Origin of the sequence: Nocardioides sp. Soil777 (assembly GCF_001428425.1) — a bacterium.
Taxonomy (GTDB): Bacteria; Actinomycetota; Actinomycetes; order Propionibacteriales; family Nocardioidaceae; genus Nocardioides; species Nocardioides terrigena.
Genome location: NZ_LMSN01000006.1, coordinates 1 through 57403, shown reverse-complemented (window position 1 = coordinate 57403; position 57403 = coordinate 1). Strand labels below are relative to the sequence as shown.

52 protein-coding genes and 1 pseudogene (1 of these 53 cut by a window edge) are annotated in these 57403 nt (G+C 69.3%); 44 read left to right on the top strand and 9 right to left on the bottom strand.

What is annotated here, in order from left to right; genetic code table 11:
- The 4 genes in view from ASG88_RS06180 to ASG88_RS22965 are tightly spaced (at most 22 nt apart) and all read left to right on the top strand, a layout consistent with a single transcriptional unit that may run on beyond the window.
- Positions 1 to 423, top strand: the final stretch of a protein-coding gene (locus ASG88_RS06180; protein WP_056886565.1) for a LysM peptidoglycan-binding domain-containing protein. 2841 nt of this gene lie to the left of the window's left edge; the window shows 423 of its 3264 coding nt (coding positions 2842–3264); its start codon lies beyond the left edge, outside the window; the stop codon is at positions 421 to 423.
- A 22-nt stretch (positions 424 to 445) separates the two neighbouring features.
- Entirely contained in the window at positions 446 to 721 is a 276-nt protein-coding gene (locus ASG88_RS06175) for a hypothetical protein (RefSeq protein WP_056886564.1), read from the top strand.
- Positions 718 to 1281, top strand: a complete 564-nt coding sequence (locus ASG88_RS06170; RefSeq protein ID WP_056886563.1) for a hypothetical protein — start codon at positions 718 to 720, stop codon at positions 1279 to 1281. Before ASG88_RS06175 ends, ASG88_RS06170 begins: the two co-directional genes overlap by 4 nt.
- The gene (locus ASG88_RS22965) at positions 1275 to 2180 is read left to right on the top strand and encodes a hypothetical protein (RefSeq protein WP_056886562.1); all 906 of its coding nucleotides are present in this window, start codon (positions 1275 to 1277) and stop codon (positions 2178 to 2180) included. The genes ASG88_RS06170 and ASG88_RS22965 overlap by 7 nt, the downstream gene beginning before the upstream one ends.
- A gap of 300 nt (positions 2181 to 2480) precedes the next feature.
- Here ASG88_RS22965 and ASG88_RS23465 read toward each other — a convergent pair whose 3' ends face one another.
- Together ASG88_RS23465 and ASG88_RS06155 are read right to left on the bottom strand one after the other, a co-directional pair.
- Entirely contained in the window at positions 2481 to 3296 is an 816-nt protein-coding gene (locus ASG88_RS23465; protein ID WP_200956373.1) for a hypothetical protein, read from the bottom strand.
- Positions 3297 to 3545: 249 nt separating this feature from the next.
- Positions 3546 to 4439 carry a hypothetical protein gene (locus tag ASG88_RS06155; RefSeq protein ID WP_056886561.1) on the bottom strand — a complete coding sequence of 298 codons (894 nt, stop codon included), beginning with the start codon at positions 4437 to 4439 and terminating at the stop codon, positions 3546 to 3548.
- Positions 4440 to 4772: 333 nt separating this feature from the next.
- Here ASG88_RS06155 and ASG88_RS06150 point away from each other — a divergent pair, with 333 nt between their 5' ends.
- The 10 genes from ASG88_RS06150 (at position 4773) to ASG88_RS06105 (ending at position 14841) form a co-directional block, all read left to right on the top strand.
- A complete protein-coding gene (locus ASG88_RS06150; protein ID WP_157559588.1) occupies positions 4773 to 5726 on the top strand; it encodes a hypothetical protein in 954 nt (317 codons plus the stop codon).
- Positions 5727 to 5775: 49 nt separating this feature from the next.
- Positions 5776 to 6009 (top strand): hypothetical protein, encoded by a 234-nt coding sequence (locus tag ASG88_RS06145; RefSeq protein ID WP_056886559.1) that lies wholly within the window; start codon positions 5776 to 5778, stop codon positions 6007 to 6009.
- The gene (locus ASG88_RS06140; RefSeq protein ID WP_056886558.1) at positions 6006 to 6854 is read left to right on the top strand and encodes a hypothetical protein; all 849 of its coding nucleotides are present in this window, start codon (positions 6006 to 6008) and stop codon (positions 6852 to 6854) included. The genes ASG88_RS06145 and ASG88_RS06140 overlap by 4 nt, the downstream gene beginning before the upstream one ends.
- A gap of 39 nt (positions 6855 to 6893) precedes the next feature.
- The gene (locus ASG88_RS06135) at positions 6894 to 7187 is read left to right on the top strand and encodes a hypothetical protein (RefSeq protein WP_011755687.1); all 294 of its coding nucleotides are present in this window, start codon (positions 6894 to 6896) and stop codon (positions 7185 to 7187) included.
- A complete protein-coding gene (locus ASG88_RS06130) occupies positions 7187 to 8053 on the top strand; it encodes a hypothetical protein (RefSeq protein WP_056886557.1) in 867 nt (288 codons plus the stop codon). Before ASG88_RS06135 ends, ASG88_RS06130 begins: the two co-directional genes overlap by 1 nt.
- Complete coding sequence (locus ASG88_RS06125) at positions 8053 to 8829, top strand: hypothetical protein (protein ID WP_056886556.1); 777 nt, start codon at positions 8053 to 8055, stop codon at positions 8827 to 8829. Before ASG88_RS06130 ends, ASG88_RS06125 begins: the two co-directional genes overlap by 1 nt.
- Positions 8826 to 10799, top strand: a complete 1974-nt coding sequence (locus ASG88_RS06120) for a type IV secretion system protein (protein ID WP_056886555.1) — start codon at positions 8826 to 8828, stop codon at positions 10797 to 10799. The genes ASG88_RS06125 and ASG88_RS06120 overlap by 4 nt, the downstream gene beginning before the upstream one ends.
- Before the next feature lie 74 nt (positions 10800 to 10873).
- Entirely contained in the window at positions 10874 to 12379 is a 1506-nt protein-coding gene (locus ASG88_RS06115; protein ID WP_056886554.1) for an SCO6880 family protein, read from the top strand.
- Entirely contained in the window at positions 12379 to 13914 is a 1536-nt protein-coding gene (locus ASG88_RS06110) for an ATP-binding protein (RefSeq protein ID WP_056886553.1), read from the top strand. The genes ASG88_RS06115 and ASG88_RS06110 overlap by 1 nt, the downstream gene beginning before the upstream one ends.
- A gap of 237 nt (positions 13915 to 14151) precedes the next feature.
- On the top strand, positions 14152 to 14841 hold the full coding sequence (locus ASG88_RS06105) for a FadR/GntR family transcriptional regulator (protein ID WP_056886552.1): 690 nt from the start codon (positions 14152 to 14154) through the stop codon (positions 14839 to 14841).
- A gap of 111 nt (positions 14842 to 14952) precedes the next feature.
- On the opposite strand, the gene ASG88_RS06100 is transcribed toward ASG88_RS06105, so the two are convergent.
- Positions 14953 to 15633 (bottom strand): DUF1097 family protein, encoded by a 681-nt coding sequence (locus tag ASG88_RS06100; protein WP_082600000.1) that lies wholly within the window; start codon positions 15631 to 15633, stop codon positions 14953 to 14955.
- Between the two features lie 181 nt (positions 15634 to 15814).
- Positions 15815 to 16600, bottom strand: a complete 786-nt coding sequence (locus tag ASG88_RS06095; RefSeq protein ID WP_162259818.1) for an SDR family NAD(P)-dependent oxidoreductase — start codon at positions 16598 to 16600, stop codon at positions 15815 to 15817.
- 146 nt (positions 16601 to 16746) lie between these two features.
- On the opposite strand from ASG88_RS06095, the gene ASG88_RS22500 reads away from it, so the two are divergent.
- The 12 genes and pseudogenes from ASG88_RS22500 to ASG88_RS24180 form a co-directional block, all read left to right on the top strand.
- Complete coding sequence (locus ASG88_RS22500; protein ID WP_162259817.1) at positions 16747 to 17265, top strand: acetyl-CoA carboxylase biotin carboxyl carrier protein; 519 nt, start codon at positions 16747 to 16749, stop codon at positions 17263 to 17265.
- Entirely contained in the window at positions 17265 to 18689 is a 1425-nt protein-coding gene (locus ASG88_RS06090; RefSeq protein WP_082599996.1) for an acetyl/propionyl/methylcrotonyl-CoA carboxylase subunit alpha, read from the top strand. Before ASG88_RS22500 ends, ASG88_RS06090 begins: the two co-directional genes overlap by 1 nt.
- Complete coding sequence (locus ASG88_RS06085; RefSeq protein WP_056886549.1) at positions 18686 to 20152, top strand: carboxyl transferase; 1467 nt, start codon at positions 18686 to 18688, stop codon at positions 20150 to 20152. The genes ASG88_RS06090 and ASG88_RS06085 overlap by 4 nt, the downstream gene beginning before the upstream one ends.
- A 38-nt stretch (positions 20153 to 20190) precedes the next feature.
- A complete protein-coding gene (locus ASG88_RS06080) occupies positions 20191 to 20910 on the top strand; it encodes a PEP-utilizing enzyme (RefSeq protein WP_200956372.1) in 720 nt (239 codons plus the stop codon).
- Positions 20900 to 22450, top strand: a complete 1551-nt coding sequence (locus ASG88_RS06075) for a hypothetical protein (RefSeq protein ID WP_056886547.1) — start codon at positions 20900 to 20902, stop codon at positions 22448 to 22450. The genes ASG88_RS06080 and ASG88_RS06075 overlap by 11 nt, the downstream gene beginning before the upstream one ends.
- Positions 22451 to 22501: 51 nt before the next feature.
- Complete coding sequence (locus tag ASG88_RS06070; RefSeq protein WP_056886546.1) at positions 22502 to 23977, top strand: class I adenylate-forming enzyme family protein; 1476 nt, start codon at positions 22502 to 22504, stop codon at positions 23975 to 23977.
- Positions 23978 to 23982: 5 nt separating this feature from the next.
- Entirely contained in the window at positions 23983 to 24585 is a 603-nt protein-coding gene (locus ASG88_RS06065) for a hypothetical protein (RefSeq protein ID WP_157559587.1), read from the top strand.
- Positions 24528 to 26327: a pyruvate, phosphate dikinase gene (locus ASG88_RS06060; protein WP_321163823.1), complete on the top strand. Its 1800-nt coding sequence runs from the start codon at positions 24528 to 24530 to the stop codon at positions 26325 to 26327. The genes ASG88_RS06065 and ASG88_RS06060 overlap by 58 nt, the downstream gene beginning before the upstream one ends.
- Complete coding sequence (locus ASG88_RS06055; RefSeq protein ID WP_056886543.1) at positions 26324 to 27517, top strand: thiolase family protein; 1194 nt, start codon at positions 26324 to 26326, stop codon at positions 27515 to 27517. Before ASG88_RS06060 ends, ASG88_RS06055 begins: the two co-directional genes overlap by 4 nt.
- Positions 27514 to 28260: a tyrosine-protein phosphatase gene (locus ASG88_RS06050; protein ID WP_082599994.1), complete on the top strand. Its 747-nt coding sequence runs from the start codon at positions 27514 to 27516 to the stop codon at positions 28258 to 28260. The genes ASG88_RS06055 and ASG88_RS06050 overlap by 4 nt, the downstream gene beginning before the upstream one ends.
- Before the next feature lie 45 nt (positions 28261 to 28305).
- Positions 28306 to 29490, top strand: coding sequence for an acyl-CoA dehydrogenase family protein (locus ASG88_RS06045; RefSeq protein ID WP_056886541.1), 1185 nt, complete (start codon positions 28306 to 28308; stop codon positions 29488 to 29490).
- Between the two features lie 243 nt (positions 29491 to 29733).
- Positions 29734 to 29910, top strand: a pseudogene (locus ASG88_RS24180) (SDR family NAD(P)-dependent oxidoreductase); the annotation flags it as partial.
- Positions 29911 to 30784: 874 nt separating this feature from the next.
- Here ASG88_RS24180 and ASG88_RS06040 read toward each other — a convergent pair.
- The 3 genes from ASG88_RS06040 to ASG88_RS06030 all read right to left on the bottom strand — a co-directional run bounded on the left by ASG88_RS06040 (position 30785) and on the right by ASG88_RS06030 (position 34111).
- A complete protein-coding gene (locus ASG88_RS06040) occupies positions 30785 to 32149 on the bottom strand; it encodes a hypothetical protein (RefSeq protein WP_200956370.1) in 1365 nt (454 codons plus the stop codon).
- Between the two features lie 476 nt (positions 32150 to 32625).
- Positions 32626 to 32985, bottom strand: a complete 360-nt coding sequence (locus ASG88_RS06035) for a helix-turn-helix domain-containing protein (RefSeq protein ID WP_056886575.1) — start codon at positions 32983 to 32985, stop codon at positions 32626 to 32628.
- Between the two features lie 40 nt (positions 32986 to 33025).
- On the bottom strand, positions 33026 to 34111 hold the full coding sequence (locus tag ASG88_RS06030; protein WP_056886539.1) for a tyrosine-type recombinase/integrase: 1086 nt from the start codon (positions 34109 to 34111) through the stop codon (positions 33026 to 33028).
- 205 nt (positions 34112 to 34316) lie between these two features.
- Here ASG88_RS06030 and ASG88_RS06025 point away from each other — a divergent pair, with 205 nt between their 5' ends.
- From ASG88_RS06025 to ASG88_RS05990, 9 genes are all read left to right on the top strand, one after another.
- Complete coding sequence (locus tag ASG88_RS06025) at positions 34317 to 37460, top strand: peptidoglycan DD-metalloendopeptidase family protein (protein ID WP_056886538.1); 3144 nt, start codon at positions 34317 to 34319, stop codon at positions 37458 to 37460.
- A 78-nt stretch (positions 37461 to 37538) separates the two neighbouring features.
- Positions 37539 to 38141 carry a hypothetical protein gene (locus tag ASG88_RS06020; protein WP_056886537.1) on the top strand — a complete coding sequence of 201 codons (603 nt, stop codon included), beginning with the start codon at positions 37539 to 37541 and terminating at the stop codon, positions 38139 to 38141.
- The gene (locus ASG88_RS22960) at positions 38138 to 38419 is read left to right on the top strand and encodes a hypothetical protein (RefSeq protein ID WP_157559586.1); all 282 of its coding nucleotides are present in this window, start codon (positions 38138 to 38140) and stop codon (positions 38417 to 38419) included. The genes ASG88_RS06020 and ASG88_RS22960 overlap by 4 nt, the downstream gene beginning before the upstream one ends.
- On the top strand, positions 38416 to 39894 hold the full coding sequence (locus tag ASG88_RS06015) for a type IV secretory system conjugative DNA transfer family protein (RefSeq protein ID WP_235534747.1): 1479 nt from the start codon (positions 38416 to 38418) through the stop codon (positions 39892 to 39894). Before ASG88_RS22960 ends, ASG88_RS06015 begins: the two co-directional genes overlap by 4 nt.
- A complete protein-coding gene (locus ASG88_RS06010; RefSeq protein WP_056886535.1) occupies positions 39891 to 40592 on the top strand; it encodes a hypothetical protein in 702 nt (233 codons plus the stop codon). The genes ASG88_RS06015 and ASG88_RS06010 overlap by 4 nt, the downstream gene beginning before the upstream one ends.
- Before the next feature lie 5 nt (positions 40593 to 40597).
- Entirely contained in the window at positions 40598 to 40945 is a 348-nt protein-coding gene (locus ASG88_RS06005; protein ID WP_157559585.1) for a hypothetical protein, read from the top strand.
- A gap of 140 nt (positions 40946 to 41085) precedes the next feature.
- The gene (locus tag ASG88_RS06000) at positions 41086 to 41313 is read left to right on the top strand and encodes a hypothetical protein (protein ID WP_056886533.1); all 228 of its coding nucleotides are present in this window, start codon (positions 41086 to 41088) and stop codon (positions 41311 to 41313) included.
- A gap of 130 nt (positions 41314 to 41443) precedes the next feature.
- Positions 41444 to 42364: a DNA-processing protein DprA gene (locus ASG88_RS05995; protein ID WP_056886532.1), complete on the top strand. Its 921-nt coding sequence runs from the start codon at positions 41444 to 41446 to the stop codon at positions 42362 to 42364.
- Positions 42365 to 42409: 45 nt separating this feature from the next.
- Entirely contained in the window at positions 42410 to 43144 is a 735-nt protein-coding gene (locus ASG88_RS05990) for a hypothetical protein (RefSeq protein WP_157559584.1), read from the top strand.
- 113 nt (positions 43145 to 43257) lie between these two features.
- On the opposite strand, the gene mobF is transcribed toward ASG88_RS05990, so the two are convergent.
- Complete coding sequence (gene mobF / locus ASG88_RS05985; protein ID WP_056886574.1) at positions 43258 to 49152, bottom strand: MobF family relaxase; 5895 nt, start codon at positions 49150 to 49152, stop codon at positions 43258 to 43260.
- Positions 49153 to 49462: 310 nt separating this feature from the next.
- Here mobF and ASG88_RS05980 point away from each other — a divergent pair, with 310 nt between their 5' ends.
- Positions 49463 to 49846, top strand: a complete 384-nt coding sequence (locus tag ASG88_RS05980) for a hypothetical protein (RefSeq protein WP_056886530.1) — start codon at positions 49463 to 49465, stop codon at positions 49844 to 49846.
- Entirely contained in the window at positions 49824 to 50351 is a 528-nt protein-coding gene (locus ASG88_RS05975; protein WP_056886529.1) for a hypothetical protein, read from the top strand. Before ASG88_RS05980 ends, ASG88_RS05975 begins: the two co-directional genes overlap by 23 nt.
- Positions 50352 to 50449: 98 nt before the next feature.
- On the opposite strand, the gene ASG88_RS05970 is transcribed toward ASG88_RS05975, so the two are convergent.
- On the bottom strand, positions 50450 to 52006 hold the full coding sequence (locus tag ASG88_RS05970; protein WP_056886528.1) for a ParB/RepB/Spo0J family partition protein: 1557 nt from the start codon (positions 52004 to 52006) through the stop codon (positions 50450 to 50452).
- A gap of 304 nt (positions 52007 to 52310) precedes the next feature.
- On the opposite strand from ASG88_RS05970, the gene ASG88_RS05965 reads away from it, so the two are divergent.
- The 7 genes from ASG88_RS05965 (at position 52311) to ASG88_RS05945 (ending at position 57251) form a co-directional block, all read left to right on the top strand.
- The gene (locus ASG88_RS05965; protein ID WP_056886527.1) at positions 52311 to 52766 is read left to right on the top strand and encodes a hypothetical protein; all 456 of its coding nucleotides are present in this window, start codon (positions 52311 to 52313) and stop codon (positions 52764 to 52766) included.
- 245 nt (positions 52767 to 53011) lie between these two features.
- The gene (locus ASG88_RS22955) at positions 53012 to 53149 is read left to right on the top strand and encodes a hypothetical protein (protein WP_157559583.1); all 138 of its coding nucleotides are present in this window, start codon (positions 53012 to 53014) and stop codon (positions 53147 to 53149) included.
- Positions 53150 to 53275: 126 nt separating this feature from the next.
- Entirely contained in the window at positions 53276 to 53665 is a 390-nt protein-coding gene (locus ASG88_RS05960) for a single-stranded DNA-binding protein (protein ID WP_056886526.1), read from the top strand.
- Positions 53666 to 53681: 16 nt separating this feature from the next.
- A complete protein-coding gene (locus ASG88_RS05955) occupies positions 53682 to 54704 on the top strand; it encodes a DUF4192 domain-containing protein (protein WP_056886525.1) in 1023 nt (340 codons plus the stop codon).
- A 14-nt stretch (positions 54705 to 54718) separates the two neighbouring features.
- Entirely contained in the window at positions 54719 to 54883 is a 165-nt protein-coding gene (locus ASG88_RS23460; protein WP_200956369.1) for a hypothetical protein, read from the top strand.
- A complete protein-coding gene (gene dprA, locus ASG88_RS05950) occupies positions 54880 to 55917 on the top strand; it encodes a DNA-processing protein DprA (protein ID WP_056886524.1) in 1038 nt (345 codons plus the stop codon). Before ASG88_RS23460 ends, dprA begins: the two co-directional genes overlap by 4 nt.
- A 296-nt stretch (positions 55918 to 56213) precedes the next feature.
- Positions 56214 to 57251 (top strand): hypothetical protein, encoded by a 1038-nt coding sequence (locus ASG88_RS05945; protein WP_056886523.1) that lies wholly within the window; start codon positions 56214 to 56216, stop codon positions 57249 to 57251.
- Positions 57252 to 57403 lie beyond the last annotated feature (152 nt).

Here is a 57403-nt window from a genome sequence, read left to right as displayed (position 1 = left end):
CGGGGCGGAACGGAAGGCGTCGCCGACCTCTGCACCGCGCTCGAGCTGGTCGGCGAGGCGAAGCCGTTCAGCCAACTGCGTGAAGAGGGATGGTCTTGGCTCGTCAACGAGCCCGACCGCGTCGACCTCATGGCGTCGGGCTGGATCGCCGACGTGGCCCTCATCGTCGTCACCGAGGCTCTCGCCGCCGGCGACCTGGTCAAGGCCCGCTCCGCCGCCTACGTCGCCAACCGGGCAGACCCTGACGGCGAGAGCACCCGCCTGTGCCTGGCCCACGTCATGAAGGCCGAGGGCGACCAGCTCGAGGCCGACCGGATCCTCCGCGAGGAGATCTGCAACCGGTCCGACGACGGCGACGCCCCGCTGGAACTGTCGGAGCGCACGAAGACCATCATCAGTAACCACGGCTGGCTCGCGAGCTGACTCGGGAAGGGAGCACGTGCACATGACCACCTTCAGCCAGGAGCTCACCGGCCGCTACGTCGCGGCCGGCGGCGACCGCCCCGACCTCGACGCCCGCCGCGTCGCGCGGGACGTGTTCGTTCGCGACACCATCCGCACGCTCTACAACGCCGACACGAGGTTCGGGATCGAACCCGCCCACAACGGCTCGCTGGCCGAGCTCGTCGACGCCGCCGAAGAACACCTCGAGCACATTGCCACCGACGTCAGCCAGCGATCAGTCATGGCGCCGCCCAACACAGGAGGAGACACCGCATGAGGAAGCACCACTCCGCACTCGGGGGAGTGGCCCTCGCCCTCGCCCTGACCCTCACGGGCTGCTCGGACGACAGCACCGACCCCGAGGCCGAGGACACCCCAACGGCAACCCGGACCGAAACGCCGACCAGCGCTTCGCCGACCCCGATGACTCCTGAGGAGAAGGCTGCCGCGCAACTGATCACCTACCTCGAGGTTCGTGACGACGCGCTCCGTGCCGCGACCATCGACTTCAAGCGCCTCAACAAGGTCGCAACTGGACAGGAGTTCCTGAACCTTCAGCAGAACGTCTCTGGAATCGAGCGCTCCGGCAGCAAGGTCACGGGGGAGTACGTTCACTTGCTCGACGAGCCGCGCGACCGCGGCTCGCAAGTGTTTATCACCGACTGCGAGGACCGCAGCGGAGTCGAGCGCACGAAGGACGGCAAGCCGGTTCCCGAACCTAAGGACCCCGAGGGCAACCCCCTGCGAAACCCGGTGCCGATCGAGTACGAGTTGATCAAGCAGAAGGGCCGCTGGCTCGTCAACAGCTCAAACGTGCTTTGGGACAAGTCGTGCTAGCCCGGGCGCTCGCCGCGATCGTGGCCGCCGCATGGCTGGTCACGATTGGGGGCTCGTCGCCGGCCGCCGCTGATGGCGACCAAAACTGCCACTATGAGACCAATCCGGACACCGGCGAGGTAGTGCTCGTCTGCGAGGACCCCGGCGATGATGGCGACGAGGACAACGATCCTGGTGATGGAGGGTCGTCAACGTGCTCGTACCAAGGCAACGAGATCCCCTGCACGGGCCCAGAAGGATCGACTTGGAGCAGCGCTCACGGGTGCTACGTCGGAGAGGCGTTCCCCGCAGACGAGACCGAGCCGCCGCCCGGGCAGACCGAGGAGGACGGCGCCTGGCACGTCTGCTACTTCCCCCCGCCCGGGTCCTCGTGGGAACTGATGTGGATCGAGAACGGCACAGTGACCATCGATCCAGAGGTGCTGGCTCAACGGGCCATTGCATCGATGGACCTGGACCCGATCACGATCGGCATCGTCCCCGAGTCGGGCGCCAACCGGGTTGGTCTCGTTGGTCTGCCGGTGTGGATGTGGGTCGACAGCCCGACCGATGACACGTTCGGACCGATCACCGCGTCAGCCAGCGAAGGGCCGGTCTCGGTCAGCGCCACCGCCAGCGTCTCCAGCATCGTGTGGAACATGGGCGACGGAACCAAGGTGACGTGCACCGGCAAGGGGACGCCATACGCCGATCACTACGGCAAGCAAGACTCCCCGACCTGCGGGCACCGCTACGCGAAGATGTCGACCAACCAGCCCGAGGGTGCGTACCAGGTCACCGCGGCCAGTCACTGGGTGGTCGAGTGGACCGGTGGCGGGCAGTCCGGAAGCATCGAGTTCGACCTGGCCACCGAGCCGCTCCCGATCCGCATCGGGGAGGCCCAGGTGCTGACCCAGTGACCCTGTACTAGCCGACCGATCACCGACACAGGTCCCCGTCCTCACAGCAGGGCGGGACCTGTGTCGTTCGCTGCCCGAGCGCGGCCCGAAGGCACCGGGCCCCGCCGAACTGAGATGCTCGTGCGCCGCTGCTGGACGTGAAAGAGCCCCAGGCGTCTCGGGTCACCTGGGGCTCGCGAGAAGTAGAGCATGGGGTGGCTCGCCTGCGCAGATGAATAAAGACAACGCGCGAACCTAGACCCTAGGGATCACGGGTTGGCGTGACAGCGGGCCCAGTCACGTGACCTGGGTGCCGCCTTCCTAGCGGTCGACGAGGCGGGGACCCGGGCCAGCGCCGCGCCGACCTGGCTGTCCCGGCGACAGGAAGCCGCGCCGTCGTGCGGTGCCGATCCAGTCCCGCACCGTCGGCTCGGGGCGCCCGAACTTCGTGGCGAGCCGACCCGTTAGCCCAGGCCCGTTGGCGGCTTCCTGGAGGTACGCGCGCGCTACGTCCTCGAGCAGCGTGTCCGGTAGGCCCGGTCGGCCGCGGCGCTTGCCTGCCGCGGAGCTAGTAGCAGTCTCCAATGCGCTGAGTTCCTCGGGCAGGAGGTCCTCTACCGCGATGTCTCGCCGGCCGTCGAGGCCGAGCTGGGTGACGCCCTCGCTACGCCAGTCGTCTTGGGCGAGAGTCGCCTGAGCGCGAGCGACAATCTTGCCAAGAGGGATGCGGCGAAGGAGATCGCTCGTGATGAGCTGGCCCGGCTCAGCGCCGGGATCGTGGTCGGTTGCAGCGCGCTCCTCGTCGCCACCATCCTCGTATCGCCAAGTCAGCTTGAAGAGCTCGAGTTCCGCAATCTCCAAGCCGCGGCCGCGGTTGACCAGGATCCCGTAGACCCGGACCGGGAGGTCTCGCGACGTGTAAACGAAGTCGGCCACGTAGCCGGCGCCGCGCGCGCGACGCTTCATGTAGAGCTCCAGGCGATCCGGTGGCGGCGCGTCGCCGGGAGAGTCAAAGCCGGGATCGAAAAGAGACTGCTTGAACAGGTCGTACATCTGGCGCGTCCGCGTGAAGTCGTACGACAGGTCGCGGACCTCGAGGTGGTCGTCGGGCAAGTGATCGGTGGCGTTCTCGGTCATGGTCTCGACGGTAGGCCAGCAGGGTCGCGAACCGTATGGAAAAACCGTCCGACTTGCGCCGCCCAATTTGTCGTACGCCTGCGGCTGTCGAGGCAGGCACGGAAGAGGAGGCGGGGCGCTTGACGTAGCGCGCACCCTCAGGCCCTCGATCGGCGGCGCTCGTCAAACTGTGAGCGAGGCTCTCAGGGGAGAGCTCATCCCGTGTCCGCTCACCGGCAAGCGCCTGGGCGGTCGACAGGAACCGGCTGTCTAGCGGTAGTCGTCCGGTGACATGAACGTGGAGATGTCGGAGCTGGGCACGCACGGTTCCGCCAGTCGCGCGGCAAGCTCCTCCTCGGTCAGCTGCCGAGAGGCCGGCGTCACGTAGTCCGGGTCGTCCCAGCCGCAGCGGATGCAGGCACCGGCGACCATTCGGTAAGAGCCACAGCTCGCGCACCGGCTCCTCGCGCCCGTTGCCGCCCGCAGGCACATGGCGGTGATCATCGATAGGAAGTGGCTCACCACCGCGACTCCGATGTGCGCGTCGTAGGCGATCGCGTTCTTGGCGTGGGTCAGCCAGTTGACGTAGTCCCACGTCTCACGTGTGAGCTTGGTGCTGTACGAGCGCAGCTGCTTGCTGGAAGGACCCTCGGCTTGATCAGCGATCAGCAGGTTGGTCCAGCCCACGACGTCAGCCGCCTTGGGGGCGTCGCCACCATCGGGTATGAGCGAGTCGTCGGCAACTTCGCCGGCGTATGTGACCATCGCCTCGCGCAGTCGCACCCCGACCGCCTGGAAGTCCTCGGCCTCGCGTGCGCCGTCGAGGGACTCGACCGCCTGCTCCCACAGGCGCCACGCTCGAGGAAGTAGTCCCGCAGCCTCATCGGTGATCGGGCGCTCCTCCCGGCTGGCGATGCGAACCATGAGCCCGACGTGAAACGTGAGCGCGACGTCGCGGCTGGTGAAGTCGTCCTGCGAGTAGTAGTTGAGCGAGTTGCTGATCGCCCACCAGCGACTGCCCCTGCAGTGCACGTCCCAGATGTCGTGCAGCACCGAGCCGACCCGCTCGACGGCGACCTTCTCCAAATGCACCACGGGGTCGTCCGCCATCTGGGCCGCGAAGTAGTCGAGGACCTGTTCTCGCTCGAGGTCGGACGCCTTCACCGTTGTCCTCCCCGGTCATCGGCAACCACCCCGCCAGTCTGACAGGGCCTTGAGCTGCTCACCCGGCCGCTGGTCATGAATGTCTACCAGTCCGGTGTGGAAAGTCGGCATTCGCCGGTTGGAAAAGTCCGCTGCAACTCGACAAATGGGCCCCGCACCACCCTGGTCAAGAAGTTTCTGCAACTTTCGGGGGGACGCCCTCTGACCTGCGGAAACGCGCGTCCCCCCTCTGCGTCCCCCCTCCAAATCGGGGGTTGGGAGGGACGGATGCGGGGACGCCCGCTCGCGACCTTTCTGCCGTGCACAGCCACGGACGAAAGGGGAGCGAGTGCGATGAGTGTGGGTGACCAGCTCGGCCTCGACGACAACAGCGAACTGCTCGACCAGGCCCGCCAGAAGTGGCCGGCTTGGGTGGCCGTGGATCCACGGCTTGGAGTCGTCGAGGAGTTCGATGACCTCCGGGCCTGGCTGCCCTCGGTGGACAGCGCAGCCTCTGACGAGGTCCTCCTGGCGCTGGCCATGCTGGCGGCCCCCGATGGTGGCGACGACATCGCCGCTGCGGCCGCGCTCGCCAAGTGCCTGCTGCCCGGCGCGTGCCGGCTCGCCGGCTGGCTGAGCACCCTCCCTCCCCGCGAGGTCTTCCGCGACAGCCAGCCCGTCGCGGCAGGCTCCTGGTCGGCCGTCGAGCGGATCGACGAGCTGGTGGCCTCCCAGCTGTGGATCGAGGTTCGGACCTTCAAGTGGCGCCGGCTGCGCAAGGTCGCCGCGAACATCCTGGTCAACACCCGCGTCGGCGTCCTCCGCGAGGTCGGGGACTTCTTCTACGTCTCCCGGGCCGACCGCACATGGGCGAACACCACCCTCGTGGAGTCCTTCTCGTGCGGAGATTTGGCCGACGGCGACGCAGGAGCGTGGAGCGCCGCCGCGATGCCGACCGAACGGGTTGCCGGCGCCTTGTTCCACCGTCCCGAGATCCTCGCCGACGCCGGTCCGGAGCAGGAGGAGCCGTCGGCCACCGAGGAGCTGCTGGAGCTGCTGGCGTGGGCCTGCGAGAACCAGGTGATCAGCCCGGCCGACCGCTACCTGCTGCTTTGCCTGGTCGACGAGGCCGACCGGGTCGAGACCCGCAACCTCGCCCGCGGCTACGGCGGTCTGCTGAGCAACGAGGTGTCCAGCCGGGTCGCGCCGCGGGTCGGGGTGTCCGAGGCAACCGTCCGTCGCCACGGCTCGCGCAGCATGCGCGCCCTCGCCGCGGCCGCGCCGAGGAAGTTCGGCCATGACGAATGAGCGCAACCGTGATCGCTCCCACCGCCCCACGACACATAGGCGACTGGAGGTGGTGAAGCCCATGACAAACACCCAAGACGACGGCGAGAGCCGGACGCCGCAGCAGATCGCCGAGCTGTTCGCGATCGCCGGCCGCGAGACCGAGGCGATCGAGCAGCTCACCGGTTGCGTCGCCCATCTGCACGAGGTCCAGGCCGCCAAGGCACAGCTGGCAAGCCTGACCCCGGCTGAGGTCCGAGCCGCGCTTGAGTTCCGCCGCGGCGGCATCGGGGAGGCTCAGTGAGCACCCAGACCTCAAGCCGCCCGGTCGGGGTCGACGAGCTCAAGCGGGCCTGGGACGCCGTGAACGCCGGCGAGTTCCGCACCGGCGTCGGCGCCGGCAAGGGACCCCGCGGCCGCAGCATCGCCGCCGCGGACGACTGGTCGCCAGCCGCGGGGGAGCACACCATCGCTGTGATCGGATGCGCCGGGTCGGTGGGAGCCAGCACCGTCGCCCTGGCTGTCGGCCTGGCTGCCGCCGGCCCGGTCCGGGTGATCGAGTGCTGCTCGGTCACCGCTTCTGGTCTCGCCGCGGCGAGCACCGCCGAGCTCGGCCTGCACCCGTCCGACTGGCGTCAGGGCAAGCGCGACCACGTCCTGCTCGAGCGGGCCAGCGAGGTCCTCGCCGGCGTCGACGAGGTCCCCCTGCCGATCGACGCCGAGAACGAGACCCAGCTGACCATCCTCGACGTCGGCTGGGAGGCCGGCCAGCTGCTGGCCACCGGCTGCTGGCTCGCCGAGGCCGTTCGCACCGCCGACCAGGTCGTCCTGGTCACCACCGCCACCGTCCCCGGGATGCGCCGCGCCTCGGTCGCGCTGGAGCTGCTGGCCAACCACTGGCAGCCCGAGCAGATCACCCTCGCCGTGCGCGGTCCGCGCCGCAAGAAGTGGCCCCGGGGCCTCGAGCACGCCGGCGGCCCCGCCGTACGCCGCGCCCTGGTCGCGGACCGGTGCGTGGAGATCCCCGAGGACCGCGAGCTCGCGGTCAACGGCCTGGACTCCCGGCCCGTCCCGGCCCCCCTCATCTCGGCAGCCCGTCAGCTGCTCGAGCCCGCCCACCTCCCCACCGACACCAGCGAAAGCGCCTGACCCGCACCGAGTCAGCAAACCCAGAAAGGAAGTCCACCCATGGACGTTATGACCGCTCTCCTCCCGATGGCCGCCCAGGTCTGCCCGAAGGCGCCGCCGGGTGCCGTCGGACCCACCAACGAGATCACCAGCTACGTGCTGTGGGGCGTCATCGTCCTGTTCGGCCTCGGCATCGTGATCGCCATCGGCGCGATCATCGCCGGCCGCGTGTTCTCCCTGCCGCACGCCTCCAAGGTCGGGGTGATCTCGGTGGTGGTCGTGTTCGCCTGCGCGATCGCCTACCTGGTCCTGCCCGGCATGCTCAACGGGATCCTCGGCAAGGGCTGCATCTGATGCGGCGCGCAGCCACGAAGAAGGCCGAAGGCGCCACGGAGTGGGGCCGGCGCCGCCTGCTCGGAATCCTGGTCGCCGCCGCCGTCGTGGCTGCGCTCCTGCTCGGTGGCCTCGCCTACGCGGTCTACCTGGCCGTCGCCGGGATCGGCGAGAAAGCCAGCGCTAGCACCGACGTAGCCACCGGCGAGACCGATCGCTCGACGGTGGCCCAAGGTGCCGTGCACCGCGACGAGGTAGCGGCCGAGCCGATGCTGGCCGTTCCAGAGAGCGCCGCCTTCCCGGCCGAGACCACCAGCGCCAAGGCGCCCGTCATCAAGATCCCGGCTGGCACCGGTGTGAACGGACCGGCGTTCGTGATGACCGGGTTCCCGCACACCCCCGAGGGCGCGATCGGGCAGCTCGCGCAGATCGACCTCGCGGTGCTGCAGTCGATGAGCCTGACCACGGCCGCGGAGGTCTACAACGCCTGGGCCCTGCCAGGCGGGGTCCGCGCCGACGAGTGGTGGATTACCGCCAGCGTCCAGGCCTTCTTGACCAGCACCGGAATGGGCGAGGTCAAGGACCCCAGCTCCTCGGTCTCCCTCGAGCCGGCCGCCGCGCTCGTGAAGGGCACCGACGGGCCCGACTGGACCACCGTCTGCGTGCTGATGAAGGTCACCGCCTCCTACAAGCAGGAAGGCCAGATCGCCTTCGCCCACTGCGAGCGCATGCAGTGGGTCGGCGGCCGCTGGATGGTCGCCCCCGGCGCCCCGCCCGCACCCGCCCCCGCGACCTGGCCTGGCACGCAGCTCGCCCACGAGGCCGGCTGGCGCACCTGGTCGACCGACGACACCACTGACCCTGACCACATCGAAGGGGACCACTGATGAAGAACCTGACGACCGGCAACGACGACTCGCCGGCAACCCTGGTGCGCATCGGCATCCTGGTGGCGGTCGCCTGCATGGTGGCCACCGTCGTCTGGCTCGGTGCTCGCACCCGGGCCGACGACGACTCCGGCGGCCCCGACACCACCGGCGGGGACAACTCGAGCCAGACGGTCGAGAACGCATCGGTCGAGCAGGTCGCACCGGACACCGCACCGGCCGACGGCGTCGTGATCCCGACCGGCGACGACCAGGTCAATGGCTACCCGACCGGCTTCCCGGCCACCGACCTGGGCGCCGTGGCGCTGCAGGTCGAGCTGGCCAAGGCACAGCTCGGGTTCGACTACGACCAGGCCGTCACCGTCGCCCGCCTCTACGCCAACCCCGAGGACAAGGCCGTATTCGAGGAGCGCTCCCGTGCCGCGGTCGCGCTGCGCCGCCAGCAGGCCGGCGTCGCGAAGGAGGGCGACGTGCCCGCCCCCGCGTCGTACGCCGTCACCCCGGTCGCCTACACCCTCGAGCAGCTCGACACCGGCTACTACGCGGTGAACCTGCTCAGCTACGTCACCCTCACCACCGCCGACGGCCAGGTCAAGGACAGCCTCTACGCCGGCACCCAGCTGATGCGGTGGCTCGACGGTGACTGGCGACTGGTCCAGGGCAGCGAAACGGACATCGAGCACCTGGTCTCGGAGGGCCAGCCGCAGGCGGTGGCGCCCGGCACCCCCGAGTTCGCGAAGGCCGGCTGGATTCGGATCAACGGAGCTCCCCAGTGAGCACCGTCATCACCGCCGTGCGCCGGGCGAGCCGCCTCGGCATCGCCGCCCTGGCGCTCCTGGTGCTCACCACGCTCCTCGAAGCTGCCTCGACCCTCCAGCCTCCCGCCGCAGCGGCCAGCGAGCCGGCCGCCAGCACGGCGCACCTCGCTCCAGTCGCCCCGGTGGCGACCAGCGGCACTCAGCCGACCCGCAACCTCAAGATGGGCTGCCCGGGGCCCGACGCCCTGTGCGACCTCGGCGGCGACGCCGTCGACTGCGCCAAAGACCCGATCGATTGCGGCAAGGACGCCGCCGGCGATGTGAAGGACGGTGCCGGCGACCTGCTCGACGGCGCAGGAGATCTGCTCCCCGACGGCTGCGGGATCCTCGACGCGATCTGCGGCAACATCGGCGGACTGCCCGGGCTTTCGGGCGTCCCTGGGCTGCCCGGGATCCCCGGTCTGCCGAACGTCGGTGACCTCTTCGGCGGCGGCATCCCCGGGCTGGGCGACATCCCCAACCCGTTCGAGGCCATCGGCGACGTCATCGCCAAGGCCGCGGCCGACGCCTGGACCGCGGCCATGCTCGCGATCTGGAACTCCGGCCTGTTCGTGCTGCGCATCGTGCTCACGTTCAGTGAGCTGTTCTTGACTCCGGACCTGAGCGCCGACGGTCCGGGCAAGGACGTCTACGCCTTCACCCTGTGGCTGGCGCTGGCCCTGGTGGTCATCTTGGCGATGATCCAGCTCGGCGCCGCGGCCTTCAAGCGCGAGGGCAAGAGCCTCGCCCGGGCCTTCATCGGGTCCGGCCAGTTCGTCTTGGTGTGCGCCTGCTGGTTCGGGTACTGCGTCATGATCATCGCGGCCTGCGGGGCGCTGACCAAGGCGCTGATGAAGTCGCTGCTCAAGGTGCAGACCTGGCCCGACTGGGACCCGCTCGGCGGACTCGGCATCGACGACATCACCGACGCCGGCGTGGCCACCGCTCTTGCCTTCCTCGGGATCTTCCTGTGGCTGGCCGCCATCGGGCACGTCCTGGTCTACCTGGCACGCGCGGCGTCCCTGCTGGTGCTCACCGCCACCGGGCCGCTCGCGGCCGCCGGCCTGGTCTCGGAGTTCACCCGCTCCTGGTTTTGGAAGTCGCTGCGATGGTTCCACGCCGCGGCGTTCACCCCGGTGCTCATGGTGATGGTGCTGGGCATCGGCGTGCAGTTCGCCAACGGAGTCGCCGCCCACCTGGCCGAGGACACCGCCAAGGCGTTTGGCACCGCGCTGCCGGCCGTGATGACGATCCTGATCAGCGTCGTCGCCCCGCTGTCCCTGTTCAAGCTCCTGGCCTTCGTCGACCCCGGCACCCCCAGCGGCGCGTCGTTCCGCCAGGGCATGGCCATCCAGGGCGGCCTCCAGGGCCTGCTCAGCGGCGGCGGCGGCGCAGGTGGCGGCTCGTCGGCTGCGTCGAGCACCGACGCCAACGGCCGCTCCTCGGGCGAGCAGAGCGCCGAAGCCTCGACAGGCGACCGGTTCAGCAAGTCGACCCAGGGCGCCCTGGGCAGCTTCGGCCCGGTCGGCCAGGCCCTGTCGACCGGCATGGGCTGGATCAACTCCGCCGGCGCGAAGGCGACCTCGCTGATGTCGGACGAGACCAACCAGGCCGGTGTCGGCCAGAGCACCTACGGCCCCGACTTCAGCGGCCTGGGTGGACGGCAGTCCGGTGGCCAGTCCGGCGGCCAGGGCGGGACCCACCCCGGGTCGCAGAACGGCGACCAGAGCGACGAGGACTCGTCGATGCCGACCCCGCCCACGCCTCCTGCGCCGCCCACCCCGCCGACGCTGCCCACCGGCGGCGGACCCGGCGGCGGTTCAGGCGGCCAGGGCGGCGGAGGAGCTGACGCCGCTCCCAAGACCCCGGCCGCCGGCGGCGGGGGAGCAGCAGGAGGTGCCGGCGGCGCCGGCGCGGCAGCTGGCGGCATCCCACCGGTGGCGGTGTAACCGATGCGCCGACCGCCCCACCTCGAGCACCGATCGACACCCACCGACCTCACTGACCAGAAGGGAAGCCGACGATGACCACCTACGCCGACTACCAGCGCGACCGCATCGGCTGGTTCTTCGGCCTCTCCGGAGGCCAGCTGATGTTCCTGGCGCTGGCCAGCCTGCCCGCGTTCTGGGCAATCAGCCGCGGAGCGTGGTTCTCCGCGTTTCTGTTCGCCCTGGTCTGGGTGTTCCTGCTGGCCATCGCCGTGATCCCGGTGCGCGGCCGCTCGGCCACCGGCTGGGTGTTCGCCTCGACGATGTACGCCGTCGGCGGCCTGTTCGGCTGGACCTCGTTCCGCGCCAAGGCCACCCAGGGCCGCGGCGACGACCTCGTCACCCCGGACCTGCCCGGGGTCCTCCAGGGCGTCCAGATCCACGACGGCCCGCCGCACGGCTCGCAGCTGCAGCGCGTAGCGATCATCGAGGACCACGCCATGAAGACCTGGGCGGTCACGGCCTCGATCGTGCACCCCGGCATCGGCATGAAGGACACCGAGGAGCGCGCCCGCTACGGCGAGGCGCTGGCCGGGCTGCTCGACGTCGCCGGTCGCACAGAGAAGGTCGACGAGATCCTCTTCATGGTGCGCACCGTCCCCGAGGACGGCGCCGAGCGCGACCTGTGGGTCAACCGCCACCGCCGCCCCAACGCCCCGGAGCTGTCGGAGGTCGTCAACAGCGACCTGGCCCACGGCCTAACCCAGGCATCGGTGCGCACCGAGCAGTTCGTGACGATCGTGATCCCGGAGACCCGGATCGCGAGGTCGGCCAAAGAGTCCGGGGGCGGCTTCGAGGGCCGCTGCCGCGAGCTCTACCTGCTCATGACCGAGATCGAGGCCCAGCTGCGCGGCCCGATGGGGATGACGACGGTGCGCTGGCTCACCAGCCCCGAGCTCGCGCTGGCCTGCCGGACCGGATTCGCCCCCGGCGACCGCGCCGGCATCGTCGAGGCCCTCTCGCTGCGGGAGAAGGACCCGAGCGTCAACGCCGACGTCCCGTGGGCGATGGCCGGCCCCTCGGGTGCCGACGCCACGGTGCGGCACTACAGCCACGACGCCTGGAACTCGGTCAGCGCCACCATCAAGCTGCCGACCCGCGGCGTCGCGATGGGTGCCCTGGCACCGATCCTCACCCCCAGCGAGTTCGCTGAGCGGCGATCGTTCGTCGTCGCGTACCCGATCGTTTCCCAGACCAAGGCCGACCGGCAGTCCGGCAACGCCGAGTGGGCCGCCGACCTGGCCGAGGGGATGAACGAGAAGCTCGGCCGCAAGACCCGCGCCAAGCAGCGCGACGAAGCCCACAAAGCCCGCGGCCTGGACGCCAAGCTGGCCCGCGGCAACTCGCTGACCCGGCCCTACGGCGTGTGCACGGTCACCGTCCCCAAGTCGATGCGGATCACCGAGTTCGGGCGCCGCCTGGACGCCTCGGTCCGACGCGCCGGGTTCGCACCGCTGCGCCTCGACCTCGCCCAGGACGTCGGGTTCGCCGCATCCACCATCCCCCTCGGCACGAGCCTGACCCGGAGCGGAGACGCCTGATGACCACCACCCGCCGGAACCGCCGTGGCGGCCGCGACATGGCTGCCCTGCTCTCCGACTTCGGGCACGACCTGCCCACGATCCCCACGCTCGCCCCGGAGGCCAAGGAGCCCCGGCTCTTCCGCTACGCGCCGCGCCGCGGTGCCACCCGCCGCGGCCGAGGCTGGGCCGCCGCCACCGCCCCGGCGATGGCCTGGCGGATGACCAGCGACCAGGCCCCGGTGTTCTGGCCCTTCGTGTCGGCTCCGGCCCTGCCCCCGACGGGCGCCCAGATGGGCGTCGACCAGCTCTCCGGCGGCAGCTTCTACTGCGACCCGTTCGGTTGGGTGCTGCGCGACGACGTACCTGCGACCAACCCCAACATCTTCCAGTTCGCCAAGCCGGGAAGTGGCAAGTCCGGCACCACCAAGGCGTTCTGCACCCGGATGATGCCGTTCGGCTACCGCACCCTGGTCACTGGCGACGTCAAGGACGAGTACGAGTCGCTGTGCCGGGCGCTCGGTGTCGAACCCTTCGTCATCGCCCCCGGCTTCTGGGCCCGCGTCAACCCGCTGTCCATGGGGCCGCTCGGCCACGGGTGGGAGAAGCTCTCAGCCGAGGAGGCGCAGCGCCGCGCCACGATCATCTTCAAGCGGTGGCTCGTCCTGGTCCGAGGCCTGGTCGGCAGCATGAAGATCGACGAGGAGCGCCGGGTGCCGTTCGGCCCCGACGAGAGCGACGTCGTGCGCAACGCGCTGGCGATCCTCACCGGCTACGCCGCCGGCAACAGCGTCCTGCAGGAGACGACCATCCCGCGGCTGTGGGACCTGCTGCGCAACCCCACTGAGGAGCTGGTCCGGGCCTGCGAATACGCGAACACCCGCCAGTTCCTCGACGAGACCCGGCTGCTGCGCAACGCGCTCGGCGAGCTGGTCACCGGCACCCTCGCCGGCCTCTTCGACGACTTCACCAACATCGAGGTCGACTGGCGGGCCCCGATCCAGTCGTTCAGCCTCTCCCGGCTCGACGGCCTGGGCGATGAGGCCGTGGGCATCGCGCTGCTGTGCATGAACTCCTGGGGGCGTGGTCTGCGGGAGATCGCCGAGCCAGGCGACCTGCGCATCGTGGTGCGCGACGAGGTCTGGAAGCAGATGCGCCTCGGAACCGCCGCAGTGGCGAGCTTCGACGCCGACCTGCGGCTCTCACGCGGCATGGCCGGCAAGGGCGGCGACATCCAGTTCTGCAACCTCCACAAGCCCTCCGACCTGCTCTCGGTCGGCGACGCCGACTCCCAGGCCGCGATGATCGCCAAGGACCTCCTCGAGCTGGCCGACATCAAGATCCTCGGTGCTCAGAAGCCCCGTGTCGCCCGCGAGCTCGACTCCATGCTCGGGCTCGGCCCGATCGCCCAGAACCTCGTGTCCGGGTGGGCCATGCAGGACAAGGGCCGCGCCCTGTGGTGCATCGGCGACGCCACATACAAGGTCCAGACGGTGCTCCACCCGCTGGAGAAGAAGCTCTACTACACCAACGAGGCCATCGAGTCCGCTCTTTAGAAGTTCGCGCGAATTTTGACGGTTTCGCGACGAACCTGAGCATACGCAACGTCCCCGAGCCTGTGCGGACGCTCAGGTTCTGGGAGTTCGCGGTGAGAAGCGTGTCGCGCTCCGGATAGGGAGCCACCACCGCGGGAACGGAGACATCCCAGGTACGATGGTTCTTCGCGCTCGTGTCTTCGGTAAGGAGGCTCGGCCCAACCCAGTTAAGGACTGGAGAAGGAGCTCTGACACAGGATGTCTGTCGCTGACAAGGCGATCTTGGCCATCCGCACGCGGATAACGTCAGGCGATTACCGCCCGGGTGATCGCCTGCCGCCTGAGCATGAGCTCGCCGACCAGCTCAACATCTCGCGCAACGCGCTCCGTGAAGCGGTCAGGGCTTTGTGCGAGGCGCGGGTCTTGGAGATCCGCCGTGGGAACGGGACGTTCGTATCGAACCTGGAGCCTGGCACCCTTTTCGGAAGCCTTGCGGGCGCCATCGACCTGATGAGCGGCGGCACCATGGCGGAGTTGTTCGAGTTGCGTCGCTTGATCGAGCCTCGTGCCACCGGCATGGCGGCGCTCCGTATCCGAGAGGATCAGCTCAGAGACCTTCGGGCGGCGCTCGAGGCCATGAGCGCTGCCCCCAACGTCGAGGGGTTCATCGCCATCGATGTCACCTTTCACTCGATCATCATGCAGGCTACGGAAAACCGTGCGCTCGCCACGCTCATCGAGGCGCTCGGCACCTGCTCCTCCAAGGCGCGGATCCAGCGCGGTCGTGAGCTCGGCGGCGTGCACGGCTACACGCTCGAGCAGCACCGCCGCATCCTCCAGGCCCTGGAGAGTCACGATCAGGAACTGGCGACGGCAGCTTCCACGATCCACCTCGCGGAAGCCGAGCGCTGGGCTCGTCGTACTGCGTCGACCAACCAGTCGGACTGACGGGGCTGTTCCAATTGAGGTGGGCTCTGCCCGTCGGCAAGGCTCGCCTGGTGGTGCCGGTCGAGGGACGGCGTTTCCGCCTCCCGGCGTCCCCCGCCCGGGTCATACGGGTCAGGCCTCGACGGCGGCTTGGGCAGGTCGTGCCCGTCGACCAGTGAGGACAGCCGCGAGCTTCACCGAGGCTTGCCCGAGGAGAACGCCGGCGAGCAGTGAGACGGCGACCGAGACGAAGACCCATTCGACCGGGGTGGAGATGACGCCACCGAACGCGCCGGACCCAGCGGTCTCGGGCTTGCCGAGCGCGGCCACGCTGTTGCCGACGCCGCCGCCGTCGGGGGCCCAGCCGTCGAGGCCGGTTGCGATCCACCAGAAGACGACGGCGGCGAAGCCCCCGATGACGGCTGGAGTGAAGTAGTAGTCGCTGATCGCGGACGCGAGAACGACCAACACCGCGATGAGTGCCGTCACGACGGCCACCCCGTAGAAGTCGGGCAGATCCGCGATCTTCGGTGAGATGAGCCCGAGAACGAGACCGCAGCCGGCGCCGATGGTGGATGCGAGAGCGACCTTGCCCGCCGCCGCTCGGTCGGCGCCGGCGGCGAAGAACATGGCCCAGGAGACGAACGCGGCGGGGGTGACGAGGTGGAAGTTCGCTGGGAGAGCGAGTCCGTTTCCGAGGTCACCGTCGGTGACCCAGTGGAAGGTGAAGTTTAGTGAGACCTCGCACCAGATGAAGGCGAGGATGCCCACCGCGACGGCAAGCGGAAGGGTTGTCCTGAGACGATCGCGCATGGGTGTTGCTCCTTCTCGTACGTCCTCCGTGCGGAGGTCCCGACGGGTGTCGGCTGCTGGGGCGATTCCAGATGTGGCATGCACGGCCGGGCCAGGCAGCTGGCCCGGCCCGGCCGCACGTGGTTCGCTCGGCCTGCGCGGTGACCCTGTCGTCGCGACCCGGGGGTGTTTCGAGACTCGGTCAGGCCGCGGGCGCCGCGGCGAGGGCGCCGCCGTCCACCGTCAGGACGGCTCCGTTGCAGTAGGACGCTTCGTCTGAGGCCAGGAAGAGGAGCGCGTTCGCGATCTCCTCGGGCAAGCCCATGCGTCCGCTGGGATTCCAGTTGTACCGGTGCTCCTCGCTGTTGAGGAAGTCGATGAAGGCCTCGACCATCGGGGTCTCGATGTAGCCCGGGCATACGGTGTTGGTGCGTACGCCGTGCCGTGCGTAGGCGGTCGACAGCGAGCGGGTGAGGTTGATGATCGCACCCTTGGCGGTGGTGTAGGCGTGTGCGTCCGGGTTGCCGACGAGACCCAGGATGCTGGCGACGTTGACGATCGCGCCGCTGCCCTGCTCGACGAAGAGGGGGAGCGCGTGCCGGGTGCAGTTGACGACCGATCCGAGGTTGATCGACATCACGTCGTCCCAGTCCTCGCTGGTGGACTCGCCCAGTGGCTTCATGCTGCCCGGTCGGACGTCCTGGTACGAGTAGCCGACGCCGGCGTTGTTGACGAGGATGTCCACCCGGCCGAAGTGGTCGACTGCCGTCTCGATCGCGGCCTTGGCCTGGGTGTCGTCGGCGAGGTCGGCGATCGCGGGGACGACGTGTTCGCTGCCGACCTCGTCGATGAGTTTCTGCAACTTGGCCTTGTTGCGGCCCACCGCGACCACGCGCGCTCCTTCGGCCACGAAACGTGCCGCGGCCGCGCGGCCGATGCCAGAGCTCGCGCCGGTGATGACCGCGACCTTGCCCTCGAGTCTGCTCATCATTTTTCTCCATCTGGATGTGTGAGTTGTGGCCGGGTGCCTCGGGTGGCCCCGAAAAGTGATTGCGATCACACCCTAGACATAGGATGTCCTACCTGTCTAGAGTCGGTTATGGCGCAAGTCACACGACAACGAGGAGGTGGCGCATGTCGGAAGGCAATCAGACCGCAATGAGGGTGCTTCAAGCGTTCGAAGAGAGCCAATGGGCCGAAATTCACCTCTCCTATGGTGATGTTGAGATCCATCTCAGCGCCCAAGATGGGGGTGCAGATTCCGCCAGGACATCCCATGTCAGGCCGAAGACCGATGATGCCGGCATGAGTCAGGTCACACCCGGTTCCGCATCGGGGACCGTGGAGATTCCCGGTGCTGCTGGTGGTGAGGGGGTGGCAGCGGTCCACGACGGCGCTCCCGAGGGCAGCGTGACGGTCCCTTCTCCGACGCCGGGCATCTTCTGGCGCGCCCCCCATCCGGGAGCCCCGCCGTTTGTCGAGGTGGACACGCGTGTGAGCCAAGGAGATCCGCTTGGCATCGTCGAGGTCATGAAGCTCATGAGCACGTTGTCCGCGCCTGTCGACGGCACGGTGGCGCGCATCGGCGCCGCCAACGGCGAGCAGATCCAATCGCAGCATGTCCTCTTCCACATCGTGCCGGACGAGCGCTGATGGCCACGCTCCGCAAGGTTCTGGTGGCCAATCGAGGTGAGATCGCCGTCCGAGTCATCCGGGCCTGTCGCGAGGAAGGCATTCGTGCGGTGGCGGTGGCCTCCGACGCGGATATGGACAGCCTGGCTGTCCGTGAAGCCGACGAGGTGGTGGGGATTGGACCTGCTACCGCGACGTCGAGTTACCTCAACGTTGGCGCCATCGTGGGCGCGGCCCTCCTCGCGGGCTGTGACGCCGTGCATCCGGGCTACGGCTTCCTCTCCGAGCAGCCCGAGCTGGTGGAGGCCTGCGATCGGTTCGGTCTGACCTTCGTCGGCCCCAGTGCTGACACCATCCGCGCAGCTGGCGACAAGCTGGAGGCGCGACAGTTGGCGCGCGACCTCGGCGTTCCGCTTGCGGCGGGCACCGAGGCCGTGTCAGACCCCGAGCGCGTGGCCGAGCTCGTGGCCGAACTTGGCCTCCCCGTATTGATCAAGGCGGCTGCCGGCGGAGGTGGTCGCGGGATGCGGCTGGTCCGAGGCATCTCCGAACTGGCGGGGGCGGTCGAACGCGCCCGCGCCGAAGCGCTGGCTGCATTCGGAGACGACCGGCTCTACGTGGAGCGCTACGTCGAGCAGGCCCGGCACGTCGAAGTTCAGATCCTCGGAGACACGCACGGCACCATCGTCCACCTAGGAGACCGGGACTGCTCCTACCAGCGTCGCTACCAGAAGGTGGCCGAGGAGGCGCCGGCCTCAGCGATCCCGGATAACCTGCGCGCCTCCCTGTGGGAGGCGGCGCGCACGCTGATGGGGGCACTCGGCTATGTCGGCGCAGGCACCGTCGAGTTCCTCGTCGACGTCCAGCGGGGCACCTTCGCCTTCTTGGAGATCAACACCCGCGTCCAGGTCGAGCATCCGGTCACGGAGATGATCACCGGCCTGGACATCGTGCGCGAGCAGTTGCGGATCGCGGCGGGCGAGCCGCTCTCCTTCGGCCAGGACGACGTCGTACTCAATGGCCACGCACTCGAGTTCCGCGTTAACGCGGAATCGCCCGAGCGCGGATTCCTGCCGACCCCCGGACTTATCGAGGCCTGGGACGCCCCCAGCGGCCCGGGCATTCGCGTGGATACCCATTGCTTCGCCGGCTACACCGTGCCGGCCCACTACGACTCCCTGCTGGCCAAGCTCGTCGTGTGGGCGCAGGACCGCCCCTCGGCCCTGGCCCGGGCGGAGGCAGCGCTGGCCGACTTCCGTGTGACCGGCGTCGAGACGACCCTCGGCCTCCACCGTGCGCTGATTCAGCACCCTGACGTTCGCGAGAACTCCGTGAGCACACGGTGGCTGGAGGAGACCTTCCTTCCCTCCTGGAGCCAGGACGAAGGTGAGGGCCGGCCCAACGGCCTGGCGCCTGCCGTGACTGAGAGGAACCCGAACCGATGAACGAGGTCAGCTTCGTCGATCAGACGCTCAGGGACGGCCAGCAGAGCCTGTGGGGGATGCGGATTCGGGCAGGTATGGCACAGGCTGCGGCCGAGAACATCGACCGCACCGGATTCCACACCGTCGATGTGACGGGCAGCTCGATGTTCGAGTGCATGATGCGCTACTCCCGGGAGGACCCCTGGGAGGGGCTGGACCTGTGGCGCTCCTGGATGCCGAACTCGCGGCTTCGCGCCGGCACTCGCAGCAACTGCATCGCCAAGTTCGGCCTCACCCCCGACTCGTTGATGGATCTGTGGGTCCGCACGCTGGTCAAGCACGGGATCCAGTCGTTCTGGATCTACGACTGCCTCTACAACATGGAGCAGATGCGCAGACTGACCCAGGTCGCGCACGACGCGGGCGCCGAGGTCGTTCCGGCGATCATGTTCGGGATCAGCCCGGTGCATACCGACGAGTGGTTCGCCGCGCGCGTGCGCGAGATGGTCTCCTGGGGAACGGTCAGCGGCATTTACGTCGAGGACGCTCCGGGCATCCTTGCTCCCGAGCGGGGCCGCACGCTGATCCCGGCGCTGGTGGACGCGGCGGGCGACTCGCCGCTCGAGCTCCACTGCCACAACACCGTGGGACTCGCGCCGCTGAACTACATGACCGGTCTGGATGCCGGGGTGCGGATCTTCCACACCGCCTCCCGCCCCCTGGCCAACGGTCCCTCCCTGCCCTCGACCGAGTCGATGGTCGAGAACGCGCGATGGCACGGCTACGAGCACAGCCTCGACACCAGCAGGCTCGACCCGGTCGCCACGCACTTCGCGCGGGTCGCCGCTCAGGAGGGTTGGGCGGTCGGCGTACCGAACGAGTACTCGACGTTCGCCTACCACCACCAGCTCCCCGGGGGGATGACGGGCACACTGAAGGCCCAGCTTGCGCAATACGGGATGGAAGATCGCCTCGGCGAGGTGCTCGAAGAGGTCGTCCGGGTGCGCGAGGACCTCGGTCACCCGATCTCCGCCACGCCGTTCTCGCAGTTGATGGGGATCCAGTCGGTGCTCAACATCGTCACTGGCGACCGGTACTCGATGGTCCCCGACGAGGTGATCATCTACACCCTCGGCCATCTGGGCAACCCGCCGGCACCGATCGACCCGGACGTCCGGGACCGGATCCTGTCCTCGCCTCGAGCTCAGCAGTATCTGTCCTGGGAGCCGCCCCAGCCCACGCTCAAGGAGCTGCGCCGCCAGTTCGGCGACGAGCAGATGAGCGACGAGGAGCTGCTCTGCCGCTATCTGGTGCCCGCCGAGGACTTTGAGGCCACCCGAGCAGCAGGACGCCTCAATCCGACCTACGTGTTCCGCGACACCCGCGCCGCCGAGGACCTCATCGAAACAGCCTTGACCATGCGGCGTCCGCGTCACCTTCGTGTGCGCGGGTCCGGCGTCGACCTGGATCTGCGCAGGCCCTGAGCAACCACCCCACCCACACCCGGACCCGAAGGAGGGCCATGAACACCACATCAACAGCGCCAGAGAAATGGGCGAAGCCCGCGATGACGCCGACCGTTGAGGCCTATCACAGCCATCTTCGTCGCATCGTCGCCGAGCGTTGGGCCGCCAGCGGCAAGAGCTGGAATGACGCGGTCGTCGACCGTGACCTGGAGCTGCGCACCGAGGACTTCGAAGCGGTCGAGCACGCCTTGCTGGACACTGGCTACCGCTTCGAGATGTCGGCACAGGCCTCCCTGACCGAAGCACCGGAGAAGTACCGTGCCCCGGAGGGGATCGCCGATTCAGGCTCGTCCGAGACCGATGATGACGGCCATCGCATCGTCGGCACCGGGGCGAACGTGTTCGCAGTCTCCGGTGACGTCGTCGGCACCGCCCGACTGGTCAGCACGGTCGAAGCGGTGCTGCAGATGCTCACCGAGGGTGTGCCGGAGGGGACCATCGCTGTCATCGACGACTCCGGTGGCACACTCACTGCCCCCATCCTGGAGCACTTCACCGGTGTGCTGTGCATGGGCGGCACCGTGCGCTCCCACCTCGGCATCCTCACCCGTGAGTACGGGGTGCCATGCCTGATGGATGTGCAGCTTGACGGGCTCCAGGACGGAGATCGCGTCAAGGTCGAGTACTCCAAGGCACCGGCGGACGTCTACACCGAGAACGACACCAGTACACGAGCGCGCGTCGTCGTGCTGAACGGAGAAACCGATGCCATCTGACCTCACCTACGCCCAGCTGCTCGACCACAACGCGTGGATCCGGAAGAACAGCGACGCATTCCATTGGCAGTGCACGGCGCGCACCGTGCAGGAGTCCAAGCTGTTCCCCGTCAACCCCTACATCGCGATGTCGTACCTGAACGCCTGGTACCGGTACCCCTCCTTGTTCCGCAAGCTGGAGGAGACGATGTCGGTCGAGGAACTGGGTGACCGCGCCCGCGAGGTCAGCTCGGCCTCGGGCATCATCCAGAACGGCATCATCTCCCAGTTCTACCTGGGAGGTCGCCAGATGCTCATCGACATGGGTCTGCTGCGCGCCACCGATGCCCTGGAGGACGTGGCCTACGTCCTGGACTTCACCAAGCGGCTGAACCTCGCCTATCACCGCAACCACGCCCACGTCCTGCCCAGCGACGCGGGTCACCGTGCCCAGGTTCTTCCCGAACGCACGATCCAGGTCTTCCACGCCGACACGTTCGACGTGAAGCCGGGGGACCGTCTGCACACGGCCACCTCGCGCTTCCTGGCCCAACTCTCCCAGTACTCGTTCCTCGCCCACTGCGAGTGCCGTCTGGGGATCAACAACAGCGGCCCCTACAAGGTCGGGGACAACGCAGAGCTGCTGGTGCGCGACTTCGTCGACCTCGCCGAGGGTGACTATCCCTGGCTGGACGGCGTCGCATCGAAGGTGCGCTTCAACAACTACACGATCCCGGTGGTCCTTAAGGACACCCACTTCAACATCGTGGACGACTGGGCCAGCTTCGAGGCGACTCCGTCCTACGACCACGACAACGTCCTGGCCGTGGGCCTCTACACCTCGGACTATCTCTCCGACGGGTACCTCCCGGTCGCGATGGACAATCCGTCGACCCTCGCGGACTTCCTCGAACACGAGCGTGACGTGCTGGCCACCGCGACCGCCGACCTCTGGGGGGTCATGGCGGGCTGGAGCCGTGAGCAGCTCGTGGACTCCGGGCTGCTCGTCTACTACGGGGTGGCCAAGGACCTGTTCCACATCGCCGGCATCTACGACCAGTCGGAGTGGATGATGGTGGACGAGCGGGCGCAGCGTTTCAAGCCCCTGATGAACGACGAGTACGGCCGTGACCTGATCGCGGAGCTGGTCGGCTACATCTCGCTGTCGTCACAGCAGGGCAACGACTACGTGATGAGCAAGCACTCGGGTGCTCCGGGTGACATGTGGTCGACCATTCCGTACTCGGTGCTCAACGAGGACGACCTCAGTGGCGGCGTCGGCCCGATCGGGGCGGGGGTCACGTCCCTACCGGAGAAGACGTCCACCTGGACGACGACCGCCGGGAAGCTGACCCTGGACCAGGTCAACGCCAAGGCGCGTGAGCTGCGGCCACTCCCGGTCGAGCCGGAATACCGGTTCCTCGACGAGCGGTGGATCAAGGACAACCCCGACGACCCGCGCGTCGATGCCCTCTACCGGCACACGCAGCGCACCTCGCGCCTGCTCAAGGACCGGGGTGCCGGCTTGCGCCGTGACGACGTCGAGGCACTGCGGGGATGACGGCTACATCGGGTCCGGCTCGCAGAACGATCTTGGAAAGGGAGACAACCAGTGGAGATCGGTGATCTGATCCGCCGGGCCGCGCGACGCTTCGGCTCGGCCCCAGCGATCACGTGCGGCGACAAGACGATGAGCTTCGTGGAGTTCGATCGGGCCACTGACCGGTTGGGCAACGCGCTACGCGAACGGGGACTGCAGAGCGGCGACCGGATCGCGGTGCTGCTGCCCAACGGCATCGCCGGCGTCGTGGCGTACTACGCCCTGGCGAAGGCAGGTCTGGTCCGTGTCTCGCTCAACGTGCGCGACACTGAACAGGACCACGCGTACCGCATCACCGACGCCGAGTGCCGCGGCTTCATCGGAACGGGCCCCTCGCCCGCGCCGGTCGAGTTCGAGTTCGACCTCGACGACGTAGACGAGCTGTCGCTTCGAGGACCGGAGAGCCGTTGTGACGTCCCTCGCGATCCGGAGGCCCCCTACCGGCTCGGCTACACCGGCGGCACCACCGGACCGTCGAAGGCCGTCACGCTTTCGATGCGCTCCGAGCACGCCGAGATCACCAACTACCTCGTCGACCTGATCCCTGGGATCGGCGAAGGCGACGTGATGCTGCACGCCGCGCCGGTGACGCACGCGAGCGGATCGTTCTTCCTGCCCCACCTGATCCGGGGGGCACACAACGTGATGATCCCCTCCTTCAGCGCCGAGACCTACCTCGCCGAGTTCGCGCGATGGCGGCCGACCACGACGTTCCTTGTCCCGACCATGTTGGCCATGATCCTGGACGCGCCGGGCGTAGAAGACCTGGACCCGGGACGACTGCGCGCCCTGTGCTACGGCGCCTCGCCGATCGCCCCCGCTGTTGCCGAGCGTGCCCAGCAGGTCTTCGGTCAGGTCCTCACCCAGACCTACGGCCAGTCCGAGGCGCCGATGACGATCACCCTGTTGCGCCCTGACGAGCACGACCGGGTCGGCTCGGCCGGCCGGCCCTACTCCATGGTGGAGGTCCGGGTGGTGGATGAGGACGACCAGGAGGTGCCGCCCGGCGAGAGTGGCGAGGTGGTCGTGCGTGGCCAGATTCTCATGAGCGGCTATTGGAACCGCCCCGAGGAGACGGCGCGAACACTGCGCGACGGGTGGCTGCACACGGGCGACATCGGCACCGTCGACGAGGACGGGTTCCTCTATCTGCTGGACCGCAAGCACGACATCATCATCAGCGGCGGCTTCAACGTCTATCCCCGCGAAGTGGAGGACTGCCTGCTCAGCCACCCCGCGGTGCGCGAGGCTGCAGTCGTCGGACTACCCGATCAGCGGTGGGGCGAGGCGGTGCACGCCGTTGTCGCCACCCGCGGTCCCGCCGATGCCGAGGAGATCTTGGGGTGGGCCCGCTCGCACCTTGCTGGCTACAAGCGGCCGCGCGGGCTGACCTTCTTCGACGACCTGCCGAAGAGCTCGGCTGGAAAGATCCTGCGCCGTGAAGTTCGCAACCAACTGGCCTTGAGTGCCACGACGAGAAAGGAATGAGGGCCATGGAACTGCGTGACCTCGTCCTTCACGCCTTGACCGTGAAGAAGTCGGGAACCGCCGACCAGATCGCCGAGTTCCTAGGCCGCGACAGCGGCGAGATCGCGACGACTCTCTCCGCCGCGGCCGAGGACGGACTTGTCGCCGGTGGTGCCGGGATACACATGGCCACTCCGGCCGGCCGCCAGGTACTGGACGAGCTCTATCCCGTGGCCTACGCGGAGGTGCGTTCCGATCCGGCCGTCGAAGCGGCGGCAGACCGGTTCGAGGTCGTCAACCGCAAGCTGCTCGACTTGCTGACACGGTGGCAGACGACCACCACCGCTGGGACGAGCGTGCCCAACGATCACAGCGACGTGGCCTACGACACTGCGATCCTCGACGAGCTCGGCGAGCTGCACGAACGTGCTGAGCCCACGCTGGGCGCCCTCAGCGGCGCCGTTCCTCGGCTCGAGGTCTACGGCGACCGGCTCGAGCGCGCCTACGACCGAGCGCTCGCCGGCGAGACCGACTACGTCAGCGGGGTCCGCGTCGACAGCTATCACACCGTGTGGCACGAACTGCACGAGGACCTGCTTCGGGTTCTCGGCCGAACCCGCCAGGAGTGAGAACCGTGGAGAATTGGTACGTTCGCCTGGACGGATCTGACCTGCCTGATCGTCTCGAGGTCGGCGGGAAGGCATGGAGCCTCGCACGCATGAGGCAACTGGGATTGCCCACGCCGCCCGCGTTCGTCCTTCCCACCGAGGTCTGCCGGGAGTACCACCGGAGCGGCAAGGAACTTCCCGAGGAAGCCATGGCGGCGGTGCGCCGCGGGATCGCCTATCTGGAGGAGGAGACCGGACGAGGGTTCGGCGCCCGGCGCCGTCCCCTCCTGGTCTCGGTTCGCTCCGGTTCCTCGATCAGCATGCCTGGGATGATGGACACGGTCCTCAACCTGGGCATCAACGACGACGTCGAGGCCGGACTGATCAAGGACGGCGCACCGGTGGAACTCGCGGCCGACACCCACCGCCGTTTCCTCGCCGGCTTCGGCGACATCGTGCGCAAGGCCGATCTGCCCGATTCCATGGCGCCGGCCGCGGACCTGCGTGCGGAGATCCGCCGCGCGACCGGCCGCGCGGTCCCCAGCGACCCGTGGGAGCAGCTCATCGAGGCCGTGTGCGCGGTCTTGGAGTCGTGGTACTCGCGGCGGGCAGTCACCTACCGGCGCCACGCAGACATCCCGGAGGACCTCGGGACGGCCGTCACCATCCAGGCGATGGTATTCGGCAACATGTCGAACGACTCCGGCACCGGAGTGCTGTTCAGTCGCGACCCCGTGACCGGAGTCCGCGAGCCCTACGGAGAGTATCTCCCCGGCGGTCAGGGCGAGGACGTCGTCTCCGGTGTGCTTGACCCCTTACCGTTGTCCGAGCTCAAGGCCCAGCAACCCGAGATCCATCGGCAGCTGATCGAAGCTGCCGAACTGCTGGAGCAGTCCAACGGTGACGTCCAGGACATCGAGTTCACCGTGGAGAGTGGTCGGCTCTATCTGCTGCAGAGCCGCGCGGCCAAGCGCAGCCCGGAGGCCGCCGTACGGCTGGCGGTCGCCTTGGCGGACGAGGGCCTGATCAGTCGGCCGGAGGCCCTCGCACGGGTCACGCCTGCCCAGGTCACGCAGATGGTGCGCCCTCAGGTCGACGTTCGCTCCGCCGAGGAGTCGACCGTGCTGGCGACCGGCGAGGCCGCTTCTCCTGGTGCCGGCGTGGGCGTGGCGGTCTCCGATCCCGAGGAGGTCGTACGACTCGCCGAGCAGGGGTCGGACGTGGTGTTCGTCGCCCGGCACACCAGCCCCGAGGACGTCGGAGCCATGATCGCCGCGAGAGCGGTCTGTACCGAGGTCGGTGGGTCGACTAGCCACGCCGCCGTCGTCTGCCGTGGACTCGGTTTGCCGGCTGTGGTGGGTGCCGGTGAGGGGGCCATCGCCGCGATCGCGGGCAAGATCGTGACGGTGGACGGAACACATGGACGGGTGCATAGCGGTGCCTTGTCCCTGGTAGCCGCGGATGACGACCCGGCGCTCGCGACACTGGGTCGGTGGGCGGCTAAGCTCGCCGGCATCGAGGTGAGCAGCACCGCGACCGGCGAGGTCCTCGACCTGGACAGTGCAGGAGTCCTCGACCCCGCCGAGGTGGCGGCCGCGGTGGCCGACGCGAAGGTGGTCAGCGGCGCGGTCCTCGCCACCGAGGCCGGCATGGGCGCGGCCTTGGCAGCCGGCATCCGCGACTTCGTCAGCACCGAGCCGTTGCCGTTGTTGCTCGCCGCCGTGGCGGCTCGACGAGGCGTCACACGGGACGTGCCGAAATGACCCGAGCCAGGCGCGCCGTCGTCGTGGAGCTCGTGCGCACCCCGTTCGGCCGGGGGCGGACTGAGGGCGCGTTGGCGGGGGAGCACCCGGTGGATCTCCTGGCAGGCGTGCTGAGCACGCTGGTCGAGCGCAGCGGAATCGACGCGGCGCGGGTCGACGACGTGATCGCCGGATGCTCCCTACCGGTGGGGGAGCAGTCGGGGAACATCGCTCGCCACGCGCTGCTCGCGGCCGGGATGCCCGAGAGCGTGCCGGGGGTCAGCATCGACCGGAAATGCGGATCGTTCCAGCAGGCGCTGCACTTCGCGGCGCAGGGTGTGATCGCCGGTTCCTACGACGTCGCGGTGGCCTCGGGCGTGGAGATGATGAGCACGGTGCCGATGCGGACCAACCGGATGGGGCGTGACGACCAGGGTCCGCGGCTGCGTGCTCGCTATCCCGACGGCCTGGTATCGCAAGGAATCAGCGCCGAGCTGATCGCCAGCCGCTATGGACTGTCGCGCCCCAGCCTTGACGCCTTTGCGCTGCGGTCCCACCAGCGGGCAGCAGCCGCCCAGGACGAGGGCCGGGTCGCGCGCTACGTCGTCCCGGTGATCCGGGGCGACGGGAAGCGGGTCGATGCGGACGAAGGAATACGACGGACCACGTCGCTGGCCGCGCTCGAGCGGTTGCGGCCGGCCTTCCAGGACCCGGAGATGCAGGAGCGCTTCCCGGAGATCGACTGGCGGGTGACCGCCGGCAACTCCTCGCCCGTCACCGATGGAGCTGCCGCGACCCTGGTGGTCGAGGAGTCGCTCGCCCATCGGTGGGGACTACGCCCGCTCGCGGCCATCACGGGCGGCACCGTCGTGGGCGACGACCCGATCCTCATGCTCATGGGCGTGGTCCCCGCCACCCGCAAGCTTCTGGACCGCGCCGGCGTCCGGGCCGACGGCATCGACAGGTACGAGGTCAACGAGGCATTCGCCAGCGTGGTCCTCGCCTGGCAGAAGAACATCGCGGTCGATCCGGAGACGGTCAACGTCGACGGCGGCGCGATCGCCTACGGCCATCCGATCGGCGCCTCGGGGGCGAGGCTCCTGGCGGGGCTGATCGAACAACTGCAGATCCCTGGGGTCGACAAAGGAGTCATGACGATGTGCGAGAGCGGTGCAATGGCGAACGCGACGTTGCTAGAGGCGCCGCAATGATCTTCTCGCCGCAGTCCCCGCCGTACCTATCGAAACTGTCGACACTCGCGAACCTCCGAGACATCGGAGGGTTGGAGACCGTGGACGGGCGCCAACTGCGCACGGGCCTTGTGTTCCGCTGCGACAGCCTTCAGGACATCACCGCCGCCGAGGCCGCAGTGCTGGTCGACGAAATCGGCATCCGGACGGTCATCGACCTGCGGATCGGCCGCGAGTCGATCCGTGAGGGCCGCGGTCCGCTGGTGAATCATCCGATCCAGTACGTGAACGTGCCCCTCATCGACGTCGACGGACCGAAGGGTCCACCAGGCAGGGTCTTGCTCGACTTCTACATCGACCATCTCGACAACGACGCCAACCTGCCCGTCGCCGTGCAGACCCTCGCCCACCTCGCGGACCGGCCGGTCCTGGCCCACTGTGCGGCGGGGAAGGACCGGACCGGTCTGCTGATGCTGCTGGTTGAACTCCTGGCAGGCGTGCGACCCGACGAGGCGGAGCGGGACTTCATGCGCACGGCCGACAACATGGAACGCATTCGTGCGCGTCTGCGAACCTGGGCGCACTACGCCCACAACATGGAGACTCTCAGCCCGGAAATCTACGAGTGCGAGCCGCACTCGGTGGCCGGAGCACTGGACCACCTCGTCGCGAAGTACGGCACCGCCGAGGCGTGGGCCGAGGCGAAGGGAATCCCTGACACCACCGTCGCGCTGCTTCGCGATCGACTGGTGGAGCCGAGCTGAGCAGGCGCCGCCGTGACCATCCACATTCCAGGAGCGAGACAAGTAATGAACGACCCACGATTAACGGCGCAGAGGACGCGGGAGTTCATCCGCAGCGAAGTCCTACCGATCGACGATGCCCACGACGGCGACATCGAAGCCGCCGGAGGCGACCTCGTTCGCGTCAAGCTCCAGGCAGCCGCCCGTTCCCACGGGATCTTCGCCCCGCACGCTCCGACCGAGTTCGGCGGTGGAGGGCTAGGCATGGTCGACCGTGCCGCCGTGTTCGAGGAAGCCGGCTACTCCCTGTTCGGACCGCTCGCCCTCAACATCGCAGCACCGGACGAGGGCAACATGCACCTGCTCGACCACGTTGCGACCCCGGACCAGAGGCGGGAGTTCCTGGCGCCGCTCGCTCGAGGCGAGATCCGGTCGGGATTCGCGATGACCGAACCATCCCCCGGAGCCGGATCCGACCCCAGCGCCCTGATGACCGTCGCGCAGCGGAGCTCCGGCGGGGGGTGGCTCATCAACGGGCGCAAGCGGTTCATCACCGGAGCCGACGGCGCCGGCTTCTTCATCGTGATGGCCAGAACCGCCGGAACGCCTGGTGACCCCGGGCACGGGGCCACCATGTTCCTCGTGCCCGCTCACGCCGAAGGCGTCCAGGTGGGGCGGCACGTGCACACCCAGGACCGATCGATGGTCGGTGGTCACTGCGAGATGACCTTCACCGACGTCGAGGTCCCGGATTCTGCGATCCTGGGCGAGCCGGACCTCGGGTTCCGTTACGCACAGGTCCGCCTCGGCCCGGCGCGCATGACCCACGTCATGCGTTGGCTCGGAGCAGCCCGAAGGGCCCACGAGACCGCCGTTCGTGTTGTCGCCGAGCGTAGGGCCTTCGGCGAGCGGCTAGTCGATCTCGGCATGATGCAGCAGATGATCGCCGACAGCGAGATCGATCTGGCGGCTACCCGGTCGCTGCTGCTGAAGGCGTGCGCAGTCCTTGACGACGGCGGTCGAGGGTCCGAGGAGACGTCGATCGCCAAGGTGTTCGCAGGCGAGTCGCTATGCCGAGTCGCGGACCGGGCGCAGCAGATGTGTGGAGGGCTCGGCGTCTCGGCTGATCTGCCGGTGGCCCGCATTGCACGTGAGCTGCGGCCGTTCCGGATCTACGACGGTCCGTCGGAAGTGCACCGATACTCGATCGCGAAGCGAGCCGCTCGCAGGATCGTCGGCGTACAGCAGTAGTCGACGACGAAGCCGACTCGGCGACCGCCGGGGGGACCAGCGCGGGCGCTGGCATCGGCCGCGCGAGCGCGGTCCGGCTGGCCACGGACGGTGCCGGCATCCTCGCCACCGATGTCGACAGCCAGGGCCTCGCTGCGACCGCCGAACTGGTCGCGGGCGCGGCCGGACGGGTCTCGCCCTGCCGCTCGACGTCACCGACGAGCAGGCGGTGGGTCGACGTGGTAGCCCGGGACGGTCGAGGAGTTCGACAGCCTGGACATCCTGTTCAACAGCGCGGGCATCTACGTGATCTCTCCGCTGGACGAGACCAGCATGGAGCAGTGGGACCGACTCATGGCGATCAATGTCACCGGCACTTTCCTGGGCACGAAGCACTCGGTCCGGCACATGGTGAACCGGGGGGATCGATCATCAACATGATCCTCGGCGGCCGGTCTTGTCGGCGTCGCGGGCCATGCGCTGTACGGCGCGTCCAAGGGCGCGGTGCGCGTGATGACCAAGGGCGTCGCAGCCGAGTACGCCGGGGCCAACGGGGGGGCAACTCAGTCCCCCGACCTACGTGAAGACAGCGATGGCCGACTACGGCGCTGGTATGGCAGGTGCATCGCTCGACGACCTCGGAAACAAGATGATCCCGATGGGCCTCGCCGAGATCGAGGAGGTCGCCAACGCCGTCGCGTTCCTCGGCCTCGGACCAGTCCGTCGTACATGACTGCCACTGAGCTCGTCCTGGACGGCGGTGCCACCGGCACGCTGGCGGTCTGACCCGCCGAATGGGGTAGTGGCCGGCGAAGGCCCCGATCTGGTTAGACGTGAGCGCCTCCCCTCCTCGTTGATGGCACTGCCCGGCTTCGACCTCAAGCCGTGTGCGGATGACGTCGTAGACCGTGAGGATGGGCTGTCGTCCAGATGTCCGCCGATGGTCCGGCCAGCATCTGTGAGCCACACTTTGACGGACCCCGCCCGTGCATGGCTATCCCGCCACCCGCGCGACGGTAGTCAATCTTCGCTGCATCTGGCACCTCCACCACTCGAGCCACCGGCTCTGGAATCTCCTTGATGTTTCGGGGGGACGCCGCCTGACCTGCGTAAACGCAGCGCGGGGCGCCACGTCCCCCCGCCATTCGACAGTCCAGGGGGACGGATGCGGGGACGCTGAGCCGCAACGCTTCGGTCCGTGACCAAAGTCAGCAGGACCCGAGTGTCCGAATCGTGCGCGCCGCGGTTGCTTATCCGTGGCGTGAAGATGTTGCGACAACTCTCGACCCGCGCCGCGCGGTACGTAGTGACACGGTCATGGCCGGGTGCCAGGCTGGTCCTGGTTCCTCAGGTCGGGGTGTTCGACGGTCTTGAGGTAGCGGGTGGCGCCTTCGACGCTGAGTCCGAAGAGGTCGTAGATGCGGCGTACGTCGCCGCCGGTGGCGTGGATCTCGTGCAGGATGCGGTCCTCGCGCAGGGCCCGTGGGCGGACGCGGCTGTCCTTCCAGGGAAAGGACGGGCCGCTGGCGACGAGGCGCGGCGCGGTGCGTCGGTTGATGAGCAGGTGTGGGTTCGCGGTGGCCGGCCAGGTTCGGTTGCGGTGGTCGAGCCAGGCGGCGAGCCGGGTCCTAACGGGTGCGGCGAGCGGGATCTCGCGGCCGTCGAGATGGAGGCGGCCGTCGACGATGGCGATCATCTGCAGTTCGCGTACCTGCTTGCCGGTCAGGCCGTGGAAGGCCACCAGAGCGACAGCGAGCGCGACGGCCGGGTTCGGGGAGTTCAGCTCGGCCCGGATCAGGGCGGGGTCCAGCGGCAGCGGAAGGTTCGTTGGCACGCGGGTCAGGTCGATGCCGCGCATGGGGTTGGTGAAGACGAGTCGGCGGCCTTTGAGGATCTCGAACAGCGACCTCAGGCCGTTCTCGGCGAAGTGGCGGTGGCTGGTGCCGGCGGGCAGGGCCGTGAGGGCGGCCAGGATGTCTTGTTTGCTGATCTCGGCGAACGACTGGCGGCCGGCTTCGACCCACGTCTGAACGACGGGCGCGAGACCTTGGATGTGGATCTCGACGGTCTCGGGTTCGCGGGGCAGCTGGCGAGGTGCGTGTCGGGATCCGCCGAGCATGATCTGAAGCCACAGTTGGAGGTGCTCCCGCATGGCGTCCGGGAGGGCTCCGGACGCGATGAACTTGGCGTTGAAGTACCTCTCGACCCGGGTCGGTACGTCCTCGATCAGCAGGTCGGCCTCGGCGAGGACGTCGAGGGTGGAGGTGATGGTGCCGCCGTAGCGGCGCAAGCACACGACGTCACTGGCGCGGACCTTCGCGGTGGGAGTAGGCCGCAGGATCTGCAGCAGCCGCAGGGACTGGATCACGGCATTGCGCTGCCTGACGCTCCAGCCGTAGCGGCCGGCGTGGTCGGCGACGATGGCCGCGCAGTACCGCGTCAGTTCGCTGTCCTCGACCAGGAGGCGTTGGCGAAGCACCTCGGGGTCGGGGTCCATGTCGAACAGGGCCAGCTGCTCAAGCGCATCGTCGTCGAAGCTGGTGCCAGGTTGGTAAGGCAGCTGGTTCTTGCTCTTCTTCGACCACCGGCCATCCCAGCGGACGTAGTCGGGCACCGGCGTCGCACGACGCTTGAAGACCATGTTGGCGAAGAACAACTGCTGGCTGTCCTTGTTCGCCACGGCGACATCGGGTGCCCGCCCGGGTTTCTGTTCGAGTCGGGCATTCTCAAGGCACAGGCGGCAGGCTTGTCGGTCGCTGACGTGGCTGGCGCGGCCGCAGTAGGCGCAGGTGCCCTTCGGGTAGTGGCTCTGCCACCAGCGGCAGGACCAGCAGGTCCAGTTGTGCCGGGGGTAGACGCCCCAGGCCAGGCAGCCCTTGCAGGATCCGATGTGCTCGGGGCTGCGGGGATGGCACCGGCTGCACAGCCCCTGACTGAAGTAGTCGCTGCGGGAGCGGCAGCGGTTGCACGGTGGAGCCGCGAATGGGCCACCGGGCAGGCACTGATAGCAGAAGTCGACCCTGGGGCTGGTCCACGCGACGCGGTTGCTCTGGCACGCGTTGCACTTGGGCGGCAGCCGCAACGCCGCGTGGGGGCCGGGTGCGGGCATCCCGATCGTCTCGTGCTCGTCGTGTCCGTGGGCGATGGGGGTGCGTGCTACAGCGGTGGGGTCGAGCGGAGCTTGCCGAGCCGGGGTGTGACCGCCGGTGGCGTGCCGCCGTTGCCGTTCGGATCGCCATCCGCGCTTCCGCCGTTGCCGTTGGCCGCGTCGGTGGTGCGGGGACGGCGCGCGGCGACCTTGTCCGGCTCGGGTGTCATCAGGTCGTTCGGGGTGCAGTCGAGCACGGCGCACAGCACGTCGAGCTCTTCGAGGCGCATCGTCGGCGGGGTCCCGGCCCACCACGACGACATCTTCCCGGCGGAGATCTCAAGCCCGGCATCTGCCAGCATCCGCCGCAGCTCTGCGGACTTCCAGATCCCTCGTTCGGCGGCCCGCAGCCGCAGGCTCCACTGCATCTGCATCCTCTCCTTCGTTTCCTCGGTCGGTTTGGTCGGGTCAGTCGATATGGAGGCCCAGGCGGGCCTCAACGCGGTCGCTCGCGCTGTTCCACGCGCGCTCGATGTGGCCGCTGCGGACGTGGAGGTAGCCCGAGGTAGTGGCCAGCCACTGGTGGCCAAGGAGCTCCTGGAGCGCCTTGATGTCCATCCCGGCCGCGTACAGCGACGAGGCGCAGTAGTGCCGCAGCACGTGTGGCGTCATTCGCCCCGACCACGCCGGGAGCCACTGGTCGACCTGGATTCCCAGGGCGCGGCGCAGCGCGTTCGCGCCGACACGTCCGCACCGGTCCAAGTCGCGGTCGAACCGCTCAGAGGGCAGCAGCGGCGCGTCCGGGTCGGCCCAGTCCTCGCCGTACTGCGGACGGACCTCGGCCAGCCACCAGTCGATCAACTGGTTCGCGCAGTTGATCGCCGGCACCAGCCGTGGCTTGGGTCCGCGGCCGCCCGAGCCCTTGCCGTGGCGGACGTGGAGCTTGCCGAACTCACCCAGATCGGGGCGCCAGTCGCGGATGTCGAGCATAACGGTCTCGTTGATACGCAGCCCGAGCCGGCGCCACAGCGAGGCCGCGAAGTAGTCGCGGGCCGCCGGCAGGTATTTGCGTGCCTGCGGGACCGATCCGCGCCAGGCGGTAAACAGCGAGTCGATCTCGTGATCCGACGGCGGCACCCGGATCTTGCCCAGCGATGCCCCGGATTGGCGATTGAACTCATCGATCGGCTGCTCGACCAACACACCGGTCGTGCGGCGAATGGTGCCCTCGTAGCGGGCGATCACGAACTCGAAGAAACCCGACAGCGCGCCCGCCTTCCCCGCCCGGGTCGACACGCTGAGCCCCCGCCGGCGCTGCTGGGCCAAGAACGCGTCTGCGTCCGCGCAGGTGGCCTCCCACAGTGGAGTCGACAGCGTGCGAGCGAACTCGATGACGATCGCCCGGGTCGAGCCGATGTGGCGGTCAGTCAGACCTGCCGCGGACATCGCCAGCGCGTACTGGTCGACGAGCTCCTGCTCGAAGTCCTGGACCGCTTGCGCACCTATCAGTGCCGGATCAGCAGCGCTGCCACCCGGCAGTGCCACCAAACCCATCAGTCACCAACTTCATGCGAGGCGATCATGCGTCGATACTACAGCCAAACCGTCAGTCACGGCGACGGTCACTCAGTTCAAGGCCTTCCAGGAACTCAACCGATACCACCTGTACAAACGCAGATCGGAGCGCATGGACGTCCGATCGAACCTGAGTTCCTAGAGATTGCCGCCTGAGCGCGCGCGTCCTCGGGACTGACCTGTCATGAAGAAGCTGCTGCTCGCGGGACTGCCCGTCCTGATCATCTTCATGGGGCTGCCGTTCCTCGTGACGCTGATGGTGGTGATGACGACCACCGCGGCCGCCGAGTGCCGCACCCAGAGCAGCCAAGGCACCGTGCCTACCGAACTCGCTGACCTCGGAGCCATCGACGGCCCGGTGGGCGGCCCGGTCAACGGCAAGATCACCATGGCGCAGGCCAACATCCCGCGACGCTCCGGCCTCGACGGGTTCCGGGCCTCCATGCCCAGGGTCCTGTCCAAGAACCCCGAGTTCGTCACCCTCAACGAGGCCAGCGGCTGGAGCCTGGAGCAGATCGAAGCCGCCACGCCGGGCTACTCAGCCTTCCGGGTGGCAGCCCCGGCCGGCACCGGCACCGGCGCCGAGCAGGCCATGGGCAACGTCGTGCTCTGGAAGAGCTCGACCTGGACGAAGGTCAACGGCGGCCGGGTCCAGCTCGTCGACGACGACAAGACCTTCTACGACGGGCGTCCGGTCACGTGGGACCGCTTCGCGACATGGGTGATGCTGCGCCGCGCCGACGGCTCCGTGGTCTCGGTGGTCTCCACCCACCACATGACCAACCCGCACCGTTGGCCGAAGCAGCACGGCAACCCGCCGCTGACCCGGCCCCAGCAGTACGGCGCCGGAATGGACATCCTGCTGCAGCTGCGTAACTCCCTCGCCGCCCACGGTCCGGTGCTGATCGGCGGCGACATGAACACCCAGGCCTCCTACACCAACATCCCCTGGACGGCGGCCGCGAAGATGAAGGCCGCCGGCTACGGATGGCACAACCACGGCGTCGACTTCATCTTCTTCCCGCACCACCAGGGCGCCCGTCTCGAGCAGGGCTGGGACGGCACGATGGTGTCGGATCACCACTGGCTCTCGGCTCGCATCGCGATGAACGGCGCCGGCCCGGAGAGCGCGCCCGAGACCACCACCACGACCGACGGGATCGTGCCCGCGGCGACCACCGCCCGGACGTCCGCCGAGCCGCCGGCCGGCGACGTGCTCGCCCAGCTGATGCGCCTGCGGTTCGCGTCCAACTACCCGACCATGACCGCCGACCAGGCCCGCAACGCGATCACCATCGCCCAGGTCGCCCGCGACCTCGAGATTCCCCGCTACGGGCTGCAGATCGCGATCGCCGCCGCGATCCAGGAGTCCAAGCTCGTCAACCTCACCGGAGGTGACCGCGACTCCGGCGGCCTGTTCCAGCAGCGCCCCTCGGCCGGCTGGGGAAGCCGGGCCGAGATCACCAACCCCGTCCTCGCGGCCCGCGCGTTCTTCGGCCAGGCCCAGCAAACCGGCAACCCCGGCCTCCTCGACATCCCCGGCTGGCAGAACATGCCCCTCACCCAGGCCGCGCAGGCCGTCCAGCGCTCGGGCTACCCAGACGCCTACGCCCAGTGGGAGGACGTCGCCGGCGACATCACCGATCTGCTCGGCGGCGACCTGCCGGACCTGCCCGACGACGGCTCCACCACGAACGTGGCCAACTGCCAGGGCGAGACAGTCAACCCGATCACCGTCGGCACCCTCAACCTGCTCGGCGCCGGCCACACCGACAAGCCGGGGGAGCGGCCCGGGTACGACACCTGGGACAAGCGACTGCCCGGCGCCATGCGCACGATCGAGAACGCCGACATCTCGATCGCCGGCCTCCAGGAGGTGCATGGCCCGCAGGCTCAGGCGCTGGAGAACCAGTACGCGGCCAAGTGGGGGATGTACCCGGCCAGCGGGAAGGCACAGAACCGGGTGATCTGGGACCGCAACGAGTGGGAGCAGACCGACGGCCGGCTCGTCGACATCCCCTACTTCGGCGGCAAGGACGTCGGCATGCCCCTGGTGCAACTGACCTCGACGACCACCGGGCAGGTGATCTGGGTCTGGAGCATCCACAACCCGGCCAACACACAAGGAAACGCCGCCGGGCACCGCCAGGAGGCGCTGCGCCGCCAGCTGGCCACGATGACCGAGCTCGCAGGCGCCGGCACCCCTGCGGTGATCCTGGGCGACTTCAACGACGGCAAGGACGGCAACAACTCCTCGCACTGCGCACTGACCCCTGAGCTGAGCAACGCCTTCGGAGGCTCTGCCGAGCCCTGCAAGAAGCCCAAGCAGGACGCGCTGATCGACCACGTCTACGGTGCCAACCTCACCTGGGCCAGCGCCGCGGTCGACACCAGCACCCAGGCCAGCAAGATCGCCGACCACCCGCTGGTGACCGCCACCACCGCCAGCAGCAGCGCCGGGTGCGCAGTTGACTCCGGCACCGCGGAGGCCAAGTACAACCTCAGCCCGGTCAAGCCGCAGCTGACCCAGCTGGTCAACATCCTCGGCCCCATGTTCGACATCAAGACCGTCGGCGGCTACCGCGAGAGCGCCACCGACCCCAACGGCCACCCGGCCGGGCTCGCCGCCGACTTCATGGTGCCACTCACCGCGGCGGGCCGCGCGCAGGGCGACCGTCTCGCCGCCTACGCCAAGGCCAATGCCCAGAAGCTCGGCATCGACTACATCATCTGGTACCAGCGGATCTGGTCGGTCGCCCGCGCAGGCGAGGGCTGGCGGCCGATGGAGGACCGCGGTAGCGCTACCGAGAACCACCTCGACCATGTCCACATCAACGTCAAGCCCGGCGCCTCCGTCCAGCCGGTCGGCCTCGAGGGCGCCTCCTGCGACGAGGTCGTCTATCCGGTGCCCGCGCAGTACGTCGGGACCGACAACCACAACTGGCACGAGACCGGCCCTTACTGGTCCAAGTGGCACACCGGCACCGACTTCTCCGCACCCTGCGGAACCACCGTCTACGCCGCCCACGCCGGCACCATCGAGATCGACACCACCCAGCGTTGGGCTGGGCCGCAGCTGGTCAAGGTCACCACCGGCGCCGGGTCCCTGACCACCTGGTACGCCCACATGGCGACCGTCAGCGTCAGCCGCGGCCAGACCGTCGCAGCCGGCGAGCCGATCGGCCAGGTCGGCAAGGAGGGCAACGTCTCCGGCTGCCACCTCCACTTCGAGGTCCACCTCAAGAACGGCTCCATCTACGGCCCCGACAACGTCGACCCCTCGACCTGGCTCGCAGAGAACGCATCACGCCCGAGTCACGCCGTGTGATCGCACCGGAGCCCTGACAGCACATAGGTGACCAGCGAGGCCCAACGACCCCACGACCGCCTGGAGGTGGCCAGACCGATGCAGCGTGAGCGACGACGAGACCCCTACCCGTGGACCTGGGAGATCCCAGTCGCGGTAGCCCTGGCGACCCTGTTCGTCATCGTCATCGGCATCCAACTCGGACGATCAGTCGCGAACCTGGTCGCCGGCGCCGGATGGACATGGCCCGACGCCAACGCCGGCGCGTTCCCCTCACCCATCGGCACCGCCTTCTGGACCAGCCTTCCCGGCGTCCTCGGCGGACACGCCGACGCCGGGCTGCCCAGCCCCACTCCCGACGGTCTGGCCGGTCGCGGCCTGGTCTGGGTCAGCCTCGCCCTGACTGAGGTCGCGCTGCTCACCGCGACCGTCTGGCTCGACGCGTGGGCCTACCAGCGGTGGGGCCAGGGCCGCATGCGCGGCATGGCGACCGCAGCCGAGGCCGAGAAGCTGCTCGGCGTCACCCGGCTCCGCAAGGTCGCCGGCATCGTCCGCCCGGACCTCTACGGCAAGCACGCCGCCGCGACACCAGCACCGGTCCAGCGCACCGCCGGCGACCTCACCGAACAACCCGGCCCGCATCTGGGCCACGGCCTCAGCCCGTGGCTCCTGCACGGCCGGCGAACGAAGGAAGACCGATGAGCAACGAGACCCCACTGCACGGCAACCCGACACTTCGCACTCGCGGCCGCCGCCTGGGCGGCGGCCGCTGTCGCCGCCGCGGACACCGGCCGGTCCTCGTCGAGCGCCACTACGTGGCTGCCGGCCAGGTGGAACTCCTCTGCGAGGCGCGCGACTTGCTGTCCGACGCCTCCTTCCTGCTCCTCGGTCGCCGAGCAGAAGAACGCCGCGGCAGTGCGGTGATCTGCCGTCGATGCCTCGCCTCGTGCGGGGACACCGTTCCCGAGGTGGCGCGATGAAGCTGAGGTTCGACCCCTGGGACGTGGGCTGGCGCATCGGTGATGCCCACGAGCCGCGAGGCGGCGAGCTGTGGGTGCCGTGGGACCGCACCGCCGGCGTAATCGGCCCGCAGGGATCCGGAAAGACCCTCGACCTGCTCACCCCTGCGCTGCTCGGCGCGCCGGGTGCCGCCCTGGTGACACTGACGAAGGTCGAGGACCTCCTGCTCAGCCTCACCGAGCGCTCCCGCGACGACCGGCCCTGCGTGGTGCTGGACCCCTTCGGCCTGGCCGAGGGCGTCATCGACGAGCTGATCTGGGACCCGATCGCCGGCTGCGTGGACCCGAAGGTCGCCGAGCGGCGCGCCAAGGCTTTCACCGCCGGCACCGTCAAGGGCGCGATCAACGGCGGCACCGGCGACGATGCTGCGCGGTTCTACGCCGCCGAGTCCGCGAAGGTGCTGCAGGGCTACTTCCACGCCGCGGCGCTGACCGGTAGGACGCTCGAGGACGTGCTGCAGTGGGTCGCCAACCCCACGGCAGCCACCCAGCCGATGGAGATCCTGCGGCGGCACCCGCACGCCGAGCCGTTTTGGCACGGCCTCCTGCACGGGGCGCTGAACGGTGACGACCGCACCGCCGGAAACACCGTCACCACGGTCCAGCAGTCGGTCTCGCTGTTCTTCCAGGCCGACATCCGACGACGCTGCATTCCCAGCCCCGGACGGCCAGCCACCGACCTGGCCGACGTCATCCGGCGCCGCGGCACCATCTACCTGCTTGGCCGCGAAGACCCCTACGCCTCGGCGAGCCCGCTGATGACCGCCGTCGCCGAGCACGTCTTGGACACCGGCCTGCTGCTGGCCAACAGCTCCTCGTGGGGAGGCCGCCTGTGCCCGCCCCTGGTCTCGGTGCTCGATGAGCTGCCCTCGACCGCACCGCTGCCCACGCTGCGCACCCGGATGGCCAACGAACGCGCCCAGGGGCTGTCGTTCATCTGGGCCGCCCAGACTCGGCCCCAGCTGACCAGCATCTTCGGCGAGCACGAGGCACGAGCACTGCTCGGCCTCACCAACGCCCTGGTGATGTTCGGCGGCTCCAAGGACGTCGCCTTCAACCAGGAGATCTCCGATCTCCTCGGAACCGTCCGCATCGGCCGGGTCACCCATTCCTCAGGCGGGTTCAACGGCTGCGGCCGGAGCTTCTCCGGCGACGACATCCCGATCATGCGGCCCGAGGAAGTCCGGCAACTGCCCGAACGCCAAGCTCTGGTCGTCGCCGAGAACGGCAAGCCGATCATCGCCAAGTTGCACCGCTGCGTCGAAGGCAAGGCCGGCGAACGACTGCTGGCCGACCAGCGGGCGCTGCGCGAGCGCCTCACCAACGACCGGCGCATGGTCATCACCCCCGAGGCCCGAGCCACCGGCGCGCTCGTCGAGGCACGCCGTCTCGGCTTCGTCGACGACGAGACCGACCACGCAAGGAGTGAACTGTGACCACCGAGCAACAGACCGGCCGGGCGGCACCCACGCTGATGGTCTTCCCGTTCCCCGTCCCCGGGGACCACGTCCGGCTCGCCTACCGCGAGCTCCACATCGCCATCAACGGCACCGAGGAGGAGAAGAAGGCCCTCGGCCACCACGCGCTGCTGTCGCGGCCCTGGGAGCCGGCGACCTGCCTGGACCCCGAGCTGCGTCACGACCTGTGGGAGTGGCTCGAGGACGTCGTGATCTGGCTCAACCGCGAGTACACCTGGGATGTCTCCGGGCTCATCCCCAGCTGCTGGCCTCTGCACCCGCACCTGGTCCACGAGATCGCCGTCCTGGCCGACCAGCGCCGGCGGGCCGGCCTGGCGATGACCAGCGACGCGCTCGAGGAGTGGCACCGCTACTCCCTGCCGGCGTTCACGGACCGGATGCGCAACAGGCTGCGCACCCACTGCGACGACGAGCACAAGAGCTGGCCGGCCAAGCCGCGCCACAGTGAGCACCTGGCCGACACCAGCCGCCAGCGCCGCGAGAACACGTTCGCGCACGACATCGACGCTCTGCCCGTCAACCGGCGGGCACACGAACAACCCCCGGCCGGTCCACCGCGGCTCGGCCTCGTCGACCTCGACACCGGCGAAATCCACGACGACGAGCGGGGCGGCGCTCAGCCGCGCACCCGCACCGAGAAGGGACCCCGCGAATGATGCAGGTGAACGAACGCTCCGAGGCCATCGGCCGAGCCCAGCGCGCCCTCAAGGCTCTCGGCGAGCACCCGCGCTCAAGCAAAAAGGAGCTCGGCCACGCCCGCGAACACGTCAACGCCTGCTACTCCCACGGCTCGGGCGAGCACGTGTGGAACGCCGTTGCACAGGTCGAGGCGATGGCCGAACGCCGCTACGGCGTACCGAGCACAGAGGAGCAGCGTCAGCTGGTCGAGGCGACCGAAGACCTCAAGGAGCCTGCGACAGCCGCCCGCGGCCGAGCCGTCGAGGACCGCGCAATCCCGTCGCCGGGGTCGACCCCAGACGTGGAGCTCGTGACCACTCCATCGCGATGAAGTGGTCACGACGGACTCAAGACGGCGTTAGAACGCCGCTGAGAGAACGGCAACCCCTCCAGCGGGTAGTCACACCCCGCTTCGTTGTGGGAGGGCCATTCTGAGCGTTCTCGCCCCATCGACCTCCCAGGCGTAGCAAAATGTCGGATCAACTGACCTCTGCGCTCCTTATCGTGGTGGCTATCGCCTACCTCGGCGGAGCCGTTCTCTTGATCGTGGCGCTTGCGAAGGTCCTGCTCGCCTGGTCGGCCAGCTGGCGCACCAGCGGGCAAACAAGCCCGGTCGACGGCGTGCTGCAGCAGCGGGCCGCCGCGGCGATGGCCGCCGTCGCCGCAGTCGCGAACGTCCCTCCCGCCTCCGGCAACTGACGAAAGTTTGCGATCATGGGCGCCCCGGCATGGCCGAGCTTTCGGACCAGATCCGTCACCGCATTCGCATGCGGTTCTGGCAGCAGGTCGAACGCCGCCTGACGCGCTCTGACCGTGAGATGGTGATGATGTGGAGACCACCCTGTTCAACGAGGCTGAGGAGCCCGGCAGCGGCTCGACCGACTTGTTGGACGCGGCATCGCTTGTCGCGCTCATGGACCTTCCGGGCGTGGGCGCAGCGAGGGCGATCAAAGTCGCTGAGACCTTCAAGTCCTGGGACGCTCTGCTCGATGCGTCGCCGGACGCGCGCAAGGCAGTCGCCCGCGTTGAGGTCGAAGCCGTCGGCAAGCCCAGCTTCGCCGAGCTTGGCGAGGGAATGCACCTGATCGGGTGGTTCGATAAGGCCTATCCGATGGCGCTACGGCGCATCAAGAACCCGCCTGCCGTTCTGTGGGTGCGTGGCGCGATTCCCGACCCCGCGCGACGGCTCGCGATCGTGGGCAGCCGCGCGACCACGGAGTGGGGCCGGTCGACCGCGTCGTACGTCGCGACTGGCGCTGCTGCGCACCAGATTTGTGTCGTCTCTGGTCTCGCCTTGGGCATCGACATCGCCGCGCATCGTGCCGCCATTGGCGCTGGCGGTGCAACGATTGCTGTTCTCGGGTCCGGTGTAGACGTGCCATCGCCCAAGGAACATCTCGCTGACGCCAAGCGAATCCTCGACGAGGGTGGAGCGTTGGTGTCTGAGCAGCCTCCCGGAATGCCGCCAAGTCCGCGATCACTTGTCGCCCGGAACCGGATCCAGAGCGGGCTATCGGCCGCGACAGTCGTGATCCAGTGCGCGCCGAAGTCGGGCACCTTGAGCACCGCAAAGTTCGCAGTCGAGCAAGGCCGCATCCTGGCCGTGCCGATTCCTAGCGACGAGGCTGAACGGGCTGCGGAGACCAACGCGGGCAGCCTGTCGTTGACTCGCGAAGCGGGCGGCGAGGCTGTCGCGCTTCGGGGCCACGACGATGTGGTGAGCCTCCTCCTCGGGCTCGTCGAGGAGTAGCCGCATTCGTCTGCGGGCGCGATCGGCCGTCGGTACGTTGCAAAGGTGGCATTCGACCCGACCGATCTTTTGCCGATGCTCCCGGCTCAGGCGGGCGTATGCCACACGTGCCATCAGCCTGCGGGTTCGTTCACGCGCTGCTGGCCCTGCAAAGAAGCCTGGCAAGGCAACGTGTCCCTCCAAGCCGTGCCCGTGCTGCCGATCTCACTCGCGTCAAACGGCCGGGCGCTGACGAACGCGTTGTGGCGGTACAAGGAGTGGGATGACGCCGACGGATACGCGGACGACTTGGCGGCGCTGCTCGACGACTTTGGCTGGCGTCACGGTGCATGTCTGGCGCGCGAGGCGGGTGTCAATCGGTTCGACTCCGTCACTTGGGTGCCGAGCAGCAAGGCGAGGCCGGGCCAGCACCCCGTTGTGGAACTTCTCGACTCGACTCGATGGGCGAATGGTCGCCTCGTCGAACTGCTTCAGCCAGGAGGGGCTGGCGAGGCTCACCAAGACCCGCGCGCAGACCGCTTTCATGCGCACCGGGACGCGTGCGGGCAGCGAGTGCTTGTCGTCGACGACACCTGGACCCGCGGCACCAATGGCCTCAGCGCCGCGCTTAGCCTCCTCGACGTGGGCGCCACTGCGGTCGCGCTTCTAGTCATCGGCCGATGGTTCACAGAGGACCGGGATGAGGGGACGCAGCACTACGCAGATGTCGCCCGCACTCTCGGCTTCGACTCGGCCTACTGCGTCTTCTGCGACGATCGACCAAACGCCAGGGCGTTGTGAAGTTGCGTTCGTCTGGCCCCCGGTTGGGATCTTGGCGGGATCGCTGTCACCACGACCACAGGATCGTGCAGCTGGTCTAACCGTGACACCAGCTCGCGGCCTTCCGGAGCGGGTCAGCGGCGTGGGGTACCGCGGCGGGGCGGCCGCGGACGGTTCACTTGCTGCCGATCCCGTGCCGCGCCCTGCGTCTGGGTGGGCACCGGGGTGCCTTCGCCGGTGTCGATCGGGATCTCGAGGCGGGACACGATCCGGTAGCGCAGGTCACGGGCCGGGCTGTCGCCCAGCGGCTTCTCAGCGACCAGGCCGCGCGTAGCGGCGCCGACGTCGTGACCCTGCTCGTGGGCCTGCTGCAGCATCGCGGCGGTGGCCGCCCAGTCGCCCTGCTCGAGCAGCCGCGGGTCGAGCTCGCGCGCCAGCGGCGCCCAACGCTCGGCCGGGGTCCTCTCGGCTGCGGCCGAGAGCCGTCCGCGAACCTCGCTGCTCTTGTGCAGCTCGCCCAGCGCCGCCTTTCGGGGGTCGGCATCCCAAGTCTTGACCGCGTCGCGCAGGTCGCGTCGCGCCTGCAACTGGGAGAGCTGCAGCCGGGCCCGGACCTGGTTGACGCCCGGATCCCAAGCGCGGCTGGGACGTGCCGACAGGATCCTCATGGCCGCCACGCGCGCCTGCTCCGGGGCGAGGTTGTCCAGCCGCTCGGTGAGCAGCTGGTCACCCAGGGCGCGGAAGGCCGGCTGGCCGCTGGCCACCGCGGCAGTGAGTGCCGCGGGCCCGCGCTGGGCCAGCAGGTCGGCGGGGTCGAGGCCGTCGGGGAACCGCGCGAAGCCGGGGTCCATGCCGTGCGGGGTGAGCTTCCAGAAGTCGCGCTCCGCCGCGACCTGGCCAGCCAGGTCGGCGTCGGTGGCCACGATCGGGTCGCGCCCGACGGCAGCCAGCTCGGCGGCCTGCTCGTCGGTCAGCGACGTGCCGAGCGGCGCAACGCCGAGGTAAAGGCCGGCGCTGGCCAGCGTGACCGCCACGGCGTCCATCGGGCCCTCGACGATCACTGGGACCGCGCCCTCGGCAAGCAGCTCGTCGACGACACCGAACAGCTGAGCGCCCTTGTGGAACAGCGGGGTGTCGGCCGTGTTGAGGTACTTCGGACCGCCCTTGTCCGCGTCGGTGAGGTCGGGCCGGCGGCGGCCGACGAAACCGAGTACCTCGCCCTGGTGGATCACCGGGAACATCACCCGGTCGCGGAACCGGTCGATGAGGCGACCGGTGCTGGCCTCGGTCGCGACCCCGGAGGCCACCATCTCGGCGTCGCTGACACCGCGGCCGCGCAGGTGGCCGACCAGGTTGGTCCACCCGGCCGGCGCCTGCCCGGGACGGAACCGCTCGTCGCCGGCGAGGTCGACGCCGAACCGTCCGGCGAGGTAGTCGCGGCCCCACGAGTCGGTGAACCGGCCCTCGAAGAAGGCCTGCGCCATGTCGTTGATCTCGAGCATGCGCTCACGCGAGACGGGGGATGAGTGCCACTCGTCGGCCCGCTGGTACATGAGCCGAAGGTCAGCGTCGGTGGGCTCCAGTCGGCTGCCGCCGAGGTCACGGATGTAGGCGGCCAGCGTGAGGTCGGGCTCGACGAACCGGTCCTCGTCGACGTCGACCAGGTCGCCAGCTACGGCGTCGACCAGGTGATCGTCGTACGGGCTGGGGTCCTCGGCGAGCGGCCAGTCGCCCCAGTCGGAGTCGGTGGCGTGGTCGACGAGCGTCGCCGGGTCCGGCTCGACGCCGTCCCACAGGTCCCCCGGGGGCTCGTCGAAGTCGTAGGAGTGCGCGTGCTCGTCGGGAGCGGTCTCCAGCGCGATCGAGGTCCGCCAGACCAGCGCCTGGCACTCGTCGACGCCCTCCCAGCCGTCGCTCGGCATCGCCCGCCCGGCGCCCAGCAGGGCGTCTACCTGCCAGCCGCGCTGCACGCCGTGGTCCACATTCGCGACGAGCGCGGGCCACCAGGTGCTGGCCTGGATGCTCGCGGCGCGCTCAGGACCGCACAGATCCGCGAGCCGCGGAGTCCACTCGGTGGTGACGCTCTCACCGTGGGAACCGTCGCCGATCTGGGAGGCAACGGCCGGGGTGAGATGACGGGCCATGCGCCACCACACGGCCGCCGCGGCGTGCTCATCGGGCAGCGGCCCGGCCGGGTGATCGGCCGCAGTGGCGGTGCGCAGCAGCTCGTGGGCGGTGACGCCCGCGCGGGACATCGCGGCCAGCCGCTCGGCGAGCAGCGGGGTGAACTCGTCGTCGCGGACCTGGGGGGCCAGCGAGTAGAGCAGCTGGTGCCATTCCTTGAGCGCCGGCGTGTGGTCACCGGTGACGGCGCGGTTGAGCCGTCGCTGCCAGGTCGCGGAGGCCTTCTGCAGCTGCGGTGCACCGGTCGGTCGCCGGTCGTCGACCGGGACCTGCATGGCGGCCCGCCAGACCTCGACGTTGGCGACCGTGGCGGCCTCGGGCCGGAGGCCGTTCTGTGCCCACGCCGGCAGTGCTGCCTGGTCGGTCGCCCGCGTTCGGACCTGGTCGGCGAGCTGATCGACCAGGTGAGCGCGCTGGGAGAGGTAGGCGCCCCAGTGCGGGTCCTCAGCCAGGCGGGCCGGGACCGCGGGCATCCACGGCAGCGGCCCTGCGCCGGCGTTGCGCAGGCCGGAGGCGTCCAGGCGCCAGTCGAGGACCGCGGCGCGGTCGTGCGCCGTCTCCAACTCCCGGTCGCCGGCGGCCGCCCGGAGCGCGTCGAAGGGGTTCTCGCCGGCCGCGCCGACCAGCAGCAGATGGGCACGCAAGTTTGGCCAGGCGGCCTCCTGCGAGAGCCCGGGGACGAGCGTTTCGACCGCGTTGTCCAGGGCGTCGACCACGTTGATCGGGGCGCCGTTGGCGTCCTGGCCGACGTGGTCATGGCGGAGGAGGTCCTCCGCGGCGACGTAGAGGCTGTCGAGGTAGCGCTGTGCGGCCTCGCCGAGCCGGGTGGCCGGATCGGCCTGCTCGCGCAGCAGGCTGGTCGCGGACCGCTGCGTGTCGTCGCGCGCCAGCATCGACTCGAGGATGTCGGTCGGCGTGAGCGGCCGGACCAGCGTCGGGTGGATCACCGAGTGCGGGTCGCCGTCGCCGACGACCTCGAGGTAGACGTGGTTCGCGTGCGCGCCGCGGGTCATCATCGTGTAGAGCTGCTGGCGCGACTCGCTGCCGGTGGCCAGGCCGTGCATGGTGTCGGCGGTGACGCCCTGGGCGGTGTGCACGGTGCACGCGTAGCCGAGCTCGGAGGATCGGGCGACGTAGTCGGCGGGCAGCCGCACGGTGCGGCCGTGCTGGGTGTGCTGGACGGTCAGGTCGCCGCCGTCGTGGATCTCCAGCACGTTCCAGCGGTCGCCGTTCTTCACCCAGTCGGTGGCCGAAGCACGCAGGCGACGGTCGTTCTCGCGGGTGATAATCAGTTCGCCGATCGAGGCCTCGTTGCCGTCGGCGAGCCGGCGGACCGGCCCGCTGGCGGCGACGTCGGCCGGGTCGATTCCTTCGAGCCGGTGGGCGCGTGCCTGCTGGTTCAGCTCGCTGACCAGGTCGCGGGTGGGGGCGAGCATGATCGAGTCCAGGCCGGCGGCACGGTCGGCCTGCCAGGCCGCGAAGACGTCCTCGGTCATTGTGGCCAGGTCGCCTACGTGGACGCGGTCGCGGTCGAGGTAGAAGCCGAGCGACTCGGGCTTGCCCTCGCGCAGCGCGAGCGAGGCGGCGCCCTCGGCGGGGTCCTTGAACCGGACGAGCTCGGTCAGCTGCTGTGCCCCGTGGGTGGCGCGGATGTCGCGCAGCACGCCGCCGGCGCCGATGGCGGACAGCTGCTGGTCGTCGCCGATCAGTCGGACGCTGCCGCCGCGCTCAAGGATGTAGGAGACCGCCGCGTCCAGCGAGAGAGTGTCGGCCATCCCGGCCTCGTCGATGACCACGAGGGTGGAGGAGTCGATGCCGGCCACCCAGGCGGGCATCGCGGCGCCGGACTCGCGGGCCCGCTCGAGCGAGTGGGTCAGCTTGGCAAGGGTCTCGGTCTGGGTGTCGATTTGGGAGCGCAGGGCGTCCGCGGCCGCCGCTGAGGGAGCCAGGCCGATGATGGTGCCGCCGCCGTCGCTCCAGGCGCTGGCCAGGGCTCGCATCGCGGTGGTCTTGCCGGATCCGGCGGGCGCGATCGCCAGTTGCAGCCGCGCACCGGAGGTGGCCATCTCGCGGACCAGCGTGGCCTGTCCGGCGTTGAGGGTGATGCCGTTGGCGGTCGACTCGAGCAGTGCCAGGTCGACCGAGTCGGTCGTGACGGCGTACCCGTCGTGCCGGCCGGCGACCTCGACCAGGCGCTGCTCGGCGGCGAGTACCTTGCCCGAGGTGAACAGCTCGGCGCCGCTCTGGGTGTAAACCGAGGCCCCGTCCGCGCGCCGCAGCTCGGCCGGTTCGCTGATGGTGTCCCAGGGGCGGGCCATGCTCACCGAGCGGCCGTCGAGGACCTCGCTGACGAGCAGGTCGACGACGTGGGAGACCTGGTTGGTGGGCACGTTGGCGCCCCGGACCTCCCGCTGGGCCTCGGCGTAGACGTGCCAGAACTGCCAGCTGCTCCGGGCTCCCTCCATCGTCGCCACGATCCGGTCGGTGGTCTTGGCGAACCAGGCCGAGTCGGCCAGCGACCGCGCTGCGCCCTTCGGGTTCAGCGCGCCTTGGACCATCTGCTTGACCCGCTGCGGGGTGCCCAGTACCTCGATGGCCTCGCGGGTCCAGGTCTCGCGCTGCTCGGCCAGCGAGCGCGGCTCGTGCTTGGCCTCGCGGGTCTCCAGCGTCGCCTGCTGGGACAGCTGAATGGTCTCCACCGGCGTGGGCGGGCGGCCGTGGGTGGCCTGGAACGCGGCCGCGAGGACCTTACGGCGGTCCTCGACGCTGGCGCGGCGCTTAGAGAAGCGGCGGTTCAGCTCGGGGTCGACGCCGACGATCTCGCGCACCGGCCGCTTGCGGGCGTCCTCGTTCGGCCGCTCCTCAAACCGCACGCCGAGGGCGTCGACCAGGTGCCGCTCGAGCGCGGTGTTGTAGGTCTCCGAGGCCGAGACGACCGCCTTGTGCAGCGGGCGGCCGTCGATGGCCAGCCACTTGCCGTCGAGCGTCTGGACCTTGTTCGCCACGGCGACGTGGGTGTGCAGGTCCGGGTCGCCTGCGCGGGAGTCGCGGTGGGTGAACGCCGTGGCGACCAGGCCGCGGACGTCGACCTGGCGTACGCCGTTGGTGCCTCGGCGGGTGAACAGTGCCTTGGATTCGATGAAGCCCAGCGCGTCCTTGATGGCCGCCTGATGGCAGCGCTCGATGACCGCGGCGGTCTTCGGGTCGGAGATCGCCCACAGCACCGAGACGCTCTTGACCGGGGAGAAGGTTAGGTCGTAGCCGGCCACGGCGTTGGTCTTCGGTCGGGAGTGCTTGGCGATCGCGGCGGCCAGCTCGCGTGCGTCGGCGGGTTCGCGGCCGTGCTCAGCATGGAAGAACTCGGTGCCGACCTCGGTGCGGACCTTGGCCCGGTCGGCCGCGGGGACCGGCCAGTCACCCGGCAGGCCGGCGGCCTCGTTGAGGGCCGCGATGCGCTTGGCGACCTCGATCCGGAACGGGCTGATGTCGTTCTCGTAGACCTTGTACGGCGTGCCGAGTTGGCGGGCCGTCTTGTAGTCCGCGTCGGTCGGCCGGTCGAAGCCGTCGCGGCCGATGCGCAGGTCCAGGTCCTTGGTCCGCTGGGTGGCCAGCGGGTGGTGACCGGAGCCGAACAGGCTCTGCATGTGGTCAGCGGTGACGATGTCGCCGGCGTCGAGCCCTTCGAGTCCCTCCATGCCGGAGCCGACCCACACGCCGGGGGTCTCGCCCTTCTCGGTGTAGTAGCTCGCGAGGCCGGTGTGGCCCTTGTCCGTGGCGTCCATCGCTGCGACCTGGCGGGTCAGGTAGTCGTACCCCGACCCCGCGGTCAGCTTGTGGAGGCTCATCGTCACGGTCACCTACGTGCGCGCGGGCGTGCTGTGCGATCACTTCCGGCCGGATTTTTGCTGTGTTCTTTCTATTCGGCAGACCGAGAATGCAAGAGGTGTGTGGCACTTGGGAGTTCGCGGAAATCTGGGGGAACGCTGAGAGGCGTCGGTGACGGCTGGGGCGTCGGGTTCGGATCAGGTGGCTGGACGGCTGCCCTGGATCGGCTGAGGGAGCGGTTTGAAGGTTTTTGGGGTTCGGTGATCGCTCGGGGTCCGGGAAACGTCGTAGGTGACTGTCAGAGTCCATGTCGACACGAGTGAGGACCGGATGAGTCAGCAGACGATCAAGCAGCAGGCGCGGCGTACGGCGCGGGAGATGGCTGAGAAGCGGCGCAAGGAGCGCGAAGAGCGAGAGCGCCGGGTGATCGACCTGGCCGAGCAGGTCATGGTCGCGATCGGTGAGCGCGACGCGGCGGTGGCCGAGACCGAGAAGCGCGCCGGTGAGGCGCTGCGAGAGTTGACCGAGGCTGAGGGCCTGTCACTGGGCGAGGCCGTCGAGTGGTGCGGCGAGACCGTGACCGTGCGCGAGGCGACGCGGCTGCGGCGGCTCGCCAGCGAGCCCCAGGCCGACGACGGCGACCAGGGCGGCGACGGCGCGGCGCTGGCGACCGCTGGGAGCGGGGGAGCGGGTGCCGGTTCGTCGGCTGGATGACGCCGGCCTCACGGCGGTCGCGGCCGCGATCAGCGATCCGGGGGTGCTCTTGCGGTACCGGGCGAAGGTCGCCACGGTTCCGGGCAGTGAGTGCCTGTGGTGGGCCGGCGCGGTGTCCGGTCGGTCTGAGCGCGAGCGCACGGACGGTGGTGGCCATGGCCGGTTCTGGTACGCGCCGGGGCGGGTGATCATCGCGCACCGATTCGCGTTCGCGGTGATGCACGGCGTGGAGGCGCTCGCGGAGGCGCGGCTGCTCGGGCACCGCTGTCACAACCCGCTGTGTCAGCGGATCTCGCCGGACCACGTCGTGGTGTCGAGCGCGGCGCAGAATCGCCGGGAGTGGTCGGTGCAGCGACGACTGCCCTACAGCCCGCTGGCCGACCCGCGCGGACCGCGTCGGCGTGCGCGGGAACTGCGCGACCTGGCGCGTGAGGACCCGCAGCTGGTGGCCGACGACCTCGCGCGGCTGCAGGAACTGCTGGGCGAGCAACTGACGCTCTGGTGAGAGCGTGCCGACGCAGAAGGCGGCCCGCAGCGGAGAGCGCTACGGGCGGCCTTCTGGCTGCCGGGAAGAACCGCCCTCAGTGGGGGAAGGTAGGCCGATCAGGCGGCGCTGTCGCTGGCCTCGGTGCTCGACTGCGGCTCTTCGCCGAGCAGGATCCGCTCGACCTCGCTGGGCTGGTAGCCCCACTCCACGAGCGCGCCGAGCACGCGGGCGTCCCACGCGGTCGGGTTGCGCCACGAGTGCTTGCCGGTCGTGGCCTCCCACGCGGCGACGACGGCGGTGAGCGTGGTCATGGTCGCGGCCTTCGGCATGCTCGCCTTGGTCGCGATCTTGTGGCACTCGTCGTGGCCCGCGCCGTAGTAGCCGGTCGGGACGTCGATCCCGAGCAGGGTGAAGAGCATCGGGTGCCGGTGGTCCATGGCCTTGCTCAGCGAGTGGTGGCCGGTGACGACGGCCTCGCAGATCAGGGCCTCGGCACCCTTCGGGGCCGTCTTGCGAGCAACGAACCCGGTCAGCCACTCTCGGCGCACGGTCTCCGCGCTCGACCAGGCCTTGTTGTTGGCGATCACGCGGCGGCGCTCCTCACGGCGCGCCTCGGCCTCCTCCTCGCTCTCGCCCTCGTCCCCGCTGTCGGTGGTGGTGCTGCCGGACCCGCCGCCGCGACGACGCAGGCCGGAGGCGGCGAGGTCGGTCACGACCCACACCGGCATGTACTGCTGGTGGGGCTCGGCGGGCTCGTAGTCGTCGTCCTGCTCGTCGGTGCCGTCCTCGCTCTCCTCGTCATGCGCGTCCTCGGGGTAGACCCACTCCTTGACGACATTGACGCGAGCGCCGGGAACGTTGGGCCACTCCTCCTCGGGCAGTGGCTCGCCGTCCTCGGTGACCAGCCGCTCGATGCGCAGCACCTCGTCGGCCTCCGCGACCTCCTCGGCGCTCAGCACCGGCAGGCCCTCGGCGCGCAGTCGCTCGACCTCGGCGGCGTCGGCGTCGCGCTCGGCTGCCTCGTCGCGCAGCCGCTGGGACTCGTGGGCGAGCGAGCGACCCCACCGCTTGTGGTTCTCCAGGCGCTGCACGGCCTCGGGGTCGTGCTCGAACTCGGCGAAGATCGCGGCCTCCTCCAACGTCAGGTCTCCGGAGTCGAGGCGGTTGCGGGTCTGGTCGGCCTTGGTGACTGCCAGGGCGGCGTTCACGGTGGGGCGGTCGATGCTTGTGCGCTTGGCGATCTGCGCGGCGCTCACGCCGAGCAAGGCCAGCTGCTCCACGCCCGCGACGATCTCGGCCTCGCGCATCCCGGCGCGGTGAATGTTCTCGACCATCTGGTCACCGATCCGGTCGGCGTCGGCGGGCTGGGGCACGACGCGGGCCGGGATCAGGCCGGTGGGGGTGCCGACCTCGGCGGCGGTCAAGGTGCGGCGCTGGCCGCGCAGCAGGACGTACTGGCCGTCCTCGTTGCGGTAGACGGTGACGGCCTCCAGCACGCCGCGCTCCTTGATCGACTTGCGGAACTCCTTGTGGTCGGGTCGCAGGTCGGCCCGGACGTTGATGCCGATGATGATGTCGGCGGGGTCGAGGTACAGGAACTCCTCGGCCTGGACGCCGTCGTGGGTGGCCTCGTCGGCGGCGGTGTCGGCGGTGGTCTGGATGGTGTCGGTCATGCGGCTGTCCTCCGTTAGTAGAATAGAAAGAACTGACAGGACTAAGTCTCCTAGCGGGGGCCGACGCCTACCGGGGCACAGGACGGACCTGTGGAAAGGCGGGCACCCGGTGAGGGTGGGGATATCCCCGGTCTGACGGGACTCTGCTGCGGCGGCGTGGCGCAGCAGCACCTCGTAGCTGGCTTGAACGGAAGGAATCGAGCGAGGGTGGGAACGGCGGCGCAGGGCAAGACCGGGAATGCAGTGGCGTTGGTGTTAGCCGCTGCGGCTCGACGGCGTCGGGTGAGACCAGGGGAGTGATCAGGTGACGAGCCAGACCACGATCCCGGTCGGGATCTACTGGAAGCCAGGCGTGTGGGACCTCGCGCGATCGGCTTACATCGCCGACCTGGACACCGACGTCGACTCGCCCGGCTCGTTCGTCGGCTGGCTCGCCCAGGCGCTCGAGCTGCACACCCGGCGCTCACCACAGCAGCGGGCCGAGCTCGCGGCCGCGAGCGAGAAGCATCCCGCCCTGGTCAGCGTGACCCGCAAGAGCTTCAACAAAAAGCACGACCTGCCGGCCGCGACCATCGAGGCGGTCGAAGACGCGCTCGTGGCCGACCGTCAGGAGCTCGGCCGGATGCTCGCCCGCTCCGCGTTCGCCCAGGAGGCCGTGATCGCTGCGGCCGAGGATGCCCGCCGGCGGCTCGGCCGCGAACTGCCGCCGCCTCCGCAGAAGCTCAGCAACCGGCCGCCGCGGCGCCGGCCGGCACGGTAGGTCAGCTGGCCGCCGGCACGGGTTGTGTCGGTGCCTACGCCTAGCGTGCTTCTCAGCGCCCCGATCCGGTACCCGAGAGCCGGTCGGGGCCGCTTCATTGGACCCTCGTTGATCACTCCGGACCCCTTCGCGGACCTAGGTGACCGCGTCTTCGACACCTCCTACGCCCACGACGGCACCTTCCGCGGCTGCCTGGCCAAGCGCGGCTGGTCCACGAAGTCCTACCGCTCCTTCAAGAACCGGCAGTGGCGGCTGAACAACCACCTGGTCAGCTCGGAGTGCCGGTCGGCGACTACCACCTCTCCGGCGTTAGGCGGACCACCTACAACGGCATCCGCGTCGTCGTCTTCAAGTACCGCTTCGACTACCTGGTGCCCTGCTGAGCAGTCCCACGCGAGCACGAGCGGATCCGAACAAGTTCGGCCGATGTGATCGCTGCCGGACCCCGATGGGACCTAGGTGACTGCGGGACCGATCCGAACCTCTCGCAGTCACCTAGGAAGGAAGTCATGTCCACCACCGTCACCTTCGCCGGCAACCTCGCCGAGGCTCCCGAGCTGCTCTACACCCGCGAGAACAAGCCGTTCGTCAGCTGCCGGGTCCTGGTCAACCGGCGCGTACAGAACGACGAGGGGGAGTGGGTCAACGACGAGCCCACTGCCCACAACGTCAAGATCTTCGGCTCGGCCGCCACGCACGTGCACGACAGCTGCGGATCCGGCGACCCGATCGTCGTCCACGGCCTCGAGCGCACCGAGAGCTGGCCGGACAAGGAGACCGGCGAGAAGCGCACCAAGGACGTCGTGATCGTCGACAACCGCTTCGGCGAGGTCGGCGTCTCGCTCAAGTACGTCTCCGCGCGCATCGAGCGCGCCGCTCGCCCGGCTCGGGCCAGCTGACCGCGCGGAGGTTCCGATGGATCTCGTCGTACAGTCCCCGGACGAGCTGCTTGCCGCAGTGCCGCACGTCCTCGGCTTCAAGCCTGAGGAGTCGATCGTCCTCGTGCCCTTCCGGCCCGGGCTCCCCATCACCCGCGTCGACCTCCCCAAGAGCGCCGCCGACCGCGAGGAGGTCTGGGACGCCATCAGCGGCCCCTACGGCCGCCACGCTCATCCCGGCGCTCGACTGGGCATCCTCTGCTTCACCGAGGACCGCCGCAGCGCCGAGCTGGCCAGCCAGCACCTGTCCAATCGACTCGACACCGTGGGCATCACCACCCAGATCCGGCTGTGGGCCGACGGCGAGCGGTGGCGCGAGTTCAACACCGGCCAGACCGGGCTTCAGACCCAGGCGACCGCCGAGCGGATCGCGGCCGCGACCGTGCTGTCCGGCACCGCCCAGCCAGCCGCCAGCCGGGCCTCCCTGGCCGCCTCCTTGATCGGTGACCGTGAGCCGATCACCCAGCTGATCCCCGCAGCCCGGGCCGTGGCCAGCCCCCCCGCCGTGGAGCGGGACTGGTCCCTGGACCGTCTCGAGCAGTTCCACACCGACGGCAACCGGCTCTCCGACGTCGACGGCGCACGGATGCTCGTCGCGCTGGAGACAATCAGCACCCGCGACGCCGTCTGGGAGGACATGAGCCGGGAGAACCACACCTCCCACATGGCCCTCTGGAACGACCTCACGCGACGTGCCCCCGACGAGGTCCGCGCAGCGCCGGCCTCCATGCTCGGCTTCGCCAGCTGGCTGCACGGCGACGGCGCCAAGGCCTGGTGCGCACTCGACCAGGTACCCGCCGACCGGCCCTACTCCATGGCCGCCATCGTCGCCTCCGCCCTGCAGAACGGCATCCACCCCCGCGAGTGGGAGCGATACCAGACCCAGATGCGCGACCTTGCCGGCGAGCTCGACGAGTCCTTCGTGCCCAAGCCTCCCGAACAGCAGCGGGACCTGCCGCGCACGCAGCCCATCACCGACCGCCCCGCCCCGGGCCGCTGAGAAGGGACACCGCGATGAACTACGACGACACCGACCCCGTCGACCAGGCCCAGCCCAGCGCCACCGAGCGCCAGCTGCGCCGCCTGGTGGTGCCCGAGCCCGCGGCCTACGCCCCCGACAAGCGCCTCGACGTCATCCACGACCCCGACCTCGACCTGCTGTGGGGAGGCCAGGCATGAGAACCACCCGCACCGACGTCGACGACGTTGACCGGCTCGCCCGCGTCACCCTCAGCAGGACCATCGAACCCGGGGACCTGCGCGTCACCGGCCTGGTCAGCGAGCTCGGCGCCGGCAAGGTCCTCGGCTACCTCGAGGCGGCCGCCGACGTCGAGTCCCACTGGGGCTTCGCTCTCGCCCAGGAACTCGGCCGCGTCGACCCCACCCAAGTGCTCGAACAGGCCGCCGCCCGCGGCATCCGCTTCATCGTCCCCGGCGACGCCGAGTGGCCCGCCCAGCTCGGCGCACTCCGCAACACCGGCGCCCTTCACGAACGCGGCGGCGAACCCGTCGGCCTGTGGGTCCGCGGAGCGCACGACCTGCGCCAGCTCGCCGGCAACGCCGTGGCCGTGGTCGGATCACGAGCCGCCACCAACTACGGCACCGAGCAGGCAACCGAGCTGAGCCGCGACCTCGCCACCATGGGCCACAGCGTCATCAGCGGCCTTGCGTACGGCGTCGACCAGGCCGCCCACCGCGGCGCCCTCATCGCCGGCGGCCCGACCGTCGCCGTCCTGCCCGGCGGCGTCGACCGGCCCTACCCGGCCGCACACGCGCAGCTGCTCGAGGCGATCGCCGACCGCGGCCTGGTCGTCTCGGAGGCACCCCCGGGAGCCGGACCCACCCGAACCCGCTTCCTCGCCCGGAACAGGGTCGTCGCCGGCCTGGCTGAGGGAACGGTCGTCGTCGAGGGCGCACTTCGCAGCGGCGCGATCAACACCGCCCACTGGACCACCAACCTGGACCGACCCGTCATGGGCATCCCTGGCCCCGTCAGTAGCGCAGCCTCCACCGGCGTGAACCAGCTAATCCGCCTCGGCCAGGCCAGCATGGTCACCAACGCCCAGGACGTCATCACCGACGTCATGACCCACGCTGCCAGGACAGCCGGCGGCGCTGAGCAGCTCGACGAGTCCTTCGTCCCGGGCCCTGTGCGCTCCACGCCGCCCGCGGTTCCCACCCCTGCAGCCGGGGTCTCCGCACCCCGCCGATGAAACCGCATCTGCCCCTGTGGATAACCCGATTTGGGTATGAACCCACACCTACTCTGCTGAGAGTTCCTAGGTCTGGTCGGCGACGTCGACCAGACCGCACCTCGGGAGGAAGACACCATGAACAACCCATCGCAGAAGGTCCCCCACCAGGACGCATCGCCCGGCGAGCGCCCAAGCCGACCGGACCGATGGCTGCTCGACCTCGGCCCCGAGATCGAGGCCGTTCGCTGGCCCTGGCTTGGCGCCTTGGCGGGCGCGCGGCTCGGGTGCGTGGGGTTCGCGACAGGGGGACGGGGATGAGCAGCACCCCCGAGGAGACCACCGTTCCGGCGCCGAAGTACCACGCTGTCTATCAGGCGAAGCTGGCCGACGCGATCCGCGTGCTGACCGACGCTGCCCATATTCCCCGGCCACGGTTGCGGCGCACGGAGGACGGCAAGTGGGTCGAGGACACGATGGCGGCACCGGACCAGACCGACTGGGCCGAGTTCGTGACCCTCGCGCTCGCTGGCGCCGCGGCGAACATCGGCGGGATCGACGCAATCCTCAACGGCCGGCCCGCGGCATGGGAGGCTGAAGGCGTCCGCCAGTTGCTCCTCTCCACCGTCGGCGCCGACGAGACGCGACTGTGGGAGCACCGCACCGAGCCGATCGAAATCACCCTCTACATCGACGAGCTGGTGGTCGACCGTGTCTACGAGGCCGTGGAGCAGTACAACGCCGCGGAGGCTGAGATCAACCGCCGTTACGAGGTCGCCGACGCAGCCAGCGGCATCGACCACGATCACTACCTGTGGCTCTACGATCGGACCGGCTCCGGAGACTTCGTCTCTCGCGATCCCGAGGCGCCCGCGTGGGCATGGGACGAATGGCGGGCAGGCCTGGACCAGAAGGAACCTGCGAAGTTCCACCGGGAACTCGAGGAGAGCCTGCAGGACGGCTGGGCGACTGGCGCCGCCATTCCCAAGACTCCCGAGCTCGGGGCCGAGCACGACCGCCTTACGGCAGAACATGAAGCCCGCTGCGCTGTGATCGCCAACCTCGAGGAGCAGTTGCAGCAGCAGCGAGTCCATGAATGGACCGCCTACGGTGAGGCGCTCAAGGCACGCATCGAAACGATGGCGGCCGCTATGCCCGGGCTCGACGTGCCGGTGCACGTGACGGTCGACGTCGAGACCTACCGGATGGGTACAGCTAGTCGCCAGGAAGGCTTCTGGGATTCGTTGGAGAGCCGCCTGATCGATGCCGCCGTGATGGACACCCCGACCCCGGCCGACCTGCCGGGCGCTCCACTCGAGCGCCTCGAGCGGGTTCACTTCCGCGAGGAGGACTGACCCACGGCAACTCCGCCGTGCCTTGCACAGCGGGGAGCGGATCGGGCCTCTAGTGTGTCAACGACGGCTGAAAATGAACCCCTTAGCGTCGGTTGAAAACGGACCCCTCTGCGGTTGTTAGTTGGTGTCGATCTTGGCCGCCGGGATGCGGC

Bases quoted from the DNA above. Each gene is read 5' to 3' on its own strand.
- ASG88_RS06175 (WP_056886564.1), top strand. From the start codon at position 446: ATGACCACCTTCAGCCAGGAGCTCACCGGCCGCTACGTCGCGGCCGGC.
- ASG88_RS06170 (WP_056886563.1), top strand. From the start codon at position 718: ATGAGGAAGCACCACTCCGCACTCGGGGGAGTGGCCCTCGCCCTCGCC.
- ASG88_RS23465 (WP_200956373.1), bottom strand. From the start codon at position 3,296: ATGACCGAGAACGCCACCGATCACTTGCCCGACGACCACCTCGAGGTC.
- ASG88_RS06150 (WP_157559588.1), top strand. From the start codon at position 4,773: ATGAGTGTGGGTGACCAGCTCGGCCTCGACGACAACAGCGAACTGCTC.
- ASG88_RS06135 (WP_011755687.1), top strand. From the start codon at position 6,894: ATGGACGTTATGACCGCTCTCCTCCCGATGGCCGCCCAGGTCTGCCCG.
- ASG88_RS06130 (WP_056886557.1), top strand. From the start codon at position 7,187: ATGCGGCGCGCAGCCACGAAGAAGGCCGAAGGCGCCACGGAGTGGGGC.
- ASG88_RS06125 (WP_056886556.1), top strand. From the start codon at position 8,053: ATGAAGAACCTGACGACCGGCAACGACGACTCGCCGGCAACCCTGGTG.
- ASG88_RS06115 (WP_056886554.1), top strand. From the start codon at position 10,874: ATGACCACCTACGCCGACTACCAGCGCGACCGCATCGGCTGGTTCTTC.
- ASG88_RS06110 (WP_056886553.1), top strand. From the start codon at position 12,379: ATGACCACCACCCGCCGGAACCGCCGTGGCGGCCGCGACATGGCTGCC.
- ASG88_RS06105 (WP_056886552.1), top strand. From the start codon at position 14,152: ATGTCTGTCGCTGACAAGGCGATCTTGGCCATCCGCACGCGGATAACG.
- ASG88_RS06100 (WP_082600000.1), bottom strand. From the start codon at position 15,633: ATGCGCGATCGTCTCAGGACAACCCTTCCGCTTGCCGTCGCGGTGGGC.
- ASG88_RS06095 (WP_162259818.1), bottom strand. From the start codon at position 16,600: ATGAGCAGACTCGAGGGCAAGGTCGCGGTCATCACCGGCGCGAGCTCT.
- ASG88_RS22500 (WP_162259817.1), top strand. From the start codon at position 16,747: ATGTCGGAAGGCAATCAGACCGCAATGAGGGTGCTTCAAGCGTTCGAA.
- ASG88_RS06090 (WP_082599996.1), top strand. From the start codon at position 17,265: ATGGCCACGCTCCGCAAGGTTCTGGTGGCCAATCGAGGTGAGATCGCC.
- ASG88_RS06085 (WP_056886549.1), top strand. From the start codon at position 18,686: ATGAACGAGGTCAGCTTCGTCGATCAGACGCTCAGGGACGGCCAGCAG.
- ASG88_RS06080 (WP_200956372.1), top strand. From the start codon at position 20,191: ATGAACACCACATCAACAGCGCCAGAGAAATGGGCGAAGCCCGCGATG.
- ASG88_RS06075 (WP_056886547.1), top strand. From the start codon at position 20,900: ATGCCATCTGACCTCACCTACGCCCAGCTGCTCGACCACAACGCGTGG.
- ASG88_RS06065 (WP_157559587.1), top strand. From the start codon at position 23,983: ATGGAACTGCGTGACCTCGTCCTTCACGCCTTGACCGTGAAGAAGTCG.
- ASG88_RS06055 (WP_056886543.1), top strand. From the start codon at position 26,324: ATGACCCGAGCCAGGCGCGCCGTCGTCGTGGAGCTCGTGCGCACCCCG.
- ASG88_RS06050 (WP_082599994.1), top strand. From the start codon at position 27,514: ATGATCTTCTCGCCGCAGTCCCCGCCGTACCTATCGAAACTGTCGACA.
- ASG88_RS06045 (WP_056886541.1), top strand. From the start codon at position 28,306: ATGAACGACCCACGATTAACGGCGCAGAGGACGCGGGAGTTCATCCGC.
- ASG88_RS06035 (WP_056886575.1), bottom strand. From the start codon at position 32,985: ATGCAGTGGAGCCTGCGGCTGCGGGCCGCCGAACGAGGGATCTGGAAG.
- ASG88_RS06030 (WP_056886539.1), bottom strand. From the start codon at position 34,111: ATGGGTTTGGTGGCACTGCCGGGTGGCAGCGCTGCTGATCCGGCACTG.
- ASG88_RS06025 (WP_056886538.1), top strand. From the start codon at position 34,317: ATGAAGAAGCTGCTGCTCGCGGGACTGCCCGTCCTGATCATCTTCATG.
- ASG88_RS06020 (WP_056886537.1), top strand. From the start codon at position 37,539: ATGCAGCGTGAGCGACGACGAGACCCCTACCCGTGGACCTGGGAGATC.
- ASG88_RS22960 (WP_157559586.1), top strand. From the start codon at position 38,138: ATGAGCAACGAGACCCCACTGCACGGCAACCCGACACTTCGCACTCGC.
- ASG88_RS06015 (WP_235534747.1), top strand. From the start codon at position 38,416: ATGAAGCTGAGGTTCGACCCCTGGGACGTGGGCTGGCGCATCGGTGAT.
- ASG88_RS06000 (WP_056886533.1), top strand. From the start codon at position 41,086: ATGTCGGATCAACTGACCTCTGCGCTCCTTATCGTGGTGGCTATCGCC.
- mobF (WP_056886574.1), bottom strand. From the start codon at position 49,152: ATGAGCCTCCACAAGCTGACCGCGGGGTCGGGGTACGACTACCTGACC.
- ASG88_RS05980 (WP_056886530.1), top strand. From the start codon at position 49,463: ATGAGTCAGCAGACGATCAAGCAGCAGGCGCGGCGTACGGCGCGGGAG.
- ASG88_RS05970 (WP_056886528.1), bottom strand. From the start codon at position 52,006: ATGACCGACACCATCCAGACCACCGCCGACACCGCCGCCGACGAGGCC.
- ASG88_RS05960 (WP_056886526.1), top strand. From the start codon at position 53,276: ATGTCCACCACCGTCACCTTCGCCGGCAACCTCGCCGAGGCTCCCGAG.
- ASG88_RS05955 (WP_056886525.1), top strand. From the start codon at position 53,682: ATGGATCTCGTCGTACAGTCCCCGGACGAGCTGCTTGCCGCAGTGCCG.
- ASG88_RS23460 (WP_200956369.1), top strand. From the start codon at position 54,719: ATGAACTACGACGACACCGACCCCGTCGACCAGGCCCAGCCCAGCGCC.
- dprA (WP_056886524.1), top strand. From the start codon at position 54,880: ATGAGAACCACCCGCACCGACGTCGACGACGTTGACCGGCTCGCCCGC.
- ASG88_RS05945 (WP_056886523.1), top strand. From the start codon at position 56,214: ATGAGCAGCACCCCCGAGGAGACCACCGTTCCGGCGCCGAAGTACCAC.